Source organism: Micromonospora palythoicola, assembly GCF_036689795.1.
Taxonomy (GTDB): Bacteria; Actinomycetota; Actinomycetes; order Mycobacteriales; family Micromonosporaceae; genus Micromonospora; species Micromonospora palythoicola.
The window spans coordinates 57,271-99,201 of the sequence record NZ_JBAGKI010000018.1 but is presented as its reverse complement, the minus strand read 5'-3'; the positions used below and the strand labels follow the sequence as shown (position 1 = coordinate 99,201).

Sequence of the window (41,931 nt, the reverse complement as noted above, 5' to 3'; positions counted from 1 at the left end):
GGGGGGCGGTGTGGGGGGCGCGGGGCCCCCCGCCGCCGGGCCCCCGCGGTGGGTGGGGGGGGGCCCCGCACGGCGGTACGGTCACGGGCCGGAGACGGCGGCCGGCTGCTCGGCGGCGGGCTGCTCGGCCGCGGGCTGCTCGGCGGCCGGCTGCTGCTCGTCGGCCTTCTTCGGCTCCTCGAGCAGCTCGCGCTCCCACTCGGCCAGCGGCTCGTCGGTGGCGACACCCGCTTCCGGCTTCTCGTCGCCGCCCCGGCGACGGCCGGAGCGGGCGATCAGGCCATCGGCCACGGCGGCGGCGACGACCTTGGTCAGCAGCTCGGCCGAGCGGATCGCGTCGTCGTTACCCGGGATCGGGAAGTCGACCTCGTCCGGGTCGCAGTTGGTGTCGAGCACGGCGATCACCGGGATGCCCAGCTTGCGGGCCTCGTCGACGGCGATGTGCTCCTTCTTGGTGTCGACCACCCAGACCGCGGCCGGGAGCTTCTGCATGTCCCGCAGGCCGCCCAGGGTACGGGTCAGCTTGATCTTCTCGCGGGAGAGCTGCAGGGTCTCCTTCTTGGTGTAGCCGGCTGCGGTGCCGCTGAGGTCACCGAGGGCCTCGAGCTCCTTCATCCGCTGCAGCCGCTTGTACACCGTCTGGAAGTTGGTGAGCATGCCGCCGAGCCAGCGGTGGTTGACGTACGGCTGGCCGACGCGGGTCGCCTGCTCGGCGATCGCCTCCTGCGCCTGCTTCTTCGTGCCGACGAACAGGATGCTGCCGCCCTCGGCCACCGTGTTGCGCACGAAGTCGTACGCCTTCTCGATGTAGTCGAGGGTCTGGCGCAGGTCGATGATGTAGATGCCGTTGCGCTCGGTGAAGATGAAACGCTTCATCTTCGGGTTCCACCGCCGGGTCTGGTGCCCGAAGTGAACACCACTCTCCAGCAGCTGACGCATGGTCACGACGGCCATGATTCGTACTCCTTGCGGTCCCTGGTTGTCCCGCCCGGCCGGCGGCCGGGCGTCCTGGTGCCCGGTCGTCGACCATGGTGGGCCCGACCGGGGTCGGGACCAGGGAGGCCGCCGCCGCACGACGACTCGTGAGGAGGGCACGCGAGGTCGACCGCACGAGGCGGTCGCCGGTTGACCAGTGTACGCGCTCTCCCGACCGTGCCACGCCCGGGTGCGGTGAGACTCCGCTCCACCGGCGGCCGACCCGCGTGCAGCCACCGGCGGCCGACCCGCGTGCGGCCGGCGGCCAGGCCACCGTCCGCCGCCGGCTACGCCCCGCCGCCCTCGGCGGCGCGCGGCCGGTGGCCCGACCTCCTCAGCCGGCGGCGAGCGCGGCCACCAGGAAGAGCGCCAGGCCGACCGTGAGGTAGGCCGTCGGCGGTCGCAGCCAGCCCCGCGCGCCGTCGAGCAGGGAGAACCCGGTCGTCCGCAGCCCGTAGAGGCCGGCCGCGAAGATCGGCAGCCCACAGACCAGGAATGTGCCGGCCAGCACGTCCCCGGCGGCAACCGGATCGGCGGTCGCGCCGTGCAGCAGCACCCGCGCCGCCGGCACCTCGAAGATCACGACCAGCGCCGCGAACAGCACCGCGAGCACCGGCCGCCGGGTCCGGTAGACACCGTCCCCGGGCAGCACGCCGCCCGCCGGTGGACCGGGTGCCGGATGGCCAGCCGCCGGGTGACCGGGCACGGCTTCGGCGGGACCGGGCGGTACCTCGCCCACCGGCGGTTCCGTCCGGGGTGCCACCGACGGCACCGGGCCGGTCGGCTGTTCCAGCGGGTTGGTCGCCTCCGGTCCGCGCTTGGCCTCGACGATCGGGTATCCGGCCAGCACGGCGCGGGTCGGATCCGTGGACAACGGCGCTCCGCCGCTGGTCGGGCCCACCTCGTACGCGGCACGCCGGCCCGGGCGGTCGACCGGCAGTTCACCGGAGACGTCCGGTCCCGCCGGTTCCGTTCGGCGGGAACGCGACGCCCGGTAGCGCTCGGGCTCCCCCGCCACATCGCCGAGCGGGTCCGTCAGCGCCGCCCGCCGCGGCGAGCCGTACCGGTCGTCGTCGTCACCGCGCTGCTCGGGTACCGCGCGGGGCTCGTCGCCGGGGTGGCGCCCCTCTTCCGCCGGACGCCACTGCGGGTCGGTGTAGCCACGGTCATGGTCGCCCGGATACCAGCGGGGCTCCTGGTCGTCGGCGAAACTGCGTCGTCCGTCCACGCCCGGCACCGTATGCGACAGGCGGTTGGTACGCCATTCGACCCCGCACCTGACCAGCCCAAAAAGGTCGCGCTAGCACATCCGGGGCATGATCGTCCGGTCGTCCACAACACCCTCGGTTGTCCACAGGCCACCACGGCGGGGTCGCCGCGAGTCCCGGCCCGGAGCAGTGTGCCGGTCATGACCAAGCGGAACCAGGCGATCGGCGGTTACGGGGAACGCTGCGCCGTGCGGCACCTCATCGAGGCGGGACTACGCCCGGTGGCCCGCAACTGGCGCTGCCGCTCCGGAGAGATCGACATCATCGCCTGGGACGGGCCGGTGCTCGCCTTCTGCGAGGTGAAGACGCGGCGGACCGCCACCTTCGGCAGCCCCGCCGAGGCGGTGGTGCCGCGCAAGGCCCGCCGGCTGCGGGGGCTTGCCGCCGCCTGGCTCGCCGCCACCGGCACCACCGCCGACGAGGTGCGCTTCGACGTCATCTCGGTGCTGCTGCCCCGCCTCGGCCGGGCGCGGGTCGAGCACGTCAAGGACGCCTTCCGGTGAGCGGGCGCAGCGGCCGGACCGGTCGGCCCGGTGCGTTGGGGCCGTGTCGCGGCACCGCACGCGCCGAGGTGACGCGGTGAGTTACGCCCGGGTGCTCTGCGTCGGTCTGGTCGGAGTGACCGGACAGCTGGTGGAGGTGGAGGTGGATCTCGCCGCCGGCCTGCCCGCAGTGGTGATCTCCGGCCTGCCCGACACCGCCCTGCACGAGGCGCGCGACCGGGTCCGGGCCGCGGTGGTCAACTCCGGCCAACGGTGGCCGAACCGCCGGATCACCCTCAACCTGCTACCGGCCACCCTGCCCAAATTCGGTTCGGCGTTCGACCTGGCGATCGCGGTGGCGCTGCTCGGCGGCTCCGGCGAGCTTCCGCTGCTGCCGCTGGACGGCGTGGCGGTGCTCGGGGAACTGGGCCTGGACGGCACCGTGCGACCGGTCCGGGGCGTACTGCCGATGGTCGCCGCGGCGGCGAAGGCCGGCATCCGACGGGTGATCGTCCCGGCCGGCAACACCGCCGAGGCGGCGGTCGTGCCCGGCCTGCTGGTCCGCGGCGTCGACACCCTGCACCGGTTGGTCGCCTTCGTCCGCGACGGCAGACCGCTGATCGAGCCACCGGTCGACGCTCCGCCGCCGCCCGCACCCGGGCCCGACCTGGCCGAGGTAGCCGGCCAGGGGCTGGGTCGACGGGCGCTGGAGATCGCCGCCGCCGGTGGGCATCACCTGGCGCTGATCGGGCCCCCGGGTGCGGGCAAGACGATGCTCGCCGAACGCCTGCCGTCGATCCTGCCGGAACTGGACGACGAGGCGGCCCTGGAGGTCACCGCGCTGCACTCGATCGCCGGCCTGTTGCCGGCGGGTGGCCGGTTGATCCGGCGTCCGCCGTTCCAGGCACCTCATCACACCGCGACCGTCCCCTCGATCGTCGGTGGCGGGTCCGGGCTCGCCCGCCCCGGTGCGATCTCGCTCGCCCACCGGGGGGTACTGCTGATGGACGAGGCACCGGAGTTCAGCAAGGCGGCGCTGGAGGCGCTGCGTCAGCCGTTGGAGCACGGCCGGGTGCTGTTGACCCGCAGCCGAGGCAGCGCCGAATATCCGGCCCGCGCCCAGCTGGTCCTCGCGGCCAATCCGTGTCCGTGTGCGAACCCGGCCGGCGACGACCGCTGCGAGTGTGCTCCGCAGGCCCGCCGTCGTTACCTCGGCCGGCTCTCCGGTCCGCTGCTCGACCGGATCGATCTCCAGGTGCGGCTGCCTCCGATGCGCGCCGCCGAGCTGATGGAGTCGACCAGCCACGAATCCTCCACGGTGGTCGCCGGGCGGGTGGTGGCGGCACGTGCGGCGGCGGCCGCACGTTGGGCACCGCTGGGTCGGCGGCTCAACGCCGAGATACCCGGCCCGCAGCTACGTCGGGCACCGTGGCGGCTGCCCAACCGCGTCACCGCCGATCTGCGGTCCCGGCTCGACTCCGGTTCGCTCTCCGCCCGTGGCTTCGACCGGGTCGTCCGACTCGCCTGGACGATCGCCGACCTCGACGGACGGGCCCGGCCGGACGCGGGAGACGTCGGCGAGGCCATCACGCTCAGGACGGGAGAGGGCACATGAGCAGCCACGAGGAGTTGACCCTGGCACGGGTGGCGTTGACCTGGCTGGCCGAGCCGGGCACCCGGTCGGTGCACGCGCTGGTCGATGAGCTCGGCCCGGTGGGCGCGCTGGACCTGCTGCTGGACGGCGGAGCACCCCAGCAGGCGCTGCGCGAGTCGGTGGCGGCGCGCAGCCGGGGCGGTGACGCCAGGGCGATCGCCGCCGCGGCCCTGTGCCGCGCCGAGCGACTCGGTGTCCGGATCGTCATCCCCGGCGACGACGAATGGCCGGAGACGGTGGAACAGCTGCGTATGCTCCGCCTGTCCGACACCCGCCGCCGGGTGGATGTCGAGACCGCACCGCCGCTCTGCTTCTGGGTACGCGGCTCGTGGCCGCTGGCGGAGGCGCTGGACCGGTCCGTGGCGGTGGTCGGGTCTCGGGCCGCCACGGCGTACGGCACCCACGTCGCGACCGATCTGGGTTACGGCCTGGCCGACCGGGACTGGACCGTCGTCTCCGGCGGCGCGTTCGGCATCGACGCCGCCGCGCATCGTGGGGCGCTGAACGCCGGTGGGCGCACCGTCGCCGTGCTCGCCTGCGGGGTGGACCGCGCCTACCCGATGGGCAACGCGGCGCTGTTCGACCGGATCGCCGACACCGGTCTGCTGGTCAGCGAGTGGCCGCCGGGCGCGGAGCCGCTGCGTCCCCGTTTTCTCATCCGCAACCGGGTGATCGCGGCGGGTACCCGGGGCACGGTGCTGGTCGAGGCCGCGGCCCGCAGCGGCGCCACGCAGACCACCCGACGGGCCATCGCCCTGGGTCGTCCGGCGATGGTGGTGCCGGGCCCGGTCACGTCCGCCATGTCGGTCGGTGCCCACGAGCTGCTTCGGGAGCACCTGGAGGCGCGACTGGTGACCGGCCTGGCCCACGTGCTGGAGGAGGTGGGTCGGATCGGCGAGTTGGCCCCGGTGCCGCGCGGGCCCGAACGCCCCGCCGACCTGCTCGACGACGACGCCCGGTCGATCGTGGAGGCGATGCCGCGACGCGGCCGCGTCGATGTGGACGCCCTCGCCGTGCGGGCGGGGCTTGCCGTTCGCACGGTGCTGCGCAAACTGCCGCTGTTGGAGGAGTTGGCCCTGGTGGTCCGCCGGGAGGACGGCTACGCCCTGGTCCCGCCGAGCCGACCGGGCACGCCGGCCCGACCCGGCCCGAACGCGCCGACCCAACCCGGCCCGGTCGTGCCGGTGGGCAGGCCGATCGGCGGTGACGCTCCACCTTCCGCTTGATCATCGGGTGCCGCCCGGCGGGCCACCTGTTCGCCGTCCAGGCAGGCCGACCGTAGGGTGGATCTCGTGGGCAGGATGGGCGGGATGGGCGGGCACGTGCCGGCCGCCAACGGCACCCAGGCGATGCACGACGCGCTGCCGGCACCCCTGCGGGACGCGGTGGACGAGTTCGCGGGATATCTGGCCTCGGTCCGCAACCGTTCGGCACACACGGTGCGGGCGTACGTCGCCGATCTGGTGTCGCTGTTGGATCATGCTGGGCGGATGGGCTGCACCGAGGTGGCCGACCTGAGCCTCGACACGGTACGCAGCTGGCTGGCCCGGCAGCGCACCACCGGCGCTGCCCGCACCTCGCTGGCCCGCAGGGCCGCCGCGGCCCGGACCTTCAGCGCCTGGGCGCACCGGCACGGGTTGCTGCCCACGGACGTCGCCGCCACGCTGGCCAGCCCTCGACCGCGCCGGACACTTCCCACGGTGCTCCGTCCCGAGCAGGCGACCCTGCTCGTCGAGAGACCCGCCCACCCCGCGGCCACACCCGTCTCCGGGGGTCCGGCAGCCGTCGCCGGTCCCCCGCCGTCAGCCGAAGACCCATCCGCCGCCGGCGAGGCGGTACGGCTGCGCGACCGGCTACTGCTCGAACTGCTCTACGGCACCGGGGTACGGGTCAGCGAGGTGTGCGGAATCGACACGGCCGACGTCGACCAGGATCGGCGGGTCGTCCGGGTACGCGGCAAGGGTGGGCGGGAGCGGACGGTGCCGTACGGCCTGCCGGCGCAACGCGCCCTCGACGACTGGCTGCGGCACGGGCGGCCAATGCTGGCGGTCCCCGGATCCCGGGACGCGCTGCTGCTCGGCGCCCGGGGTGGCCGGCTGCATCCGACCATGGCTCGTCGGATCGTCGGCGATCACGCCGAGGCGGCGGGGCTGCCCCGGACCAGCCCGCACGCGCTGCGCCACACCGCCGCGACCCACCTGCTCGAAGGCGGCGCGGACCTGCGGGCGGTGCAGGAACTGCTGGGGCACTCCTCGCTGGCCAGCACCCAGATCTACACGCATGTCTCGGTGGAACGGCTCCGAGCCGCCTACCGCCAGGCCCACCCGCGCGCCTGACGACAGGCGGCACGGGTGCCTCCGCGCCACGCACGATCTCCCGGCGGCGGGCCGCCGTCCCGGACCGTGCCCGCTGCTCCCCGTCCCGGCCGGTGACGGCGGCAGCACCACGGGCACACCGAGCCCGACGGCTACGATCATCGGGTGAGCGTCCCGCCGCCGCCCGAGCCGATCGCGGGCGCCCGTCTGCTCTTCTCTCTGGACCCGGCGGTAAGCCACCTCAACCACGGCTCGTTCGGGGCGGTGCCGATCGTGGCGCAGCGCGCCCAGCAACGGCTACGCGACGAGATGGAGGCCGACCCGCTGCGGTTCTTCACGCAGGGCCTGGTCGACCGGATCGCGCACACTCGCCGGCACCTGGCGGGTTTCCTCGGTGCCGATCCCGAGGGCGCCGCCCTGACCACCAATGCCACCACCGGCGCCGCCGTGGTGCTCCAGTCCCTGGGGCTGCGGTCCGGTGACGAGGTGCTCACCACCGACCACGGCTACGGTGCCGTGGCCTACTCCATCCGCCGGGAGTGCCGCCGCACCGGGGCCACGCACCGGGTCCTGCGGGTGCCGTTGACCGCCACCGACGACGAGGTGGTGCAGATCGTCCGGGACGGGCTGCGGCCCGGCCGGACCCGGCTGCTGGTGGTCGACCAGCTCACCTCGGCAACGGCCCGGCTGTTCCCGGTCGCCGCGATCGTCGGGGTGGCCGGTGAGCACGGCGTCCCGGTGCTTGTCGACGCCGCACACGCTCCCGGCATGCTGCCGGCGTCGGTGCGCAGCATCGGCGCCGACTTCTGGGTGGGCAACCTGCACAAGTGGGGGTACGCACCGCGCGGCACCGCCGTGCTGGTGGTGTCGGCACCGTGGCGGGACCGGATCGAGCCGCTTGTCGTCTCCTGGGAACAGGACTCGGGCTTCCCGGCCCGCCTGGAGTGGCAGGCCACCTCGGACTACACGGCCTGGTTGAGCGCACCGGCCGGGCTCTACACACTGCGCAGCCTCGGCGTCGACCGGGTACGCGCGCACAACGCCGGACTGGCCGCGTACGGGCAACGGGTGGTGGGGGACGCGCTCGGCGTGCCACCGGCCGACCTGCCCGACCCGGGCGGACCGACGGTCGCCATGCGGCTCGTGCCGTTGCCGGCGGGGCTCGCCACGACCCTGGACGGTGCCCGGGCGTTGCAGTCCCGGATGGCGGAGCGGCTCGCCGCCCAGGTCGCCGTCACGACCTGGGACGGTCGCGGCTGGCTGCGGTTGTGCGGCCAGGTCTACAACGTGCCCGAGGAGTACCAGCGACTGGCGGTCGGGCTGCCCGGTCTGCTCGCCCAGCGGTGAGCGGACGCACCGCGGCGACGGTGAGGTCGCCGACGGGCAGCAGTCGGACCCGTCCGAGACCGAGCAGGGCCAGCGGGTCGAGGTAGTCCTCGCCCCGGCGCAGTCCCCAGTGCAGGCAGGCGGTGGCCGGACAGCCGGCGTGCCCGGGCCGCAACGTGCCCAGAGGCGTACCGGCCGACACCACCGCGCCCACCGTGACGGTCGGTCGGACCGGTTCGTACGTGGTCCGTAGGCCGTCGGCGTGGCCCACGGTGACCACCGGCCGGCCGGCGACCATGCCGGCGAACAGGACCGTGCCGGCACCGGCCGCCCGGATGGTGGCGGCGACCGGGGCGAGCAGGTCGACTCCCCGATGACCGGCCAGCCACGGTCGGGGCGGCGGGTCGAACCGGCGGACCGGTCGTGGCACACCGTCGACCGGCCACCGGAACGGGCCGCCTCCATCGACCTGCGGCACACCGTCGACCGGCCACCGGAACGGGCCGCCACCGCCGATGCCCGGGGTGTCCCTCGCCTGCGCTGCGGTCAGCGTGCGGAACCAGCCGCCCGACGGGGGCGACCAACCGTCCGGTGCGGCGGACGAGGGCGGCGCGGGCGGCCGACCACCTGCCCGGGCCGCACCGCCTGCCAGGCCGGTCGGGGCCAGCAGCAGGAGCGTCGTGAGTCCGCCGAGTATCGACATCCGAGGCCGCATGCGGTCGAGCCTGGCCGGAGCCATCGCCCGGCACCACCCCGGACGGCCCACCTGTGGACGACGGGGGGGCCTGTGGACAGTCCGCGGTGAACTGGTCGATCTGCTATAGACGAGGGTCGCCTAGGCTCAGGACGTGACCCGCGACTGGTACGCCTGGCACCACCACTACGAGGACCCGGATTCGTCGCTGTCGCGGCGGCTGACCGAGGTGCGCCGGCGGATCGGCACCGCCCTGGACGAGGCGCCGGCCGGTTCGCTGCGGGCGGTCAGCCTCTGCGCCGGGCAGGGCCGGGATCTGATCCCCGTGCTGGCGACCCACCCGCGTGGCGGCGACGTGACCGCCCTGCTGGTCGAGCAGGAGCCCCGCAACGTGGAGCTGGCCCGCGCCGCCGTCCGCCAGGCGGGACTGTCGAGAGTCGAGGTGAGCTGCGGCGACGCGGCCGACAGCGACGCCTACGTCGGGATGGTCCCGGCCGACCTGGTGCTGGCGTGCGGCATCTTCGGCAACATCTCCGATGCCGACGTACGCGCGGTGGTGGGCCACTGCGCCTGGCTCTGCGCCACCGGCGGCACCGTCGTCTGGACCCGGGGGCGATGGGAGCCGGACCTGGTACCGACGATCTGCGACTGGTTCGTCGCGGAAGGGTTCGAGCAGGTCTCGGTCAGCACCCCGGCGGAGGGGGTCGGCGTGGGCGCGCACCGGCTACTCGGTCCGCCGCGACAGCGGCCGGCCGGCGCGACGATGTTCGAGTTCGTCGGGCGGCCGGAGGCCGCCGGGCACTGACGTACAACCGGGTGCACTGTGGACGCCGGACGCGCGGCGGGTGGGGGCCGTCGTCGCTGCGGCGGTACGCGGGGTCAGCCGCCGAAGCCGGAGTCGGCGGGCAGAGAGATGTCCGGCTTCTCCAACTCCTCCACGTTCACGTCCTTGAACGTCATCACCCGGACATTCTTCACAAACCGGGCAGGCCGGTACATGTCCCAGACCCAGGCGTCGTGCATCTCCACCTCGAAGTAGACCTCGCCGTCGGAGTTGCGGACGTGCAGGTCGACCTGGTTGGCGAGGTAGAAACGGCGCTCGGTCTCCACCACGTAGGAGAACTGACGGACGATGTCGCGGTACTCCCGGTAGAGCTGGAGCTCCATCTCGGTCTCGTACTTCTCGAGATCTTCCGCGCTCATCGCACTCCGCCTTCCATGACCACATCTTCCCCCACCGGCGCCGGAGGCCGAGGCTGCTCGCCCAACGCCACGCCGACGGTACCCCCTACGGCGCCCGAGCGCCCCATCGGCTCGTCCCGGCTTGCGCCGAGCGGTCGCCGCGAGCGGGGTGGCCGGCCGTCGAGCCCGGAGACGGTGGCCACGTTGACGTACGAGTAACGGTGCTCCCGACACGGCCCGCGCTCCCGCAGCGCGGCGGTGTGCTCGGCGGTGATGTACCCCTTGTGCTCGGCGAACCCGTAGCCGGGATGCTCGGCGTCCAGGTCAACCATGATCCGGTCCCGGGTGACCTTCGCCAGCACGCTCGCCGCCGCCACGCAGGCGGCCACCCGATCGCCCTTCCACACCGCGAGCCCGGGCGCACCGAGGCCGTCCACGCCGAACCCGTCGGTCAGCACGTACTCCGGCCGGACCGCGAGCGACGCCAGCGCTCGGCGCATCGCGGCCAGGTTGCACACGTGCAGTCCCCGGGCGTCGACCTCCTCGGCCGGGACGACCACCACCGCGTACGCCAGCGCGCGCTCGACGACCTCGTCGTGGATCCGCTCCCGACTGGCCGGGGTCAGCAACTTGGAGTCGGCCAGCCCGTCGATCTCACCCCGGCGGCCCTCCGGCAGCACCACGGCGGCGGCGACCAGCGGCCCCGCGCAGGCACCTCGGCCAGCCTCGTCGGCACCGGCGACATGCCGGAAGCCGCGCCGTTGCAGGGCCCGCTCCAACGCGTAGAGCCCGGCCTCCCGGCGTACCACGGTGCGTGGCGGAGTCAGCATGCCCGTCCCTCGATGACAGCCGTCGTGCCCAACGCGCGGGCCAGAACCTCGGCTAGGTCAGCTGGGTAGCAGCGCTCCCGGGTGCCCCGCAACTCGTCCGCCGACCACCACCGGTGACTGTCGACGCTGCCCCGCTCCACCTCGCTGAACCCCGCCGTGTCGACCTCGTGCGCCGTCACCCGGACCAGGAAGAACCGCTGTTCCTGCCGGTACCGGACGCCGCCGAAGGAGAACTCGATGACGTCGGCGTGCACCGGTTGACCGACCTCGGCCGCGCTCACCCGGAGCCCGGTCTCCTCGGCCAGCTCGCGGATCGCGGCCTCGGCGTACGTCTCCCCCGGGTCGAGTCCTCCACCTGGGGTGACCCACCACCGGCCGTGTTCCGGACGGGCGGGGTCGAAGCCGCGGAACAGCAGCAACCGACCGGCCGCGTCGACAAGCAGGACGCGAGCGGCACACCTCGGGGTGTAGACGGTCACCGCACCAGACTGCCAGATGCCCGCGACGTCGCCCACGCCGCGCTGTCCCGGACGGGTGGGCACCCGTTCACCGACGGCACCGACCCTGGTCAGGGACTCGGGATGGCCTCGAACTCGTCCGGCACGGTCAGGATCCTCGCCCGGTCGAACGGCCAGAAGATGGTGAAGGCGCGCCCCACCACGTCGTCCTCGGGGATGGTGGCGGCCTCGATGTTCTGCCCGGACTGCTGGTAGTGCTCCAGCGAGTCACCGGAGGCGGACCGGTGATCACCCATGACCCAGAGCCGACCCTCGGGCACCCGCACGTCGAACTCCTGGTCCGCCGGCTTGTCCCGCTGCCCGTCGACCGAGAAGATGTACGGCTCGTCGAGCGGGGTTCCGTTGATCAGCAGGCGGTCCTGGTCGTCGCAGCAGACCACCCGGTCGCCGCCGACACCGATCACCCGCTTGATGAAGTCCTCCCCCGCCGGATTGCCACTCCACTCCATCGGCGCCTTGAAGACGATCACTTCACCGCGGTGCGGCGAACGGGTGTGGTAGACGAGTTTGTTGACAAGTACCCGATCGTCGATCTTGAGAGTGTTCTCCATCGACGGCGAGGGGATGAAGAAGGTCTGCAGTACGAAGGCACGTACCAGTACCGCGACCAGGATCGCCACCCCGAGGAGGATGGGCAGTTCCTTCCAGAAGGAGTGGCGCGGCTTGTCGGTCTGCTCGTCAATCACGGGAGGAGCCTACGTTGCCCGACCGAGCGCCACCGTCCGGAACGCGCGAGAACGGAAAGTGTGGCCGCAATCGGGATCAGCAGGACGACACCTCCGTCGGGGTCGGGGCGTACCGGGGCCGCCCCGGCGGTGGGTGGCGGTGCGACGGTGGCGAAGGTGTCGGGGATCGGCAGCGAATGCCACCGGTCGGACGGCCAGACCACCGCGAACGCCCGCCCGACCACGTTGTCGATCGGCACCGTGCCCTGGCACCGCGCGTCCTGCGAGACCTGCCGGTGGTCGCCGAGGACGAACATCTGACCGGGCGGGACCACGATCTCCTCGAACCGGCGGGAACGGCACTCCTGCGGATTCGGCGGGAGATCGAGCGGCGAGTCGCGCAGCACGTACGCCGACTCGTCCAACGGGGTGCCGTTGACCAGCACCCGTCCCTGGTCGTCACAGCAGCTCACCCGGTCCCCGGGCAGCGCGATGACACGCTTGATGAAGTCCTTCTCGCCGGGCCGACCGACGCCGACCAGGTCGCCGACGGTGCGGCCGAGCTTGTCGGCGAAGCTGGTGGGCGGCTGCACGTCCACCTGCGGAACCCACTGGTCGGTGCCCCGGAAGACCACGACCTCGCCGCGCTGTGGGTTCCGGACGTTGTAGACGACCTTGTTGACCACGACCCGATCGCCGACGAGCAGGGTGTCCTCCATCGACCCGGAGGGGATGAAGAACGCCTGGAGCAGGAAGGTACGGATCAGCACCGCCAGGCAGAAGGCGACGATGAGCAGCAGCGGCAACTCCTGCCAGAGCGGCATCTGCCGCTTACCGCGCCGGGTGCGCCGGCGCCACGGATCGGCCGCGCCGCTGTCGTCAAGCGCCTGTACCACGCTCACTCCCCGGTCCGCAGAAACAACTACCGCCCGGGAACCTCGTCGAGGCTCCCCGGGCGGTAGTGGAGGTCACCCGCCACACAGGAGGCGGGTCACCGCCGCGCTGCGCCCGTACGACCAGGGTAGTGCGGACTGGCCGGTACGGCATACGCGCAGCTCGGGCGGCGTGGCGCGGTGCGAGATCAGCTCGGCTGCTTCTCGCGCAGCTCCTTGATCTTGGCCTTCTTGCCCCGCAGCTCACGCAGGTAGTAGAGCTTGGCCCGGCGGACGTCACCGCGAACCACTACCTCGATCCGGTCGATCGCCGGGCTGTTGATCGGGTAGGTCCGCTCGACGCCGACGCCGAAGCTGAGCTTGCGGACGGTGAAGGTCTCGCGCAGCCCGGCACCCTGGCGGCGGATGACGACGCCCTGGAAGATCTGGACCCGGGACCGGGCCCCCTCGACCACCCGGGCGTGCACCTTGACGGTGTCACCGGCACGGAAGTCGGGCAGGTCGGTGCGCTTCGACTGGGCGTCAAGGGCGTCCAGGATGTTCATCGCTGTGTCCTCGTGAGGCTCACGGCGCACCGTCACTCGGCGCGCGGATGGGTGATACTGATCCCCGGGTGGTGGCCGGACGAACCGGCCCCGGTCGGAGATCCTCGCAGCCGCCCACGGGCGCGGACGACTGCGGCAACCCCCCTACTTTGCCACATCCGGTCCGGGCACCTGAAATCCGGCCCGGTCCAGCGCCGCCACGTCCCGTTTGTCCAGGCGCTGCGGATCCAGCCCGGTGAGCATGTCCGGCCGGCGGCGACCGGTGCGGACCAGCGCCTCGTCACGACGCCAGCGGGCGATCCGGCCGTGGTCGCCGGAGCGGAGCACCTCCGGCACCGGCAGTCCGCGCCAGGTCGCCGGCTTGGTGTACATCGGCGCCTCCAGCAGCCCGTGCGCGTGGGACTCCTCGGCCAGCGAACCGGCGTTGCCGAGCACCCCCGGCAGCAGCCGGGTCACCGCCTCCAGGATCACCAGCACCGCGACCTCGCCGCCGAAGAGCACGTAGTCACCGAGGCTCACCTCGGTGACCGGCATCCGCGTCGCCGCGTGGTCGAGGACCCGCTGGTCGATGCCCTCGTACCGGCCGCAGGCGAACAGCAGGTGCGGTTCGGCCGCCAGCTCGTGGGCCATCGCCTGGGTGAACGGCACGCCGGCCGGCGACGGCACCAGCAGCCGTGGCGGGGTCAGCTCCGCCGGTGCCAGGGCGTCCAACGCCTCGCCCCACGGCTCCGGCCGCATCACCATGCCGGGTCCGCCGCCGTACGGGGTGTCGTCGACGGTGCGGTGCACGTCGTGGGTCCAGCCCCGCAGGTCGTGTACGGCCAGCCGCAGCGTGCCGTTGGCCCGCGCTCGGCCGATCAGCGACAGGTCCAGCGGGGCGAAGTACTCCGGGAAGATCGACACGATGTCGACGCGCATCAGGCTGCTCCGCCAGCTAGAGATCGAGCAGGCCGCCGGGTGGATCCACCACGACCCGGCCACCGGCGAGATCGACCTCGGAGACGATCGCCTTGACGAACGGGATCAGCGCCGTGCGCCCCTCGGGACGCCGCAGCACCAGCAGGTCGGAGGCCGGAGCGTGGTCGATCCGGGCCACCTCACCCAACCGCTCGCCGGTCGGCGTGACCACGGCCAGCCCGACCAACTGGTGATCGTGGAACTCCTCCGGATCCTCCGGCGGGTCGACGTCGGCGCTGTCCACCGCGAGCAGGGTGCCCCGCAGTGCCTCGGCGACGTCGCGGTCCAGCACCCCGTCGAAGGCGACGAGCAGCCGCCCCTGATGCCGACGCGCGGACTCGACGGTCAGCGTGTCGGGCGTCCGGAACGGCACGCCGGGACCGTCCGGCGCGGGCTGGGCGGCGTTCGCCCCCGGCACGGTGACGAGCACCATGCCGGGGGCGAACCGCGTCTCGGGCTCGTCGGTACGCACCTCCACGGTGACCTCACCGCGGATGCCGTGCGGCTTACCGATCCTGCCGACGATGAGCTGCATCAGTACGAGTCGACGATGTCGACGCGTACCCCGCGCCCACCGATGGAGCCGATCACCTGGCGCAGCGCCTTGGCGGTCCGGCCGGACCGCCCGATCACGGTGCCCAGGTCCTCGGGATGCACCCGGACCTCCAGCCGCTTCCCTCGCCGGGAGTCGACCATCCGGACGCGCACGTCGTCGGGGTGGTCGACGATGCCCTTGACCAGGTGCTCCAACGCCGGCCGCAGCGCCATGTCAGGCCTGCTCGCCGGTGTCCGTGGCGGGCTGCTCCTCGGCCTTCGGGGCTTCCTCGGCCTTCGGGGCCTCGGCGGCCTTGGCGGCCTTCTTCGCCGGCTTCGCCGGGGTGTCGGCCACACCCGCGGCGGCCTTCGCCTCGGCCTCGTAGGCCGCCTTGCGGTCGGCCCGCTCGGGCGCGACCTTCAGCGGCGGCGGGGCCGGCAGGCCCTTGAACTTCTGCCAGTCACCGGTCAGTTCCAGCAGCCGCTGCACCGCCTCGCTGGGCTGGGCGCCGACGGACAGCCAGTACTGGACCCGCTCCGACTTGACCTCGATGACCGAAGGGTCTTCCTTCGGCTGGTAGATGCCGACGAACTCGATCGCTCGGCCGTCGCGCTTGGTGCGCGAGTCGGCGACGACGATGCGGTACTGCGGGTTGCGGATCTTGCCCATCCGCAGGAGCCGGATCTTTACGGCCACGGTTGTTTCGCTCCTGTTGCGATCTCACCGACCCGGTACGGGCGGTGTGCACGGGTGAGCGCCAACCGGCACAGTGGGGTTGGGCCGGAGACCGCTCGGGTGGACTGGCGACGCGCCCGGGTTAGAGGGCGCCGGACACGCGCCGGATACCAGCCAGCCATTCTGCCAGATCCCCGCCGGAACACTCACACCGCACCGGCAGACGTCACCCCGGGCGGACCCTGCGTGACGAACGACACCCCCGCCGGTCAGCGCACCGGTGGCCGGTCCCAGCCCTCCGGCAGGCGGTCGGGAGCGGTCCAGTGCGGCGGCAGGGTGAAGTCGCACCAGGTGCCGTCGAAGGGAAAGACCCCCGCCTCGGCCAGTGCGATCACCCGTTTGCCCTCGGCCCGCACCGCCGCCTCGTCGGTCACCCAGTAGTGCTCCGGGAAGGCCAGTCGCTCGACGAACTCGTCCTCGTCCTTCCACTCCCAGCCGCGGTCCGGCCGGACCCACACGTCGAGATCCTGGTCGACGATGTCCACGCCGGCCAGACCGCCGTCGTCCCACCGGACCCCCGGCTCCTCCAGGTTGACGTACCAGCCGGCGAAGCGGCCCCGCACGTCACGGAACCACCAGACCGAGTGGGCCGCGCCCGTGGGCAGGAACTTCAACAAGGGTGGGCCGTTCCAGCGGCCCTGCGCCAGCCGGTAGGTCGGGGTCAGCCACTCCCGGAAGGGCACCGCCCGCATGCCCAGCCCGGCCTCGTTGACCTCGCCGGCCACCGGCGTGCCCTCGGCGACCCAGAGCAGCAACCCCCGCTCGTCGTCGCTGACCACCCGCGCCGGCCGTACCCAGCCGACCCGCCCCCGCCGCACATTGCGGTGCACGACCACCCGACCCGGCTCAAACCCCACACCCCGACCCTACCGCCCCACCCCACCACCCCCACCCTCCGCCGATCTTGCACTTTCGGTCGCCGATACGCCCGCTTTGACGGCATTCGGCCCGGCAGGAAGTGCAAGATCGGCGCGGGATGAGGGGTGGGGGTGGGGTGGGGTGGGTTAGTAGGCGCGGGCGAGGGTGGCGATCAGGTCGGGTTCGGTCTCGGTGTCGGGGACGGAGTTGTCGGCGCGGGTCAGGCAGCGGACGGTGACGCCCTGGGCGTTGGCCTTCGCCTCGCCGTCGACGCCGACCACGGACCACGGGACGCGGGCCCAGCCGGTGGTTGCCGCCTCCAGCGCCTCGTCGAGGGTCGCCACGTCGACCGTGCGCGACTCGCGGAAGGCCAGCGCCTGGTCGTGCAGCGCCCGCTGGTCAGCGTCGAGCGCGGCGAGCACCGCACCGACCACGTCCGCCACCGGCGTGGGCGCCTTCGAGCCGTCGGTACGCCGGACCACCACCGCGTTGCCGGCGGCCAGGTCACGGGGACCGACCTCGACGCGTACCGGATAGCCGCGCAGCTCGGCGTCGACGGCCCGGCGGCCGAACGGAGTGTCGGTGCGGTCGTCGAGCGCCACCCGGACACCGGCGTCCCGCAGCGCATCGCGCAGCTTGGTCGCCGCCTCGGTGACGCCGTCACCGTCCTTGACCACCATGACGTACGCCTGGGTCGGCGCCAGCCTCGGCGGCACCCGCAGCCCGTTGTCGTCGCCGTGGCACATGATCAGGCCGCCGAGCATCCGGGTCGAGGTGCCCCAGGAGGTCGTCCAGGCGTGCTCCCGGCCACCTTCGGCCGAGGAGTAGCTGATGTCGAACGCCTTGGCGAAGTTCTGGCCCAGCTCGTGGCTGGTGCCCAACTGGAGCGCCTTGCCGTCGCCCATCATGCCTTCGCAGGTGTAGGTGGCGGTCGCCCCGGCGAACCGCTCGCGGGCGGTCTTGAGCCCGACCACCACCGGGATGCCGAGCACGTTCACCATCAGGTCCTCGTACGCCTCGTGCAGGATCTTGCGGGCGTAGGCCCGGGCGTCGGAACGGGTGGCGTGCGCGGTGTGCCCCTCCTGCCAGAGGAACTCGCTGGTCCGCAGGAACACCCGGGGGCGCAGCTCCCAGCGGACCACGTTGGCCCACTGGTTGAGCAGCAGCGGCAGGTCACGGTAGGAGTCGATCCACTTGGCCATGAACTCGCCGATGACCGTCTCGCTGGTCGGCCGCACCACCACCGGCTCGGCGAGCTGCTTGCCGCCACCGTGGGTGACCACGGCCAACTCCGGCGAGAAACCCTCGACGTGCTCGGCCTCACGCTTGAGGTAGCTCTCCGGGATGAACAGCGGGAAGTACGCGTTCTCCGCCCCGGCGGCCTTGATCCGGTCGTCCATCTCGGCCTGCATCCGCTCCCAGATGGCATAACCGGCCGGTCGAATCACCATGGTCCCTCGCACCGGCCCGTTGTCGGCCAGCTTCGCCTTGGCGATCAGATCCTGGTACCAGCGAGGAAAATCCTCTGCCCGGGGAGTAAGCACGCGCGCCATGACCGCACATCCTATGCGCCCGTCCCCGCCGCCCACGCCCAACCCACCACCCCTCCGCCCGCTTGCCTTCGATGATCAAGAAGTTTGCGTCGCCTGGGGGCTCGGAACCCGACTCAAACTTCTTGATCACCGCGGGCGGGCGGGCGGCGGGCGGGCGGGCGGCGGGCGGCGGGCGGGCGGCGGGCGGGGGTTCAGGGGAGGGGGTGGCCGCGGAGGATGAGGCGGGTGGGGGTGCGGAGGGCGTTGAGGTCCTGGCGGGGGTCTCGGGGGTAGATGGCGAGGTCGGCCAGGCCGCCTTCGACGAGGCCGGGGAGACCGAGCCAGGCGCGCGCCCCCCAGGAGGCGGCCGCGAGCACGTCCAGGGCGGACATGCCGGCCTGCTCGTGCAGCAGGAGCATCTCCTCGACGGCGAGGCCGTGGTCGATGCCGCCACCGGCGTCGGTACCGACGTAGATCGGCACACCGGCCTCGTACGCGGACCGCACCACCTGCGGGAAGCGGTCGCGCAGGGCGAGCATGTGGTCGGCGTACCCGGGGAACTTGGCCCGGGCCTGGTCGGCGATGTGGCCGAAGGTACGGATGTTGATCATCGTGGGGACCAGCGCGGTGCCCTGCCGGGCCATCAGGTCGATCAGGTCGAGGCTGAGCCCGGTGCCGTGCTCGACCGAGTCGACCCCGGCCCGCACCATGATCTCCACCGCCGACTCGCTGAAGGTGTGCACGGCGGCGCGTACCCCGGCGGCGTGCGCGGCGGCCACGGCGGCGGTCATCGTGTCGGCGTCCCAGGCCGGTGCCAGGTCGCCGACGCCCCGGTCGATCCAGTCGCCGACCAGCTTCACCCAGCCGTTGCCGGCGGCGGCCTGCTCCGTCACCGTCGCGGCCACCTCGGCGGCGCCCACCTCGACACCGATGTCGCGCAGGTACCGCTTGGGCGGCGCCACGTGCCGGCCGGCCCGGACCAGCCGGGGCAGGTCGGGTTCGTCGTCCAACTCCGGGTACGGGAAGGGCGAGCCCGCGTCCCGCAGCGCGAGGACACCGGCGTCCCGGTCGGTCCGCGCCAACGCGCGCGCCTGGTCCAGCGAGGTGATCGGCGCACCGCCCCGGGCGATGCCGATGTGACAGTGCGCGTCCACCAGGCCGGGCAGGATGAAACCGCCGTCGGCGACCGTCTCCGCGCCGGGCACCGGTTCGAAGGTGACCCGGTCGCCGACCAGCCACAGGTCGCGTACCTCGTCGTCGGGCAGGAGCACACCGCGCACATGCAGAGCCATGCGCACAGTCCTACCCGATCACTGCCCGTCGCGCGCCAGAAGCCCGGCCCGCCGCACGGTCAGCGGGGCGGCTTGCCGTCCTTGCCGAACTTGTTGAAGTCGATCTTCGGCAGCTTGAAGCCGGGCGGCAGGCCCTGACCGGCGGCCAGGTCATCGGGGTTCATCCCCGGCGGCAACTGCGGCATCCCGCCCGGGAAACCACCCTGCACGCCCCGGGTGCCGGCGCCGCTGCGCGGCCGGTTGCCGCCCTTGGTGCCCTTGCGCTTGTTCTTCGGCGACTTGGTCGCCTTGCGCCGCCCGGCACCGGGCAGGCCCATCATGCCGCCCATCTGCTTCATCATCTTCTGCGCGTCGGTGAAGCGGTTGAGCAGCTGGTTGACGTCCATCACGGTGACACCGGAGCCGTTGGCGATCCGGGCCCGCCGGGAGCCGTTGATGATCTTCGGGTTGGTCCGCTCGGCCGGGGTCATCGACCGGATGATCGCGGTGATCCGGTCGAAGTGCTTGTCGTCCAGCTCGGCGAGCTGGTCCTTGACCTGCCCCATGCCCGGCATCATGGCCAGCACGTTGGCGATCGGCCCCATCCGGCGTACCGCGATGAGCTGGTCGAGGAAGTCCTCCAGGGTGAACTGCTCGCCGCCCATCAGCTTGGCGGTCATCTTCTCCTTCTGATCGGTGTCGAAGGCCGCCTCGGCCTGCTCGATCAGAGTGAGGACGTCGCCCATGCCGAGGATCCGGCTGGCCATCCGGTCGGGGTGGAAGACGTCGAAGTCCTCCAGCTTCTCGCCGGTGGAGGCGAACAGGATCGGCTGCCCGGTCACCTCGCGGACCGACAGGGCGGCACCACCACGGGCGTCGCCGTCGAGCTTGGAGAGGACCACACCGGTGATCCCGACGCCGTCCCGGAACGCCTCGGCCGTACGCACCGCGTCCTGGCCGACCATCGCGTCGATGACGAAGACGACCTCGTCCGGGTTGACCGCGTCCCGGATGTCGGCGGCCTGCTGCATCATCTCCGCGTCGATGCCGAGCCGTCCGGCGGTGTCGACGATGACGACGTCCCGGGCGGCCCGGCGGGCGTGCTCGATCGAGGACTTCGCCACCTGCACCGGGTCACCGACGCCGTTGCCGGGCTCCGGGGCGTACACCTCGACACCGGCGCGGCCACCGAGCACCTGGAGCTGCCCGACGGCGTTGGGACGTTGCAGGTCGGCGGCGACCAGCAGCGGCTGGTGCCCCTGGGCCTTGAGCCAGCGGGCCAGCTTGCCGGCGAGCGTGGTCTTGCCGGAGCCCTGGAGGCCGGCCAGCATGATCACGGTCGGCGGCTGCTTGGCGAACTGGAGCCGCCGTCCCTCGCCGCCCAGCACGGCGATCAGTTCCTCGTTGACGATCTTGATGATCTGCTGGGCCGGGTTGAGCGCCTGGGAGACCTCGGCGCCGCGCGCCCGCTCCTTGACGTTCGCGATGAAGCCCTTGACCACTGGCAGCGCGACGTCCGCCTCCAGCAGCGCGAGGCGGATCTCGCGCGCGGTGGCGTCGATGTCGGCGTCGGTGAGACGTCCCTTGCCGCGGAGCTTGGTGAAGATCCCGGAAAGGCGGTCACTCAAGGTGTCAAACACGCGAACATCCCGATTGTCAGTGTTCCGGTGAGCACGAACGAGGCCGGGGTGAGCTGTCCGACCACCGCTAGGGTAGCCCGCCACCCCCACGCCCGCTCCCGCCCGCCCAGCCACCGCTTGATGCCACGATCTGTGGCAGTCGCGGTATCCGACACGCCGGCCGGTCGACGCCCGCACTGCCACAGATCCTTCGGGCGGGAGTTGGGGACGGGCGCAGAGGGGTGGGGATCAGACGGCGGCGAGGACGGCTGCCTCCAGGCGGGCCCGTTCGTCCTCCGGGGGCCAGCCACCGACCAGGTAGAAGGCGTCCACCACGTCGCCGCCGAGCGTGGCGATCCGGGCCGCCCGGACCTGGGCGCCGGCCGCGTCGAGCGCGCTGGTGACCCGGTAGAGCAGGCCGGCGGCGTCGGCGGCCCGCAGTTCCAGCAACACCGCGTCGGTGGCGGCGTCGCGGTGCCAGACCACCCGCGGTTGGGCTCCGGCCCCCCGTGCGGCCAGGGCCCGACCGCGCAACCGCTGGGTCACCGACACGTCGCCGCGTACCGCGCGACGCAGGTCCGCGCTCAGCGCCACCGGATCCGGGGCCAGGCCGTAGCGCGGCTGCACCCGGCACTGCACCAGGGCCCGCCCGTCCACCGTCGCGGCGTCGGCGGCGAGCACTTCCAACCGGTGCAGGGCGAGGCAGCCGGCCACCGTCGCGAGCAGGCCCCGACGATCGGCCGCGGCCACCGACACCCGGTCCCCGGTCAGGTGTACGACCGGCAGCGGCCCGGCCACCAGTGCCGGGTCCGGTGCCGGCGGGGCGGGTACGTCGCCGGTGTCGAGGGTGGTGCGTACCCGGGCGACCAGCTCGGCGACCAGTCGGCCCTTCCAGTCCGACCAGGCGGCCGGGCCGGTGGCGGCGGCGTCGGCGCGTACCAGCGCGTACAGCAGGTCGAGGGTGGTCACGTCGCCGACCGACTCGGCCACCCGGGCGATGGTGACCGGGTCGGACAGGTCCCGCCGGGTGGCCACCTCGGGCAGCACCAGGTGCAACCGGACCAGCGTGCCGATCAGCGCCGCCTCAGCGGCCGGCAGGCCGATCCGGGTGGCGATCCCCTCGGCGATCGGCGCGCCCACCACGCTGTGGTCACCGGGGAGTCCCTTGCCCACGTCGTGCAGGAGCGCGCCGAGCAGCAGCAGGTCGGGGCGATCCACGTCACGGGTGTGCCGGCCGGCCTCGGCGGCCGTCTGCACCAGGTGCCGATCCAGGGTGAACCGGTGCACCGGGTTGTGCTGGGGCAGGCTGCGCAGCCGGGTCCACTCCGGCAACCACCCGTCGATCAGCCCGTACCGGTCGCAGGTCTCCCAGGCCGGGATCATGCCGGTGCCGGCTCCGAGCAGCGTGGTCAGGGCGGCACGGGCCTCCGCCGGCCAGGGCGTGGGCAGCGGCGGGCAGTACGCGGCCAGCCACTCGCAGGTGGCGCGGGCGATCGGCAGCCCGGTGGTCGCCGCGGCGGCGGCCAGCCGCAGCGACAGACTGGCGTCCGGGCGGGCGCCGATCGCGGTGCGGGCCAGCACCAGTTCGCCGTCGTGCTCGACCACGTCCCGGGCCACCGGTCGGCGCAGCGGCCTTCCGTCGGCGCCCCGACGGCGACCGGAGCGCAGCCGGTCGGCGGCGCGGAGCGCGTCGTCCAGGGCGTGGCTGACGGTCCGGGCGTCACCGGCGACCCGACGCAACAGGGTGTCGCCGTCGCCGTCCTCGGCACGTGACGCCATGCCGTACCGCTGTTCCGGCGCGGTGCCGGCCGGCTGCGGCGGCACGGTGCCCGGCGGGGCGCCCTCGGCGACGCCGGACGGTGTGCGACGCAGGCCGAGCAGGGCGGCCACCCCGTCACGCTCCTGGGCGAGCAGCCGGTCGACGCGCCGGCCGACCTGATGGTGCAGCGCGTCCCGGGTGTCCAGCAGCCGCAGGTGTGCGGCGTGTACGGCGGGTCGTAGCGCGTCGGTGATCCCGGCGGTGGCGATGGCCCGCAGGATGCCGACGTCACGCAGCCCCCCGGCCGCCTCCTTCAGGTCGCCCTCCAGCAGGTGGGCCAGTTCGCCGTGGGCCTGCCAGCGGGCGGCGGTGCTTTCCCGCAGGGGCCCGAGCTGGCGGACGGCGGTACGCCGCCAATGGTCGGTCGCGCTGCTCACCAGCGTGTCGGCGAGGTCCGGGTCACCGGCGACAAGCCGGGCGTCGAGCAGCCCGAGGGCCACCTTGACGTCGTCCTGGGCGACCGACAGCGCCTCGGCGACGGTCCGGACGGAGTGGTCGAGCCGCAGCCCGGCGTCCCAGATCGGGTACCAGAGGGCGGCGGCCAGTTCGTCGATGCCGGGCACCCCGGCGTGCACCAGCACCAGGTCCAGGTCGCCGTAGGGGGCGCACTGCCGCCGGCCCAGCCCGCCGACCGCGAGCAGCGCGACGCCCGGCCGGTCCGGCAGCAGCCGGGCCAGCCAGGCGTCGTACGCGTCGGCCCGGGCCCGACGCGCCGTCGCGCCGACCCCGGCCGGTACACCGACGACCTCGTTGACCAGGAGGTCAGCGCTACCGGGGGGTTCCGAGGCTGCCCTGCTGGTCAACGAGGTCATCGATCAGCGCCCTACAGTGCGTCCAGGCCGCGCTCGCCGGTACGGACCCGGACGACCTCCTCCACGGCGGTCACCCAGACCTTGCCGTCACCGATCTTGCCCGTCCGGGCCGCCGACACGACGGCGTCGACGATCTTCTCGACGTCGATCTCGTCGGTGAGCACCTCCACCCGGATCTTGGGCAGGAACTCGACGGTGTACTCGGCGCCCCGGTAGACCTCGGTGTGGCCCTTCTGCCGCCCGTAGCCCTGGACCTCGCTCACCGTCAGACCGGCCACGCCCAGCGTGTGCAGGGCCTCCTTGACGGCGTCCAACTGGTGCGGCTTGATGACCGCGGTCACCAGCTTCATGTCCAACCCCTCCATTCGCAGAACGTTAGCCGGCGACCTTTTCGCTTACCGGTTCGGTGGGCTCGGTCTTCGGCGCCGCCGAGGTACCGATGCCCGCGGCGGCGAACGCGCCACCGCCACCACCCGTGGAGCTGAACTCGTACGCGCTCTCCGCGTGCTCGGCGTTGTCGATGCCGTCGACCTCGGCCTCGGCGCTGGCGCGGAACCCGATGGTCTTGTCGATCACGAAGCCGATGAGGTACGCGACCACGAACGAGTACACCAGCACGGCGGCCGAACCGAGAGCCTGCTTGCCGAGCAGCGTGACACCGCCGCCGTAGAGCAGACCGTCGTTGCCCTCACCCGCCAGCACCTCCATCGCCAGGAAGCCGATGAGCAGCGAGCCGATGATGCCGCCGATCATGTGCACGGCGACCACGTCGAGCGAGTCGTCGTACTTGAGGCGGTACTTGAGGCCGACGGCCAGCGCGCAGACGACACCGGCGATGACACCCAGCGCGATGGCGCCGAGCGGCTCCAGGAAGGCACAGGCCGGGGTGATGGCGACCAGACCGGCGATGGCACCGGACGCCGCACCGAGGGTGGTCGGCTTGCCGTCCCGGATCTTCTCCACCAGCAACCAGCCGAGCACCGCGGCGGCGGTGGCGACCTGGGTGTTGATGAAGGCGATCGCGGCGGTGCCGTTGGCGGCCAGCGCCGAGCCGGCGTTGAAGCCGAACCAGCCGAACCACAGCAGGCCGGCACCGAGCAGCACCATCGGCAGGTTGTGCGGCTTGAAGCTGTCCTTCGGCCAGCCGACCCGGCGACCGAGCACCAGCGCCAGGGCGAGGGCCGCGGCACCGGCGTTGATGTGCACCGCGGTGCCACCGGCGAAGTCGAGCACACCCAGCTCGAAGATCCAGCCACCGCCCCACACCCAGTGCGCGACCGGGAAGTAGACCAGGGTGGCCCACAGGCCGGCGAAGAGCAGCCACGGGCCGAACCGGGCCCGGTCGGCGATCGCGCCACTGATCAGCGCGACAGTGATCACAGCGAACATCAGCTGGAAACCGGCGAACAGCAGGTCGGGGATGCCACCCTCGGTCCCGCTCTCCAGCATGCCGCGCAGGCCTGCGGCGGAGAGATCACCGGTGATCCCGCCGACGTCCTCACCGAACGCGATGCTGTAGCCGTAGAACACCCACAAAAGGCTGACCAGGCCGATCGCGCCGAAGCTCATCATCATCATGTTGAGCACGGACTTGGACCGGGTCATGCCCCCGTAGAACAGCGCCAGGCCGGGCGTCATGAGCAACACCAGCGCGGCTGAAGTCAAAATCCAGGCGGTGGCACCAGAATCTAGCTCCGGCACGCTGCCTCCTCTCGGGTTGTTTTCTCCCTCCCTCCCGGCACCGCGCAGCATCGCCCGTACGCCGGTTGCGCGGAAGCCTGGTGGTCCGCTGTTTCACCCAGGGTCCCCGGCCGGTTTCCGAACCGTGACGGCTTGTTTCGGACGTGTGAAGAAAGTCGCACACCTCGGCGCTTCGACGGGGGTGGATCGGCCGTTTGGTGCCGGTCTATCCGCCCGTCGGCCCAGCGACCGACGGGCGCGAGGGCCGCTCAGCGGAGGGCGTGCTCCAGGGCGTGTCGCTCGTAGTCGAGCAACCGCAGATCCCTCATCGGCCGGCGCAGGTGGCCCTTGTGCACGATCCGGACGAAGGCCGGCTCCCCGGCCGCGGCCATCCGGCGGATGCCCTCGACGTGGTCCACGATCCGCTTGCGGATGGTCCGGATCAGCCGGTGCCGGTCGCGCGGAATGAGCCCGTAGGCGTCCGCGAAGAGCCGCAGCCGGCGTGGCCGGTCCGGACGCTTCCAGCCGAGGGTGATCGAGTCCCGGTCGGAGAAGATCGGCACCCACGTCCAGGCCGCGTACGCCACGTCGTAGATCCGGGCACCGGGCGAGGCGAGGTCGAAGTCGATCAGCCCGAGGGTGCCGTCCGGCCGCCAGATCACGTTGTGCGGTGCCGCGTCGTGGTGGCAGATGACCTCGGTGTCCGGCGGCGGTGGGCCGAACGAGCGCCACACCGCCTGCGGTGGCGGCACGAAGCCGTACTGGGCGTCGTGGAACATCCGCAGCATGGTGGCGACGGTGACCAGGGCCTCGTCGGTGACCCAGTGCGGGGCCAGCGGGTACTCCCCGCACTCCCCCTCCAGGTACGACAGCACCTCCCGGTTGCGCTCGTCCATGCCGAGGGCACGGGGTGCACCGGTGAAACCGACGTACTCCAGGTGACGCAGCAGGGCGTGCACCGACGGGGTCCACGGTCCGGCGTTGCGCCGCACCGTGTCACCGACCCGCACCACGGTGCTCACGTTCCCGCCGTGCAGCGGGATCTCCTGCGAGGTCACGTATGGCCTCCCGAGGCGCTGCGACGGGTGGCTCGGGTCGCGCCAGCCCGCGTACGCGCGATCGTCTCTGGTCACCCGAGGTTACGCGGTCTGGCCGGAGGGTTCGGTACCCAGCAACGCGTCGACGAACTGTGCCGGGTCGAACGGCGCCAGGTCGTCGGGGCCCTCGCCGAGGCCGACCAGCTTCACCGGGATGCCGAGCTTGCGTTGTACGGCGATGACGATGCCGCCCTTGGCGGTGCCGTCGAGCTTGGTCAGCACCACACCGGTGACGTTCACCACCTCGGTGAAGACACGCGCCTGCTCCAGCCCGTTCTGGCCGGTGGTGGCGTCGAGCACCAGCAGTGTCTCGTCGATCGGGCCGTGCTTCTCCACCACCCGCTTGACCTTGCCCAGCTCGTCCATCAGGCCGATCTTGTTCTGCAACCGCCCGGCGGTGTCGACGAGGACGGTGTCCACGCCGGTCTCGATGCCCCGCTTGACCGCGTCGAAGGCGACGCTGGCCGGGTCGGCGCCCTCCGGACCGCGGACGGTCTCGGCCCCGACCCGCCCGGCCCAGGTCTGCAACTGGTCGGCGGCGGCGGCCCGGAAGGTGTCGGCGGCGCCGAGCAGCACACTGCGGCCGTCGGCGATGAGCACCCGGGCGATCTTGCCGCAGGTGGTGGTCTTGCCCGCGCCGTTGACCCCGACCACGAGCAGCACCGCCGGCACGCCCTCCTTCGGGGCGGTGTGCAACGACCGGTCCAGCCCCGGGTCGAGCGCGTTGACCAGCTCGGTGGCGAGCAGGGTGCGCAGCTCGGCGACCGAGCGGGTACCCAGCACCCGGGTGCGCTCCCGCAGCCGGTCGACGATGTCCCGGGTGGCGTCGACACCGACGTCGGCGGTGATCAGGCTGTCCTCGATCTCCTCCCAGACGTCCTCGTCGAGCCGGTCCCGGCTGAGCAGGCCGAGCAGGCCCTTGCCGAACACGTTCTGCGACCGCGACAGCCGGGAGCGCAGCCGCACCAGCCGGCCGGCGGTCGGCTCGGGCACCTCGACGGTCGGTGCCGGCGCCTCGACCGGTGGCTCGACCAGGACACCCGTGGACAGGTCGGCCTCCGGCGCCTGCACCGGCGGGCCGGCGAGGTCCTCCTCCGCCCGGGTGTCGACCTCCGTACGCGGCAGCGGCGGCTGCGGCCGTCGGCGCAGCCGCGGCACGACCAGCCCGATGCCGCCGAGGATCAGCAGACCGAGCAGGGCGAGAGCGATGAGGAGGTATTCCGTCATGCCGGAATCCTGTCAGATGCCGGCGACCACGTCTCAGCCACCGCTCCCGCCGGGCTCGGCGGTCACCCGGTGCCCGACCGCCCCCGGCGTCGGCCCAGGATGCGGCGGTAGTCTCGGCCACAGTTGGCAGTGGTGCGCCGCCGGCCGGGTAGTAAAGGATGAAGCTTTCTCGTCTGGAGGTCCGCATGCCCGCCGAGCTGCTCATCGGCCCCCTGCTACGCCGGGTCGTCGGCACTCGGGCCACCGTCTGGGTGGAAACCACGACGCCCGCTGTGGTCACCGTCCGCACGGCCGGTGGCGCCACCGGCACCGCGCCCACCTTCAGCGCGTACGACCACCACTACGCGCTCGTCGTGATCGACGGGCTTACCCCGGACAGCGCCACGACGTACGAGGTGCTGATCGACGAGGAGGTGGTCTGGCCGCTGCCGGACAGTCGTTTCCCGCCCAGTCTCATCCGCACCCGGGCCACCGACGACCGGGACCAGCCGGTCCGCCTGCTCTTCGGTTCCTGTCGGGAGACCACCCAGCACGCGACCACCCGCAAGTTGCCGCCGGACGCGCTCGACGCGTACGCCCGGCGGGTGATGGCCGACCCGGACCCGGCCGCCCTGCCCGACCTGCTGCTGCTGCTCGGTGACCAGGTCTACGCCGACGAGACCTCGCCGACCGTCAAGCGGCTGCTGCGCCGCCGGCGGCGGCGTCCCGAGGGCGCGCCGAAGGACCAGGTGGTCAGCTTCGACGAGTACACCAAGCTCTACCTCGAGTCGTGGCGCGACCCGGAGATCCGCTGGCTCCTCTCCACCGTGCCGAGCGTGATGATCTTCGACGATCACGAGATCATCGACGACTGGAACACCTCGGCCTCCTGGCGGGCCGACATGCGCGAACAGCCGTGGTGGGCCGAGCGGATCGCCAGTGGGTTGGCCTCCTACTGGGTCTACCAGCACCTGGGCAACCTCTCGCCCGACGAGATCACCGCGGACCCGGTCTTCGCCAAGGTGAGCGCGGCGGAGGACGCCACCGGCGTGTTGCGAGAGTTCGGCGCGCGGGTCGACACCGAGGCCGACCTGGCCCACGACACCGAGCGCTGGCGGGCGGTGCAGTACCAGTGGAGCTACGCGCTCGACCTGGGGCGCACCCGCCTGGTGATGCTGGACAACCGGTGCAGCCGGGTGCTGTTGCCGGGTCGGCGGGCGATGCTGCCGCCCGGCGAATGGTCGTGGTTCGTCGACCGCGCCCACGGTGGCTACGACCACCTGGTGGTCGGCTCCTCACTGCCCTGGCTGCTGCCGCCCGGCATCCACCACGTCGAGACGTGGAACGAGAAGCTGGCCGACTCGCCCCGGCGGTGGGTCGCCGGGCTGGGCGAGCGGCTGCGCCGCGCGCTGGACCTGGAGCACTGGGCCGCGTTCCGCCGCTCGTTCGACGCGCTGGCGGAGCTGTTCGCCCGGATCGGCGCCGGCACGCCGGGCGCGCCCGACGACCGCAAGGGCGCCGGGCCGGCGTACCCGCCACCGGCGTCGATCAGCGTGCTCTCCGGCGACGTGCACCACTCGTACGTGGCGCGGGTCAGGTTCGCCGACCACGGTGTCCGCACACCGGTGCACCAGCTCACCTGCTCGCCGATCCACAACCAGGTGCCGGCCGGGATGCGTCCGCTGATGCGGCTGGGGTGGGCACGCGGCCCGGCCGGAGCGGCCCGGGCCCTGGCCCGCACGGCGGGCGTCCGTCGGCCCCTGGTCAAGTGGCGCAAGCTGGCCGGTCCGTACTTCGGCAACGCGGTGGCGACGCTCACCCACGCCGGGCGCGGGGCCGAGGTGATCATCGAGGGCACCACCGGTGACGGTCACCTGCACGTGGTGGCCCGGCAACGGCTCACCGACGGCCACTGAGCGCTCCACAAATCCGTCGCGAGTTGTCAGATATCCGGGCCAGAATCCTCGGATGACTTGGACAGCACCGGCGGTCGACCGAACCCCCGAGCCCTACGTCGGCGACGAGCGCACCATGCTGGAGGGCTGGCTGGACTATCACCGGCAGACCCTCCTGCTCAAGTGTGCCGGCCTCACCGCCGAGCAGCTGCGCACGGCCAGCGTGGCACCGTCCGGCCTCACGCTGCTCGGGCTGGTCCGGCACCTGGCCGAGGTGGAGGCCTGGTGGTTCCGGGAGAACTTCGCCGCCGAGCAGGTCGACTACCCCTACTACACGCTGGACGACCCGGACGCCGACCTCGACGTCGGCGACGCCGACGCCGAGGCGGACTTCGCCACCTACCACCGGGAGGTGGCACAGGCCCGCGCCGCCGTCGTGGGGCGGTCGCTCGACGAGACGTTCACCGAGGTCGGCCCGAAGCGACGCACGTTCAACCTGCGCTGGGTCTACGTTCACATGATCGAGGAGTACGCCCGGCACAACGGGCACGCCGACCTGATCCGCGAACGCATCGACGGCGTCGTCGGGGAGTGACCGGGCGGCCGGCGCCGGTCACGGCAGGTCACCCCCCGGGACACCGCGGCGTGCCGCGGGCCGGGCCTCAGGCGGCCAGCGCGGCCCGCAGATAACGCAGGTCGGCCGGCCCGTTCCAGCGGTACGCCGACAGCCCCGCCGCCCGGGCGCCGCTGATCGCCCGGTCCTCGTCGTCGACGAAGAGCACCCGGGCCGGCGGCGTGTCCAGCGCCGCACAGGCGGCCTGGAAATACTCGGGTGCCGGCTTGTGCACTCCGATGGCCGAGGAGTTGACCACCACGTCCAACTCGTCGGTCAGGTCGAGGGCGGCCAGGTCGGCGTCGAGCAGGTCGGTGGCGTTGGTGCCGAGCCCGACCCGGATGCCGGCGGCTCTCGCCTCGCGGACGAACGCGAGCACCTCGGGGTCGACCTCACCGCGATAGCGCTGCCACTGGGCCACCGCCGCCCGCGCCCGCTCGGCGTCACCGACCGACGGCGTGAGCGCGTCGGCCACGCTTGTCATCCAGTCGGCGTGGCTGACCTGGCCGGTGAGCACCGGTTGCAGCCGCCCCCAGTGCATGGCGATCTCACCGAGCACACCGGCGGAGAGGCCGTACTCCCGCTCGACGGCGGCGGCGACCGCCGGATCCCAGCGCCGCAGCACACCGTCGAAGTCCACCAGGAGCGCCGTCGCGCGTTCCCGAGCCACTACCCGTTCTCCTCGCCGCGGCCCTGCCGCTCGTCATCCCCGTCGGCCCGGTTGAGCCGTTGACTGATCACCTGGGTCACCCCGCCGCGCATCGTCACACCGTAGAGCGCGTCGGCGATCTCCATGGTCCGCTTCTGGTGCGTGATGACGATCAGCTGGCTCTTCTCCCGTAGCTGCGCCAGCAGGGTGATCAGCCGGCCCAGGTTCACGTCGTCGAGGGCCGCCTCCACCTCGTCCATGATGTAGAACGGGCTCGGTCGGGCCCGGAAGATCGCCACCAGCATCGCGACCGCGGTCAGCGACCGCTCGCCGCCGGAGAGCAGCGACAGCCGTTTGATCTTCTTCCCCGGCGGGCGGGCCTCGACCTCGACGCCGGTGGTCAGCAGGTCGTCCGGGTCGGTGAGGATCAACCGGCCCTCGCCACCGGGGAACAACACGGTGAAGACCTGCTCGAACTCTCGCGCGGTGTCGGCGAAGGCGCTGGCGAAGACCTCGAGAATCCGGTCGTCGACGTCCTTGACCACGGTGAGCAGGTCCCGCCGGGTCGCCTTGAGGTCCTCCAACTGCTCGGAGAGGAACTTGTACCGCTCCTCCAGCGCCGCGAACTCCTCGAGGGCGAGTGGGTTGACCTTGCCCAGCAGGGCGAGTTCCCGTTCCGCCTTGGCGGCCCGCTTCTCCTGCACCGGGCGTTCGTAGCGGACCGGTTCGGGAACCGGCAGCCCGTCCCGCTCGGCTGCGGCCACCTCGGCGTCGGTGGGCGGCACCAGCTGACTCGGGCCGTACTCGGCGACCAGGGTCTCGACCGTCAGGCCGAAGTCCTCCGCGGCCTTGGCCTCCAGCTGCTCGATGCGCAACCGTTGCTCGGCGCGGGCGACCTCGTCCCGGTGCACCTGGCTGGTCAGCCGTTCCAGTTCCGCACCGAACCGTTTCGCGGCGGCCCGCACCTCCTGCAACTCCGCCTCGCGGGTGGCCCGTTCCCGCGCCACCGCGTCGCGGTGCTCCTCGGCCCGGGCGATGCTGCTGGTCAGCTGGGTCAACGCCGACCGCGCGCCACCGGCCACCGCGCGGGCGATGGCGGCACCCCGGGTCCGCGCGGCGCGCCGGGCCGCCGCCCGTTCCCGCGCCGCCCGTTCGGCACCGGCCTGCCGGCGCAGCGAATCGGCCCGCCCGGCGATCGAGGCGACCCGCTCCTCGGCGGTACGCACCGCGAGCCGGACCTCCATCTCGTTCTGCCGGGCCTGCGGCACCATGGCGGCGAACTGGTCACGTTCCTCGGTGGAGGGTTCCGCGTCGATCGGGGTCGCCTCCGCCAACCGCAGCCGCTCCTCCAACTCGGCCAGCGTGGTCAGATCCCGCTCCCGGGCCGCCTCGGCGCGCGCTCGGGACTCGCCGAGACGGTCGGTCTCCGCCTTCGCCGACCGCGCGGCGGCACCCAGCTCGGCCAGCCGCCGTGCCGCGGCGTTGCGGTGGCTCTCGGCCTCCCGCTTGGCCGCCGCCGCATGCTGCACCGCCTCCTTGGCGGTGGTCACCTCGGCACGTGCCTCGACCAACTGTTCGCGCAGCTCGGCGCTGGCCCGCTCGGCCGACAGCCGACTGGCCCGCGCCTCCTCGACGGCCGCCTGGACCTCGATGTAGCTGGGCGCCTTGGCCGACCCGCCGGCCGCCGCGTACGCGCCGACCACGTCACCCTCCCGGGTGACCGCCCGCAGTTCGGGATTGCCGGTGACCACCTCGGCGGCGGCCGACAGGTCCGCGACCAGCACCACGTCCCGCAGTGCCCGGTGCACCGCGGGCCGGATCTGCTCGTCGCAGTCGACCAGGTCGGGTGCCCAGTGGGCGCCGTCGGGCAGTTTCGGGCGCAACGCGTCGGCGGAACCCGACATCCCCGGCCCGGCGGGACTGCCGACGAGCAGCCCGGCACGTCCGGCGTCCGAGATCTTCAGCAGGCGCATCGCCTCGACGGCCTCGTCGACGCCGGTCACCGCGACCGCGTCGGCCAGCCCACCGAGCGCCGCGGCGAGCGCCGCCTCGTGGCCCGGCGCCACCGAGAGCAGGCCGGCGAGGCCGCCCAATAGACCGGGCACCTGGTCGGCGCGGGCCAACAGGGCGCCGGCACCGTCCTTGCGGCGCAGGCCGAGGGCGAGCGCCTCCTCCCGCGCCTTCCAGGTCGCGGCGTCCTTCTCCGCCGCCCGCTCCGCGTCCGACAGCGACCGGACCGTGGCCTGTGCCCGCTCCTGGGCGGCGACAGCTTCGGCGTGTCGGGCGTCCAGCTCGGCGTTGTCGCGGTCCGCCTCGGTGGACTGCTCGGCGACCGCGTCCAGCTCGGCCTGGGCCCGCTCGGCGCGGGCCATCGCGTCGGTGTGCGCGGCGGCGAGCCGCTCGATCTCCTCGCCGGCGCTCGTGGTTCGCGCCCGGGCGGAATTCACCTGTCCGGTCAGCCGGGCCAGGCCCTCCCGCCGGTCGGCGATGGCCTTCGCCGCGGCGACCAGTTCCCGCTCGGCGGCGGCGAGTTGCCGCTCCAGCTCCTGGCGGTGCTCGACCGCCTCGGCGAGCCGCACCTGGTCGTCGGTGAGCGCCGCGCGCAGTTCCTCCTCCTGCTCGCGGACCCGCTCGGCTTCGGCCTCCAGCTGTTCCGGGTCCCGTCCCGGACGCTCGTCGTCCGGTGTGGCGGTCAGATGCCGCAGTCGCTCGACGGCGAGCTGCTCGATCGAACGGAACCGTTCCTGCAGGGCGGAGAGCTTGTACCAGGTGTCCTGCGCGGCGGCCAGCAGCGGGGCGTCGGAGGCCAACGCCTCCTCCAGTTCGCCGAGGCGGTACTGCACCTCGGTGTGCTCGGCCTCGACCTGCTCGCGTCGCTGCCGGAGCGCGGTCTCGTCCGCGATCTCCTTGTCCAGGGTGGTCCGCAGGGTGGCCAGGTCGTCGGCGAGCAACCGCAGCCGCGCGTCACGCAGGTTCGCCTGGATGACGGCGGCCCGGCGGGCCACCTCGGCCTGCCGGCCGAGAGGTTTGAGCTGTCGACGCAGCTCGGCGGTGAGGTCGGTGAGTCGGTTCAGGTTGGTCTGCATCGCGTCGAGCTTGCGCAGCGCCTTTTCCTTGCGCTTGCGGTGCTTGAGGACGCCGGCCGCCTCCTCGATGAACGCCCGCCGGTCCTCCGGCTTGGCGTGCAGCATCCCGTCGAGCCGGCCCTGCCCGACGATGATGTGCATCTCCCGGCCGATGCCGGAGTCGGACAGCAGTTCCTGGATGTCGAGCAGCCGGCACGAGTCGCCGTTGATCTCGTATTCGCTCTCGCCGGAGCGGAACATCCGGCGGGTGATGGAGACCTCGGTGTACTCGATCGGCAGGGCGCCGTCGGTGTTGTCGATGGTGAGGGTCACCTCGGCCCGGCCCAGCGGGGCCCGCCCGGCGGTCCCGGCGAAGATGACGTCCTCCATCTTGCCGCCACGCAACGCCTTGGCGCCCTGCTCGCCGAGCACCCAGGCGATGGCGTCGACGACGTTCGACTTGCCGGAGCCGTTCGGGCCCACCACGCAGGTGATCCCCGGCTCCAGCTTGAGCGTCGTCGCGGAGGCGAAGGACTTGAAGCCCTTCACCGTCAGGCTCTTGAGATACACCTTCTCGATCCTCGTCCGGTGGCCGCCGTACCGTCGCCCGGCTGCGCGGACCCTGGTAAACCCGCAGACTAACCCGGGACCGGGTGGAGCACGCCACGCGACCCGCCTGCCCGGCCGTCGGACATCAGCCGGCCCCGACCCCACCCGCGCGTGGCCGAGGCGGTCGGGCACGCACAGAGCTGCGCGCCGGCACAGGGTGTCGGCGCGCTCGGTGCGGTGGTGCTATTCAGTTGTGGCGACCGGTTGCGGCGGTCGCTGTCGTGCGACCAGGTGGATCAGGTCAGCGCGGGCTCGGCCAGACGGAGCAGATCGTCCGCCTCCGCCGCAGCCGCCGCGAGCCGATCGTTCTCGGCGCGCAGCCGCGTGACCTCGAACTCCAGTGACTGAACCCTGGCACGCAGTCGGGTGACCTCGTCGAGCAGGCGCCGGTCGGGCGCCGCACCTACGTGGCCGTAGAGGGCCTTCGCCATTTTTACTCCTTGATGTGCGCTGCCGGAGAGGCCGGCCAACGCGCGCCCATGTGAACGCGACTACCACTCCCACACATTCTGGGCATGGCCGGGCGCGACTGGCGACAACACCATATTGAGCCGACAGCCCCTGCTTCGTCAAGTTCTCGCAGGCCGTAGATCATCTCGACGTCGGCCACACCCGTCACGGGGGGCTGCCACCAGGCGCGGACACGCTCTGTCCGGACACCCCGACTCTACGCTCCGGAATCACCGAACACCTCACCCGGACGTACCGGCTCCTCTTAACTCTTCCTTAGCCAGATTGCCGCTGCTCAGACACAACACGTAGCGTCACCCCGGCCCGTAACTGACCCGTGGAGGCGACAGGCGTGCACGGCTGGAATGATCCGATCGACCCGGAGCGCACCCCGTGGCGAGCGGAACCGCCGACCGACGATCCGGCCTGGTTGACCGACCGGCCAGCGCCACGGTCGTCCTACCTGTTCGGCGACGATCCGGCGGAGCCGTCCGACGGGTGGTACCGCGAGCAGCCGACCGAGCAGTGGCGGTCCGACGCTGCCGCGCACCCGGCCACGGAGGCGTACCGGCCGGCGGAGCAGCCGTACCCGACAGCGGGACCGGACTGGTACGACACCCCCGGCGCGCGGCACCAGCGGACCGGACGGCACCACCGCGACGACGAGCCCACCGCCGCCGATGCCACCGACTGGCCCACGCACCACGCCACGCCACAGGAGAGCGCGTACGCCTACGATGATCGGCCCGACTGGTACACCGATCAGGCCGTCGGGTACACCGACCGGACCGACGTGTACGCCGAACCGGTCGTTGGCCCGCACTACGGCCCGCCGCAGACCGGACACCGGGAGCTGGGCGGTGTCGACGAGCCGGCACCCGAGCCGACCGCCGCGACCCGTCGGTCCCGCCGGCTGCCGCGACCCCTGGTGATGGGGGGTGCCGCCGCGGCCGCCACGCTCGTGGTGAGCATCGGCGTCGCCGCCCTCGCGCTGCCCGGAGACGGCGCCCCGACCGACACCACGGCGGACCAGGCACCGGTCGCCAGCGCGCCCGCCGCGCCGGAGGAGGATCCGGCGCTCACGCTCGACCTGCCCGAGAGCACCAGCCCGAGCGCCAGTCCCAGTGTCTCCCCGAGCACCGCCACGGCAGCACCGTCACCGAGCCGGACCACCCGGGCCAGGCCCGCGCCCTCGCGGAGCACCGCCCCCTCCCGGCTCGGCACCGACCGCCAGGGCAGCCCGAGCCGGGCCGCCTCGGCCAGCCCGTCGCCCTCCGACGACGTCACCGCCGAGGCCGCCGAGGTGGTCAAGCTGGTCAACGCCGAGCGGGCGAAGGCCGGCTGCGGCGCGTTGAGCATCGACGACAAGTTGATGACCGCGGCCCAGCGGCACAGCCAGGACCAGGCCGACCACCGGAACATGTCGCACACCGGCAGCGACGGCAGCGATCCCGGCGACCGGATCGACCGGGTCGACTACGCCTGGCGTACCTACGGCGAGAACGTCGCCTGGAACCAGCGGACGCCCGCGGCGGTCATGGACGCCTGGATGAACAGCGACGGACACCGTGCCAACATCCTCAACTGCGCCTTCACCGAGATCGGCGTCGGCGTGGCGCGCAGCAACGGCCCGTACTGGACGCAGGTCTTCGCCGCGCCGCGCTGATTCGGCCGCGAATCCTCGTCGGGTCCGTGCTCGTTTGACCGGGTGGGTACGCCGGGACCCGGCGTACCGGGCTCGGGCGGCCCGACGCCGCCCCGCGACCTGCGGAGCTGGCGATGCGGTTCGGCCTGGGTGGGCGACCGGCCCGGTGGGTGCACCGCCGGGCGCTGCCGGCCGGCCTGACGTTCACCCTGCTCGTGACCGCCGCGGCCTGCCGACCTGACCTCACCCCGCCCGGAGCACCGACCAGTTGGCCGACCACCTCGACGCGGCACTGGCAGTGGCAGTGGCAGCTGGACGGGGTGCTCGATCCGGCCGTCGAGGCGGACGTGTTCGTCCTCGACCCGGTCGACACCACCGCCGCGCAGACCAGCGAGCTACGGTCCCGGGACCGTCGGCTGGTCTGCCAGGTGCACGTCGGTTCGGTGCACCCGACCGACCCCGATGCCAGCCGCTACCCGGCCCGCGTCCGCGGCGCGACGACGGCCCGGACCGGGCGGGTCTGGCTCGACGTACGCCGGTGGGACGTCCTGCGGCCGGTGCTGGCCGACCGGTTCCGGCTCTGTCGTGGCAAGGGTTTCGGGGCCGTGGTGTTCGCCGACGCCGACGGCTACGACAAGCGCTCCGGCTTCGCGCTGGAGTTCGACGACCAGTTGACGTTCAACCGCAAGCTCGCCGCGCTGGCCCGCTCGCTCGATCTCTCCCCCGGGCTGCTCAACAACCTGCCGCAGGTCGCCGCGCTGGCACCGGACTTCGACTTCGGCGTCAACGAGGAGTGCGTACGGCTGGACCGGTGCGACAAGTTGCTGCCCTTCGCCGATGCCGGCAAGCCGGTGTTCCACGTCGAGTACACCGGTGCCACCACCGACTTCTGTGTCACAAGCGTCGGCTACGGCTTCGCCTCGATCCGTAAGAACCGCGTCCTGGACGCGTGGCGCCTGCCCTGCCCAGCTCCCTGACAGTGCCCCTGCCGCCCGACAGTGGGCGGGGTCAGGGGCGCGAGCGGGGGCGGGGTTGGCAGCGGGGGCAGCTGTAGGACGAGCGGTTCATGAAGGCCTCGCGGCGGATCGGTGCGCCGCAGCGACGGCAGGGCTGCCCCTCCCGCCCGTACGCGTTCAACGACCGGTCGAAGTAGCCGCTCTCGCCGTTGACGTTCACGTAGAGGGCGTCGAAGCTGGTGCCCCCCGCGGTGATCGCCTCACCGAGGACGTCCCGCACGTGCGCGAGCAGCCGGTGGGCGGCCGGGCCGGTGAGCGCGTCGGTGGACCGGGTGCCGTGCAGCCCGGCCCGCCACAGCGCCTCGTCGGCGTAGATGTTGCCCACGCCGGAGATCAGGCTCTGATCGAGCAGCGCCCGCTTGACCTCGGTGCGCCTCCGGCGCAGCGCGGCCACGAACTCCGCGTCGGAGAACTCCGGATCAAGCGGATCGCGGGCGATGTGGGCGATCTCCGCCGGCAACGTGCCGCCGCCCTCGCTCACCGACAGCCCGCCGAACGTACGCTGGTCGACGAAGCGCAGCTCGGGGCCGCCGTCGTCGAAACGGAACCGGACCCGCAGGTGCGTCTCGTCGGGCGCGTCCGCCGGTTGCAGCAGCAGTTGCCCGGACATCCCGAGATGCCCGACGACGGCGTCCCCGCTGTCCAGCGGCAGCCAGAGATACTTCCCGCGTCGACGGACGTCGAGTACCTCTCGGCCGGCCAGCACGTCGGCGAAGTGTGCGCCGCCGGGCACGTGGCGACGGACCGCCCGGGGATGGCGTACCTCCACCGAGTGGATCCGGCGGCCGGTGATCCAGCGGGACAGGCCCTGCCGGACGGTCTCCACCTCCGGCAGCTCAGGCATGGTGCGCCTGGGCCTCGACCTCGTCAACCAGGCTCCGCTGGCCGTCGACCGTCCCGTTGACCTGCCCGTCGACCGTGCCGTCGGCGGTCGTCCCGGCCTGGCCCTCGGCGGTCTGCTCCGCCTCGTCGGTGAGGGTCCGCCACGCCGACTCCGCCGCCCGCTGCTCGGCTTCCTTCTTGCTCCGCCCGTCGGCACCGCCGTACCGGTTGCCGGCCACCACCACCCACGCGGTGAAGGTCTTCAGGTGGTCCGGCCCGGTGCCCTCGATCCGGTACTCCGGAACGCCGAGGCCGAGCGCGGCCGTCAGTTCCTGCAGGCTCGTCTTCCAGTCCAGCGCGGCGCCCCGGCCGGCGGACTCGACCATCAGCGGGTCGAACAACCGGTGGATGACGATGGCGGCGGTGTCCAGGCCGTACTGGAGGTAGATCGCGCCGAGCAGCGCTTCGAGGGTGTCGGCGAGGATGCTGGCCTTGTCCCGACCGCCGGTGGTCTCCTCGCCCTTGCCGAGCAGCAGGTAGGGGCCGAGCCCGTCCGGGCCCAGGCCACGCGCCACGTCGGCGAGCGCACGCATGTTGACCACGCTGGCACGCAGCTTCGCCAGCTGGCCCTCCGGCAGGTCGGGATGGTTCTGGAAGAGCGCGGTCGTGATCACCACACCCAGCACCGAGTCGCCGAGGAACTCCAGCCGCTCGTTGGTGGGCAGGCCGCCGTTCTCGTACGCGTACGAACGGTGGGTCAGCGCGCGTTCCAGCAGCTCCGGGTCCAGCGAGACGCCGAAGGCGGCCTCCAGGTGGCCGATCTCGGGTCGCCGGCGCTTGTCGTTGCTCATGATGTGCGTACCTCGGTGTCGGTCGTGCGATCGGTGCGGTCCCCGCCGAGCAGCGCGGCGACCCGCTCGGTGGCGTCGCGCCGCCAGAGGTGGGCGGCCAGGGCGATGCCGGAGGCGATGTCGTCGGCGCGGGCGGCGCCGTGGCAGACGACGACGGTGCCGGCCACGCCGAGCAGCGCGGCGGCCCGGGGCGCACCGCCACCGGGCGGGTTCCCGCCGGCCATGGCGTACGCGCCTTCGATGGCTTTGAGCAGCACGTTACCGGTGAAGCCGTCGGTGACCACCACGTCGGCGCTGGTGCCGAGGCAGACGTCGTAGCCCTCGACGAGCCCGACGTAGCGGGCGTCACCGGGCAGCGCCGCCGCGCCGAGCACGGGGTCGGTGAGCCGGCGAGCCCGGTCACCCTTGCCGGCCTCGGTGCCCACGGAGAGCAGCCCCACCCGGGGCGCGGTGATGCCGTGGGCGACCGCGGCGTAGGCGGCGCCGAGGGCGGCGTTGCGGGCGAGGGTCGCCGGGCTCGGCTCCAACGAGCCACCCACGTCGAGCAGGACGACGGTGCCGGAGACGGCGGGCAGCGCGGCGGCGAGGGCCGGGCGCCGGACATCGGGCCAGCGACCGAGGACGAGGGCGGCGGCGGTGACGGTCGCACCGGTGGACCCCGCGGAGACCAACGCGTCGGCGTAACCGGCCCGCACGGCCGCCACGGCCGCCCGGACGGTGGTGTCGGCACGCGCCGCGCTGGGGTCGTCGGCCATGTCGACGACGGAGTGGGTCGGTCGGACCGTGATCCGGTCCCGTTGCGCCGGATCCAGGGCGTCGATCAACGCGCCGGCGACCCGGGTCGGTCCGACGAGAAGCAGGTGCAGGTCCGGGTCGTCGCACACCGCCCGCAGAGCGCCGTCCACCACGACGGCGGGAGCGTCGTCCCCGCCGAGGAGGTCAACGGCGATCCGTGCGACGCCCGGCTCCGTCTCGACGCCGACCGGCCTGGGCCGGCCGGCGTCGGCCGGAGTTGCGGACGACCGCCGGGGGGTGTGCGTCACCCGACCTGTGGTCGGAGACGTCACGCGCCGTCCGGGTCAGACCTCAAGGACCTGGCGGCCGTTGTAGGTGCCGCAGACCGAGCAGGCGGCGTGCGGCAGCTTCGCGGACTTGCACTGCGGGCAGGCGACGGTCGCGACCGCCGCGGCCTTCCAGTTCGCCCGGCGGGACCGGGTGTTGCTGCGCGACATCTTGCGCTTGGGGACGGCCACGGTTCTTACTCCTCTGTACGGGTCAGTTGCGACAGGCCCGCCCAACGCGGGTCGATCTGCTGGTGGCTGTGATCGGCCGGCAGATCGTCCCGGTGCACCCCGCATTCGGGGCACAGACCTGGGCAGTCCTGACGGCAGAGCGGGTTGTTCGGCAGCGCGAGCACCACCGCGTCCCGCAACGCCGGTTCCAGGTCGATCAGGTCGCCCTGCATTCGACCGACCTCGTCTTCCTCGGTGGTGACGTCCGTGGTGCTGTTCTCGTACGCGTACAGCTCCTGGATCGTCACCGTCACCGAGTCGTTGATCTCGCGCAGGCAGCGGCCGCACTCGCCCCGGATCGGACCGCTGACGGTCCCCGAGACGAGCACCCCCTCGGACACCGACTCCATCCGCAGATCGAGGTCGAGGCCCGCGCCCTCCGGCACGCCGATCAACTCCACACCGAGGTCCGACGGTGCCGGGACCACCCGTTCGACGGTACGCAGAGCACCAGGTCGGCGTGGCAGCTCCCTCGTGTCGAGGACCAGCGGCGACCTGGGGTCGAGTGAAGTGGGTGAGTTCTTGGGCATAGTCAGACTCCGGCCGGTGAGAGGCCGACAAACGAGGTTACCTGGACGGACGCCCCAGCGTCGAACCGGGGTGACCAGCCGGAGCGGCGGTCGGTCCCGGCGGCGGCGGATTGGTCCGGTCGGCGGCGGACGATCCGTTCGGCGGCGGCGGTGCGAGGTCAGAAGGGCAGCGGCCGCTCCGCCTCGTCTCCGGCGAAGGTGCCGATCTCCCGCAGCGCGTGCATCTTGTCCCGGCCGCGCTCTATCGAGGCCAGCGCCCGGGTGAGGAACTGTTCGAAGTTGGCCAGCGCGGTGTCGACGTAGTCGTCGACCTCCTCGCGCAGCCGCTGCGCCTCCGCCCGCGCCTCGGCGATGATCCGGGCACCCTCGTGCTCGGCGGAGACGGTGATCTCGTTCACCGAGACCAGGCGGGCGTGTTCCGCCTCACCCTCGCTGACGATGCGGTCGGCCTCCCGCTTGCCGGCCTCCATGATCTTGTCCCGCTCCTCCAGCAGGGCGGCGGCGCGGCGCAGGTCGGCCGGAAGTCCTTCGCGCAGTTCGTCGAGGGCACCGATCATCTCACTCCGGTCGACCATGCAGTTGTTGCGCGACATCGGCACGGAGCGCGCCTGCTCCACGATGCTGATCAGTTCGTCGATGCGGTCGAGCGGGTCCACCGGTACCTCACTCCTGTCATTCGTCGGGCCGACCTACATCATGCGGGCTGTGGCCGGTTTCCCGCTTCACCCAATGATGTCGTCCCCCACCACCCCCGCACCGCCCCCTCCCCGGGCGTGTCGTCCCACCCCACCCCACCCACCCCGCGATCTTGCACTTCCTGTCCCCGCAAACCACGTCGAAAGCGACAGAAGGGCGACCACAAGTGCAAGATCGCGGGGTGGGACGGGTGGGGGTGTCAGGGGGGTGGGGGGGCCAGGCGGGCCTTGAGGGCGTCGCGGACCACGTCGGGTACGTGGGGCGTGACGTCGCCGCCCCACTTGGCCACGTCCTTCACCAGGCTTGACGAGAGGAAGGAGTAGAGCGGGT

General features: G+C 72.7%; 41 protein-coding genes and 1 pseudogene (1 of these 42 only partly in view). 10 read left to right on the top strand and 32 right to left on the bottom strand.

Annotated features, from left to right (window positions below):
• Positions 1–81: 81 nt before the first annotated feature.
• On the bottom strand, positions 82–954 hold the full coding sequence (gene rpsB / locus V5O40_RS11260) for a 30S ribosomal protein S2 (RefSeq protein ID WP_332905376.1): 873 nt from the start codon (positions 952–954) through the stop codon (positions 82–84).
• 355 nt (positions 955–1,309) lie between these two features.
• Positions 1,310–2,203 carry a hypothetical protein gene (locus V5O40_RS11255; protein WP_332905375.1) on the bottom strand — a complete coding sequence of 298 codons (894 nt, stop codon included), beginning with the start codon at positions 2,201–2,203 and terminating at the stop codon, positions 1,310–1,312.
• Between the two features lie 180 nt (positions 2,204–2,383).
• Here V5O40_RS11255 and V5O40_RS11250 point away from each other — a divergent pair, with 180 nt between their 5' ends.
• The 5 genes from V5O40_RS11250 (at position 2,384) to V5O40_RS11230 (ending at position 8,041) form a co-directional block, all read left to right on the top strand.
• Positions 2,384–2,746 carry a YraN family protein gene (locus tag V5O40_RS11250; RefSeq protein WP_332905374.1) on the top strand — a complete coding sequence of 121 codons (363 nt, stop codon included), beginning with the start codon at positions 2,384–2,386 and terminating at the stop codon, positions 2,744–2,746.
• A gap of 76 nt (positions 2,747–2,822) precedes the next feature.
• Complete coding sequence (locus V5O40_RS11245) at positions 2,823–4,340, top strand: YifB family Mg chelatase-like AAA ATPase (protein WP_332905373.1); 1,518 nt, start codon at positions 2,823–2,825, stop codon at positions 4,338–4,340.
• Positions 4,337–5,605, top strand: a complete 1,269-nt coding sequence (gene dprA, locus V5O40_RS11240; protein ID WP_332905372.1) for a DNA-processing protein DprA — start codon at positions 4,337–4,339, stop codon at positions 5,603–5,605. The genes V5O40_RS11245 and dprA overlap by 4 nt, the downstream gene beginning before the upstream one ends.
• A gap of 96 nt (positions 5,606–5,701) precedes the next feature.
• Complete coding sequence (locus V5O40_RS11235; protein WP_408631860.1) at positions 5,702–6,715, top strand: tyrosine recombinase XerC; 1,014 nt, start codon at positions 5,702–5,704, stop codon at positions 6,713–6,715.
• A 144-nt stretch (positions 6,716–6,859) separates the two neighbouring features.
• Positions 6,860–8,041 (top strand): aminotransferase class V-fold PLP-dependent enzyme, encoded by a 1,182-nt coding sequence (locus V5O40_RS11230; RefSeq protein WP_332905371.1) that lies wholly within the window; start codon positions 6,860–6,862, stop codon positions 8,039–8,041.
• Here V5O40_RS11230 and V5O40_RS11225 read toward each other — a convergent pair.
• Positions 7,929–8,687, bottom strand: a complete 759-nt coding sequence (locus V5O40_RS11225; protein WP_408631859.1) for a murein hydrolase activator EnvC family protein — start codon at positions 8,685–8,687, stop codon at positions 7,929–7,931. The genes V5O40_RS11230 and V5O40_RS11225 overlap by 113 nt on opposite strands.
• Positions 8,688–8,868: 181 nt before the next feature.
• On the opposite strand from V5O40_RS11225, the gene V5O40_RS11220 reads away from it, so the two are divergent.
• Complete coding sequence (locus V5O40_RS11220) at positions 8,869–9,519, top strand: class I SAM-dependent methyltransferase (RefSeq protein WP_332905369.1); 651 nt, start codon at positions 8,869–8,871, stop codon at positions 9,517–9,519.
• A 74-nt stretch (positions 9,520–9,593) separates the two neighbouring features.
• Here the strand turns inward: V5O40_RS11220 and V5O40_RS11215 are convergent, their stop codons facing one another.
• The 19 genes and pseudogenes from V5O40_RS11215 to ftsY all read right to left on the bottom strand — a co-directional run bounded on the left by V5O40_RS11215 (position 9,594) and on the right by ftsY (position 27,489).
• The gene (locus V5O40_RS11215; RefSeq protein WP_007075222.1) at positions 9,594–9,917 is read right to left on the bottom strand and encodes a DUF2469 domain-containing protein; all 324 of its coding nucleotides are present in this window, start codon (positions 9,915–9,917) and stop codon (positions 9,594–9,596) included.
• On the bottom strand, positions 9,914–10,726 hold the full coding sequence (locus tag V5O40_RS11210; protein WP_332905368.1) for a ribonuclease HII: 813 nt from the start codon (positions 10,724–10,726) through the stop codon (positions 9,914–9,916). The genes V5O40_RS11215 and V5O40_RS11210 overlap by 4 nt, the downstream gene beginning before the upstream one ends.
• Positions 10,720–11,268 carry an NUDIX hydrolase gene (locus V5O40_RS11205; protein ID WP_408631856.1) on the bottom strand — a complete coding sequence of 183 codons (549 nt, stop codon included), beginning with the start codon at positions 11,266–11,268 and terminating at the stop codon, positions 10,720–10,722. Before V5O40_RS11205 ends, V5O40_RS11210 begins: the two co-directional genes overlap by 7 nt.
• 26 nt (positions 11,269–11,294) lie before the next feature.
• On the bottom strand, positions 11,295–11,930 hold the full coding sequence (gene lepB / locus V5O40_RS11200) for a signal peptidase I (RefSeq protein ID WP_332905367.1): 636 nt from the start codon (positions 11,928–11,930) through the stop codon (positions 11,295–11,297).
• Between the two features lie 9 nt (positions 11,931–11,939).
• Positions 11,940–12,805: pseudogene (gene lepB / locus V5O40_RS11195) on the bottom strand (signal peptidase I).
• Between the two features lie 185 nt (positions 12,806–12,990).
• Positions 12,991–13,347: a 50S ribosomal protein L19 gene (gene rplS, locus V5O40_RS11190; protein WP_093401691.1), complete on the bottom strand. Its 357-nt coding sequence runs from the start codon at positions 13,345–13,347 to the stop codon at positions 12,991–12,993.
• 144 nt (positions 13,348–13,491) lie between these two features.
• Positions 13,492–14,265 (bottom strand): tRNA (guanosine(37)-N1)-methyltransferase TrmD, encoded by a 774-nt coding sequence (gene trmD, locus V5O40_RS11185; RefSeq protein ID WP_332905366.1) that lies wholly within the window; start codon positions 14,263–14,265, stop codon positions 13,492–13,494.
• 16 nt (positions 14,266–14,281) lie between these two features.
• Positions 14,282–14,839, bottom strand: coding sequence for a ribosome maturation factor RimM (rimM, locus tag V5O40_RS11180; RefSeq protein ID WP_269739395.1), 558 nt, complete (start codon positions 14,837–14,839; stop codon positions 14,282–14,284).
• The gene (locus V5O40_RS11175) at positions 14,839–15,072 is read right to left on the bottom strand and encodes an RNA-binding protein (RefSeq protein WP_013732101.1); all 234 of its coding nucleotides are present in this window, start codon (positions 15,070–15,072) and stop codon (positions 14,839–14,841) included. Before V5O40_RS11175 ends, rimM begins: the two co-directional genes overlap by 1 nt.
• A gap of 1 nt (position 15,073) precedes the next feature.
• Positions 15,074–15,535, bottom strand: a complete 462-nt coding sequence (rpsP, locus tag V5O40_RS11170) for a 30S ribosomal protein S16 (RefSeq protein ID WP_164445711.1) — start codon at positions 15,533–15,535, stop codon at positions 15,074–15,076.
• 248 nt (positions 15,536–15,783) lie between these two features.
• A complete protein-coding gene (locus V5O40_RS11165) occupies positions 15,784–16,431 on the bottom strand; it encodes a DUF402 domain-containing protein (RefSeq protein ID WP_332905365.1) in 648 nt (215 codons plus the stop codon).
• 147 nt (positions 16,432–16,578) lie between these two features.
• Positions 16,579–17,985 carry a proline--tRNA ligase gene (gene proS, locus V5O40_RS11160; protein ID WP_332905364.1) on the bottom strand — a complete coding sequence of 469 codons (1,407 nt, stop codon included), beginning with the start codon at positions 17,983–17,985 and terminating at the stop codon, positions 16,579–16,581.
• A gap of 191 nt (positions 17,986–18,176) precedes the next feature.
• Positions 18,177–19,256, bottom strand: coding sequence for an amidohydrolase family protein (locus tag V5O40_RS11155; RefSeq protein ID WP_332905363.1), 1,080 nt, complete (start codon positions 19,254–19,256; stop codon positions 18,177–18,179).
• 59 nt (positions 19,257–19,315) lie between these two features.
• The gene (gene ffh / locus V5O40_RS11150; RefSeq protein ID WP_332905362.1) at positions 19,316–20,875 is read right to left on the bottom strand and encodes a signal recognition particle protein; all 1,560 of its coding nucleotides are present in this window, start codon (positions 20,873–20,875) and stop codon (positions 19,316–19,318) included.
• 228 nt (positions 20,876–21,103) lie between these two features.
• The gene (locus tag V5O40_RS11145; protein ID WP_332905361.1) at positions 21,104–23,485 is read right to left on the bottom strand and encodes a [protein-PII] uridylyltransferase; all 2,382 of its coding nucleotides are present in this window, start codon (positions 23,483–23,485) and stop codon (positions 21,104–21,106) included.
• Positions 23,486–23,496: 11 nt separating this feature from the next.
• Complete coding sequence (locus V5O40_RS11140) at positions 23,497–23,835, bottom strand: P-II family nitrogen regulator (protein WP_166458079.1); 339 nt, start codon at positions 23,833–23,835, stop codon at positions 23,497–23,499.
• A 25-nt stretch (positions 23,836–23,860) separates the two neighbouring features.
• Positions 23,861–25,237: an ammonium transporter gene (locus V5O40_RS11135; protein WP_164445717.1), complete on the bottom strand. Its 1,377-nt coding sequence runs from the start codon at positions 25,235–25,237 to the stop codon at positions 23,861–23,863.
• 197 nt (positions 25,238–25,434) lie between these two features.
• Positions 25,435–26,298 carry an aminoglycoside phosphotransferase family protein gene (locus V5O40_RS11130; protein WP_170863284.1) on the bottom strand — a complete coding sequence of 288 codons (864 nt, stop codon included), beginning with the start codon at positions 26,296–26,298 and terminating at the stop codon, positions 25,435–25,437.
• Positions 26,299–26,304: 6 nt separating this feature from the next.
• On the bottom strand, positions 26,305–27,489 hold the full coding sequence (gene ftsY, locus V5O40_RS11125) for a signal recognition particle-docking protein FtsY (protein ID WP_332905360.1): 1,185 nt from the start codon (positions 27,487–27,489) through the stop codon (positions 26,305–26,307).
• A gap of 185 nt (positions 27,490–27,674) precedes the next feature.
• Here ftsY and V5O40_RS11120 point away from each other — a divergent pair, with 185 nt between their 5' ends.
• Positions 27,675–29,384 (top strand): alkaline phosphatase D family protein, encoded by a 1,710-nt coding sequence (locus tag V5O40_RS11120; RefSeq protein WP_332905380.1) that lies wholly within the window; start codon positions 27,675–27,677, stop codon positions 29,382–29,384.
• A 52-nt stretch (positions 29,385–29,436) separates the two neighbouring features.
• A complete protein-coding gene (locus V5O40_RS11115; RefSeq protein WP_332905359.1) occupies positions 29,437–29,958 on the top strand; it encodes a DinB family protein in 522 nt (173 codons plus the stop codon).
• A 67-nt stretch (positions 29,959–30,025) separates the two neighbouring features.
• Here the strand turns inward: V5O40_RS11115 and V5O40_RS11110 are convergent, their stop codons facing one another.
• From V5O40_RS11110 to V5O40_RS11100, 3 genes are all read right to left on the bottom strand, one after another.
• On the bottom strand, positions 30,026–30,646 hold the full coding sequence (locus V5O40_RS11110; protein WP_332905358.1) for an HAD-IA family hydrolase: 621 nt from the start codon (positions 30,644–30,646) through the stop codon (positions 30,026–30,028).
• Positions 30,646–34,260: a chromosome segregation protein SMC gene (smc, locus tag V5O40_RS11105; protein ID WP_332905357.1), complete on the bottom strand. Its 3,615-nt coding sequence runs from the start codon at positions 34,258–34,260 to the stop codon at positions 30,646–30,648. Before smc ends, V5O40_RS11110 begins: the two co-directional genes overlap by 1 nt.
• A 275-nt stretch (positions 34,261–34,535) precedes the next feature.
• Entirely contained in the window at positions 34,536–34,730 is a 195-nt protein-coding gene (locus V5O40_RS11100) for a hypothetical protein (RefSeq protein WP_093401709.1), read from the bottom strand.
• Between the two features lie 371 nt (positions 34,731–35,101).
• Here V5O40_RS11100 and V5O40_RS11095 point away from each other — a divergent pair, with 371 nt between their 5' ends.
• Positions 35,102–36,415 carry a CAP domain-containing protein gene (locus V5O40_RS11095; protein ID WP_332905356.1) on the top strand — a complete coding sequence of 438 codons (1,314 nt, stop codon included), beginning with the start codon at positions 35,102–35,104 and terminating at the stop codon, positions 36,413–36,415.
• A 113-nt stretch (positions 36,416–36,528) separates the two neighbouring features.
• Entirely contained in the window at positions 36,529–37,371 is an 843-nt protein-coding gene (locus V5O40_RS11090) for an endo alpha-1,4 polygalactosaminidase (protein ID WP_332905355.1), read from the top strand.
• 31 nt (positions 37,372–37,402) lie between these two features.
• Here the strand turns inward: V5O40_RS11090 and mutM are convergent, their stop codons facing one another.
• The 7 genes from mutM to coaD all read right to left on the bottom strand — a co-directional run.
• Positions 37,403–38,254 (bottom strand): bifunctional DNA-formamidopyrimidine glycosylase/DNA-(apurinic or apyrimidinic site) lyase, encoded by an 852-nt coding sequence (gene mutM, locus V5O40_RS11085; protein WP_332905354.1) that lies wholly within the window; start codon positions 38,252–38,254, stop codon positions 37,403–37,405.
• Positions 38,247–39,083, bottom strand: coding sequence for a ribonuclease III (gene rnc, locus V5O40_RS11080; protein ID WP_332905353.1), 837 nt, complete (start codon positions 39,081–39,083; stop codon positions 38,247–38,249). Before rnc ends, mutM begins: the two co-directional genes overlap by 8 nt.
• A complete protein-coding gene (locus V5O40_RS11075) occupies positions 39,080–40,033 on the bottom strand; it encodes a phosphate acyltransferase PlsX (RefSeq protein WP_281583276.1) in 954 nt (317 codons plus the stop codon). Before V5O40_RS11075 ends, rnc begins: the two co-directional genes overlap by 4 nt.
• A gap of 129 nt (positions 40,034–40,162) precedes the next feature.
• Positions 40,163–40,336 carry a 50S ribosomal protein L32 gene (gene rpmF, locus V5O40_RS11070; protein WP_091435485.1) on the bottom strand — a complete coding sequence of 58 codons (174 nt, stop codon included), beginning with the start codon at positions 40,334–40,336 and terminating at the stop codon, positions 40,163–40,165.
• A 5-nt stretch (positions 40,337–40,341) separates the two neighbouring features.
• The gene (locus tag V5O40_RS11065) at positions 40,342–40,905 is read right to left on the bottom strand and encodes a YceD family protein (RefSeq protein ID WP_269739411.1); all 564 of its coding nucleotides are present in this window, start codon (positions 40,903–40,905) and stop codon (positions 40,342–40,344) included.
• Positions 40,906–41,063: 158 nt separating this feature from the next.
• Entirely contained in the window at positions 41,064–41,561 is a 498-nt protein-coding gene (locus tag V5O40_RS11060) for an ATP synthase subunit B family protein (RefSeq protein WP_332905352.1), read from the bottom strand.
• Between the two features lie 239 nt (positions 41,562–41,800).
• Positions 41,801–41,931, bottom strand: partial view of a pantetheine-phosphate adenylyltransferase gene (gene coaD / locus V5O40_RS11055; RefSeq protein WP_332905351.1) — the 3' portion only. Its footprint extends 355 nt past the window's final position; only the last 131 of its 486 coding nucleotides appear in the window; the start codon falls outside the window, past its right edge; it ends in the stop codon at positions 41,801–41,803.

Coding starts and splice junctions, on each gene's coding strand:
- rpsB (WP_332905376.1), bottom strand. CDS start 954: ATGGCCGTCGTGACCATGCGTCAGCTGCTGGAGAGTGGTGTTCACTTC.
- V5O40_RS11250 (WP_332905374.1), top strand. CDS start 2,384: ATGACCAAGCGGAACCAGGCGATCGGCGGTTACGGGGAACGCTGCGCC.
- dprA (WP_332905372.1), top strand. CDS start 4,337: ATGAGCAGCCACGAGGAGTTGACCCTGGCACGGGTGGCGTTGACCTGG.
- V5O40_RS11215 (WP_007075222.1), bottom strand. CDS start 9,917: ATGAGCGCGGAAGATCTCGAGAAGTACGAGACCGAGATGGAGCTCCAG.
- V5O40_RS11210 (WP_332905368.1), bottom strand. CDS start 10,726: ATGCTGACTCCGCCACGCACCGTGGTACGCCGGGAGGCCGGGCTCTAC.
- rplS (WP_093401691.1), bottom strand. CDS start 13,347: ATGAACATCCTGGACGCCCTTGACGCCCAGTCGAAGCGCACCGACCTG.
- trmD (WP_332905366.1), bottom strand. CDS start 14,265: ATGCGCGTCGACATCGTGTCGATCTTCCCGGAGTACTTCGCCCCGCTG.
- rimM (WP_269739395.1), bottom strand. CDS start 14,839: ATGCAGCTCATCGTCGGCAGGATCGGTAAGCCGCACGGCATCCGCGGT.
- V5O40_RS11175 (WP_013732101.1), bottom strand. CDS start 15,072: ATGGCGCTGCGGCCGGCGTTGGAGCACCTGGTCAAGGGCATCGTCGAC.
- proS (WP_332905364.1), bottom strand. CDS start 17,985: ATGGCGCGCGTGCTTACTCCCCGGGCAGAGGATTTTCCTCGCTGGTAC.
- V5O40_RS11155 (WP_332905363.1), bottom strand. CDS start 19,256: ATGGCTCTGCATGTGCGCGGTGTGCTCCTGCCCGACGACGAGGTACGC.
- V5O40_RS11145 (WP_332905361.1), bottom strand. CDS start 23,485: ATGACCTCGTTGACCAGCAGGGCAGCCTCGGAACCCCCCGGTAGCGCT.
- V5O40_RS11140 (WP_166458079.1), bottom strand. CDS start 23,835: ATGAAGCTGGTGACCGCGGTCATCAAGCCGCACCAGTTGGACGCCGTC.
- V5O40_RS11135 (WP_164445717.1), bottom strand. CDS start 25,237: ATGCTGCGCGGTGCCGGGAGGGAGGGAGAAAACAACCCGAGAGGAGGC.
- ftsY (WP_332905360.1), bottom strand. CDS start 27,489: ATGACGGAATACCTCCTCATCGCTCTCGCCCTGCTCGGTCTGCTGATC.
- V5O40_RS11120 (WP_332905380.1), top strand. CDS start 27,675: ATGCCCGCCGAGCTGCTCATCGGCCCCCTGCTACGCCGGGTCGTCGGC.
- V5O40_RS11115 (WP_332905359.1), top strand. CDS start 29,437: ATGACTTGGACAGCACCGGCGGTCGACCGAACCCCCGAGCCCTACGTC.
- V5O40_RS11100 (WP_093401709.1), bottom strand. CDS start 34,730: ATGGCGAAGGCCCTCTACGGCCACGTAGGTGCGGCGCCCGACCGGCGC.
- V5O40_RS11090 (WP_332905355.1), top strand. CDS start 36,529: ATGCGGTTCGGCCTGGGTGGGCGACCGGCCCGGTGGGTGCACCGCCGG.
- mutM (WP_332905354.1), bottom strand. CDS start 38,254: ATGCCTGAGCTGCCGGAGGTGGAGACCGTCCGGCAGGGCCTGTCCCGC.
- rnc (WP_332905353.1), bottom strand. CDS start 39,083: ATGAGCAACGACAAGCGCCGGCGACCCGAGATCGGCCACCTGGAGGCC.
- V5O40_RS11065 (WP_269739411.1), bottom strand. CDS start 40,905: ATGCCCAAGAACTCACCCACTTCACTCGACCCCAGGTCGCCGCTGGTC.